The 44547-nt window shown below is 72.8% G+C and carries 38 protein-coding genes, 1 rRNA gene and 2 riboswitches; of the genes, 17 read left to right on the top strand and 22 right to left on the bottom strand.

Annotated elements, in window-relative coordinates; all coding sequences use genetic code 11:
• The 4 genes from BU198_RS30400 to BU198_RS30385 all read left to right on the top strand — a co-directional run.
• Positions 1–717: PfkB family carbohydrate kinase (locus tag BU198_RS30400; RefSeq protein ID WP_223245151.1), on the top strand; the 717-nt coding region annotated here is incomplete at its 5' end.
• Positions 718–748: 31 nt separating this feature from the next.
• The gene (locus BU198_RS30395) at positions 749–1498 is read left to right on the top strand and encodes an IclR family transcriptional regulator (RefSeq protein ID WP_188300073.1); all 750 of its coding nucleotides are present in this window, start codon (positions 749–751) and stop codon (positions 1496–1498) included.
• A gap of 34 nt (positions 1499–1532) precedes the next feature.
• Positions 1533–1943 carry a RidA family protein gene (locus tag BU198_RS30390; protein ID WP_188300072.1) on the top strand — a complete coding sequence of 137 codons (411 nt, stop codon included), beginning with the start codon at positions 1533–1535 and terminating at the stop codon, positions 1941–1943.
• Positions 1944–2095: 152 nt separating this feature from the next.
• Complete coding sequence (locus tag BU198_RS30385) at positions 2096–2815, top strand: DUF2470 domain-containing protein (protein WP_188300071.1); 720 nt, start codon at positions 2096–2098, stop codon at positions 2813–2815.
• A gap of 14 nt (positions 2816–2829) precedes the next feature.
• Here the strand turns inward: BU198_RS30385 and BU198_RS30380 are convergent, their stop codons facing one another.
• Together BU198_RS30380 and BU198_RS30375 are read right to left on the bottom strand one after the other, a co-directional pair.
• On the bottom strand, positions 2830–4266 hold the full coding sequence (locus BU198_RS30380) for an APC family permease (protein WP_223245164.1): 1437 nt from the start codon (positions 4264–4266) through the stop codon (positions 2830–2832).
• A gap of 503 nt (positions 4267–4769) precedes the next feature.
• Positions 4770–5804: a M23 family metallopeptidase gene (locus BU198_RS30375; RefSeq protein ID WP_188300069.1), complete on the bottom strand. Its 1035-nt coding sequence runs from the start codon at positions 5802–5804 to the stop codon at positions 4770–4772.
• A 3-nt stretch (positions 5805–5807) separates the two neighbouring features.
• Positions 5808–6018, bottom strand: a riboswitch (cyclic di-AMP (ydaO/yuaA leader).
• A gap of 281 nt (positions 6019–6299) precedes the next feature.
• On the opposite strand from BU198_RS30375, the gene BU198_RS30370 reads away from it, so the two are divergent.
• Positions 6300–7841, top strand: coding sequence for a DHA2 family efflux MFS transporter permease subunit (locus tag BU198_RS30370; protein ID WP_317620383.1), 1542 nt, complete (start codon positions 6300–6302; stop codon positions 7839–7841).
• Between the two features lie 7 nt (positions 7842–7848).
• Here BU198_RS30370 and purB read toward each other — a convergent pair whose 3' ends face one another.
• Entirely contained in the window at positions 7849–9279 is a 1431-nt protein-coding gene (gene purB / locus BU198_RS30365) for an adenylosuccinate lyase (protein ID WP_188300068.1), read from the bottom strand.
• A gap of 118 nt (positions 9280–9397) precedes the next feature.
• Here purB and BU198_RS30360 point away from each other — a divergent pair, with 118 nt between their 5' ends.
• Complete coding sequence (locus BU198_RS30360; protein ID WP_188300067.1) at positions 9398–11512, top strand: HelD family protein; 2115 nt, start codon at positions 9398–9400, stop codon at positions 11510–11512.
• Between the two features lie 39 nt (positions 11513–11551).
• Here BU198_RS30360 and BU198_RS30355 read toward each other — a convergent pair whose 3' ends face one another.
• From BU198_RS30355 to BU198_RS30345, 3 genes are all read right to left on the bottom strand, one after another.
• Positions 11552–12007, bottom strand: a complete 456-nt coding sequence (locus BU198_RS30355) for a MarR family winged helix-turn-helix transcriptional regulator (RefSeq protein WP_188300066.1) — start codon at positions 12005–12007, stop codon at positions 11552–11554.
• Between the two features lie 84 nt (positions 12008–12091).
• Positions 12092–12508, bottom strand: coding sequence for a DUF3037 domain-containing protein (locus tag BU198_RS30350; RefSeq protein WP_188300065.1), 417 nt, complete (start codon positions 12506–12508; stop codon positions 12092–12094).
• Positions 12505–13260 (bottom strand): HipA family kinase, encoded by a 756-nt coding sequence (locus BU198_RS30345; protein ID WP_188300064.1) that lies wholly within the window; start codon positions 13258–13260, stop codon positions 12505–12507. The genes BU198_RS30350 and BU198_RS30345 overlap by 4 nt, the downstream gene beginning before the upstream one ends.
• 199 nt (positions 13261–13459) lie before the next feature.
• Here BU198_RS30345 and BU198_RS30340 point away from each other — a divergent pair, with 199 nt between their 5' ends.
• Positions 13460–14818, top strand: coding sequence for an NAD(P)/FAD-dependent oxidoreductase (locus tag BU198_RS30340; protein ID WP_188300063.1), 1359 nt, complete (start codon positions 13460–13462; stop codon positions 14816–14818).
• A gap of 135 nt (positions 14819–14953) precedes the next feature.
• On the opposite strand, the gene BU198_RS30335 is transcribed toward BU198_RS30340, so the two are convergent.
• Positions 14954–16291, bottom strand: a complete 1338-nt coding sequence (locus BU198_RS30335; protein ID WP_188300062.1) for an aminotransferase class I/II-fold pyridoxal phosphate-dependent enzyme — start codon at positions 16289–16291, stop codon at positions 14954–14956.
• Between the two features lie 34 nt (positions 16292–16325).
• On the opposite strand from BU198_RS30335, the gene BU198_RS30330 reads away from it, so the two are divergent.
• From BU198_RS30330 to BU198_RS30305, 6 genes are all read left to right on the top strand, one after another.
• The gene (locus BU198_RS30330) at positions 16326–16997 is read left to right on the top strand and encodes a pyridoxamine 5'-phosphate oxidase family protein (RefSeq protein ID WP_188300061.1); all 672 of its coding nucleotides are present in this window, start codon (positions 16326–16328) and stop codon (positions 16995–16997) included.
• Between the two features lie 14 nt (positions 16998–17011).
• Entirely contained in the window at positions 17012–17761 is a 750-nt protein-coding gene (locus BU198_RS30325) for an FMN-binding negative transcriptional regulator (RefSeq protein ID WP_188300060.1), read from the top strand.
• Positions 17762–17880: 119 nt separating this feature from the next.
• Complete coding sequence (locus BU198_RS30320) at positions 17881–19293, top strand: sugar porter family MFS transporter (RefSeq protein ID WP_317620382.1); 1413 nt, start codon at positions 17881–17883, stop codon at positions 19291–19293.
• 56 nt (positions 19294–19349) lie between these two features.
• Entirely contained in the window at positions 19350–20051 is a 702-nt protein-coding gene (locus BU198_RS30315; RefSeq protein WP_188300059.1) for a dienelactone hydrolase family protein, read from the top strand.
• Between the two features lie 70 nt (positions 20052–20121).
• A complete protein-coding gene (locus tag BU198_RS30310) occupies positions 20122–21393 on the top strand; it encodes an MFS transporter (protein WP_317620381.1) in 1272 nt (423 codons plus the stop codon).
• A gap of 100 nt (positions 21394–21493) precedes the next feature.
• The gene (locus BU198_RS30305) at positions 21494–22021 is read left to right on the top strand and encodes an HAD domain-containing protein (RefSeq protein ID WP_188300057.1); all 528 of its coding nucleotides are present in this window, start codon (positions 21494–21496) and stop codon (positions 22019–22021) included.
• Here the strand turns inward: BU198_RS30305 and BU198_RS30300 are convergent.
• Together BU198_RS30300 and BU198_RS30295 are read right to left on the bottom strand one after the other, a co-directional pair.
• Positions 21999–22787, bottom strand: a complete 789-nt coding sequence (locus BU198_RS30300; RefSeq protein WP_188300056.1) for a CPBP family intramembrane glutamic endopeptidase — start codon at positions 22785–22787, stop codon at positions 21999–22001. The genes BU198_RS30305 and BU198_RS30300 overlap by 23 nt on opposite strands.
• A 95-nt stretch (positions 22788–22882) precedes the next feature.
• On the bottom strand, positions 22883–24388 hold the full coding sequence (locus BU198_RS30295) for a glutamate--cysteine ligase (protein WP_188300055.1): 1506 nt from the start codon (positions 24386–24388) through the stop codon (positions 22883–22885).
• 392 nt (positions 24389–24780) lie between these two features.
• On the opposite strand from BU198_RS30295, the gene BU198_RS30290 reads away from it, so the two are divergent.
• Together BU198_RS30290 and BU198_RS30285 are read left to right on the top strand one after the other, a co-directional pair.
• A complete protein-coding gene (locus BU198_RS30290) occupies positions 24781–25353 on the top strand; it encodes a hypothetical protein (RefSeq protein WP_188300054.1) in 573 nt (190 codons plus the stop codon).
• A 413-nt stretch (positions 25354–25766) separates the two neighbouring features.
• Positions 25767–25958, top strand: coding sequence for a DUF5999 family protein (locus BU198_RS30285; RefSeq protein ID WP_188300053.1), 192 nt, complete (start codon positions 25767–25769; stop codon positions 25956–25958).
• A gap of 122 nt (positions 25959–26080) precedes the next feature.
• Here BU198_RS30285 and gcvP read toward each other — a convergent pair whose 3' ends face one another.
• Positions 26081–28981 carry an aminomethyl-transferring glycine dehydrogenase gene (gene gcvP, locus BU198_RS30280; RefSeq protein ID WP_188300052.1) on the bottom strand — a complete coding sequence of 967 codons (2901 nt, stop codon included), beginning with the start codon at positions 28979–28981 and terminating at the stop codon, positions 26081–26083.
• Between the two features lie 237 nt (positions 28982–29218).
• A riboswitch (glycine riboswitch) is annotated at positions 29219–29322 on the bottom strand.
• 223 nt (positions 29323–29545) lie between these two features.
• On the opposite strand from gcvP, the gene BU198_RS44000 reads away from it, so the two are divergent.
• Complete coding sequence (locus BU198_RS44000; RefSeq protein ID WP_188300051.1) at positions 29546–30712, top strand: PRC and DUF2382 domain-containing protein; 1167 nt, start codon at positions 29546–29548, stop codon at positions 30710–30712.
• 158 nt (positions 30713–30870) lie between these two features.
• Entirely contained in the window at positions 30871–32367 is a 1497-nt protein-coding gene (locus BU198_RS30270; protein ID WP_188300050.1) for an MFS transporter, read from the top strand.
• Between the two features lie 143 nt (positions 32368–32510).
• Here BU198_RS30270 and BU198_RS30265 read toward each other — a convergent pair whose 3' ends face one another.
• The 12 genes from BU198_RS30265 to rrf form a co-directional block, all read right to left on the bottom strand.
• On the bottom strand, positions 32511–33947 hold the full coding sequence (locus tag BU198_RS30265; protein ID WP_188300049.1) for a DNA polymerase IV: 1437 nt from the start codon (positions 33945–33947) through the stop codon (positions 32511–32513).
• Between the two features lie 70 nt (positions 33948–34017).
• Positions 34018–34734, bottom strand: a complete 717-nt coding sequence (locus BU198_RS30260; RefSeq protein ID WP_188300077.1) for an ElyC/SanA/YdcF family protein — start codon at positions 34732–34734, stop codon at positions 34018–34020.
• 100 nt (positions 34735–34834) lie between these two features.
• A complete protein-coding gene (locus BU198_RS30255; RefSeq protein WP_188300048.1) occupies positions 34835–35479 on the bottom strand; it encodes a MerR family transcriptional regulator in 645 nt (214 codons plus the stop codon).
• Between the two features lie 224 nt (positions 35480–35703).
• A complete protein-coding gene (locus tag BU198_RS30250) occupies positions 35704–36180 on the bottom strand; it encodes a bifunctional nuclease family protein (RefSeq protein ID WP_030303568.1) in 477 nt (158 codons plus the stop codon).
• Between the two features lie 97 nt (positions 36181–36277).
• A complete protein-coding gene (locus tag BU198_RS30245; protein WP_188300076.1) occupies positions 36278–36970 on the bottom strand; it encodes a MerR family transcriptional regulator in 693 nt (230 codons plus the stop codon).
• Positions 36971–37149: 179 nt separating this feature from the next.
• A complete protein-coding gene (locus BU198_RS30240) occupies positions 37150–38037 on the bottom strand; it encodes an FHA domain-containing protein (protein ID WP_188300047.1) in 888 nt (295 codons plus the stop codon).
• A gap of 289 nt (positions 38038–38326) precedes the next feature.
• A complete protein-coding gene (locus BU198_RS30235) occupies positions 38327–39208 on the bottom strand; it encodes a DUF881 domain-containing protein (protein WP_188300075.1) in 882 nt (293 codons plus the stop codon).
• Between the two features lie 280 nt (positions 39209–39488).
• Positions 39489–39821: a small basic family protein gene (locus BU198_RS30230; protein WP_030062488.1), complete on the bottom strand. Its 333-nt coding sequence runs from the start codon at positions 39819–39821 to the stop codon at positions 39489–39491.
• Entirely contained in the window at positions 39818–40885 is a 1068-nt protein-coding gene (locus BU198_RS30225) for a DUF881 domain-containing protein (protein WP_223245146.1), read from the bottom strand. Before BU198_RS30225 ends, BU198_RS30230 begins: the two co-directional genes overlap by 4 nt.
• A gap of 199 nt (positions 40886–41084) precedes the next feature.
• Positions 41085–43580 carry a mannose-1-phosphate guanyltransferase gene (locus tag BU198_RS30220; protein ID WP_188300046.1) on the bottom strand — a complete coding sequence of 832 codons (2496 nt, stop codon included), beginning with the start codon at positions 43578–43580 and terminating at the stop codon, positions 41085–41087.
• A 124-nt stretch (positions 43581–43704) separates the two neighbouring features.
• Positions 43705–44325 carry a CDP-alcohol phosphatidyltransferase family protein gene (locus BU198_RS30215; protein WP_188300045.1) on the bottom strand — a complete coding sequence of 207 codons (621 nt, stop codon included), beginning with the start codon at positions 44323–44325 and terminating at the stop codon, positions 43705–43707.
• Positions 44326–44423: 98 nt separating this feature from the next.
• A 5S ribosomal RNA gene (gene rrf, locus BU198_RS30210) occupies positions 44424–44540 on the bottom strand.
• Positions 44541–44547 lie beyond the last annotated feature (7 nt).

Raw genomic sequence — 44547 nt, 5'->3', positions numbered from 1 at the left:
GCCGAGCCTGCCGCCGCCGCCCTGCTGACCGGCGCCCGGCTGCTGCACCTGTCCGGCATCACCGCCGCGCTCTCCGACGACTGCCTGGCCCTGCTGCGGGCGCTGCTCGCCGACCGCCGCCCGGGCCGGGTGGTCAGCTTCGACCTCAACTGGCGCCCGTCGCTCTGGCGCGACCGCGACCCGGCCGTGCTGCCGCCGCTGCTGGACGCCGCCGACCTGCTGCTGCTCGGCGCCGACGAGGCCGAGGCCGCCTTCGGCACCGGCGACCCGGCCGCCCTGCGCCGCCGCTTCCCCGCCCCGGCCACCGTCGTGGTCAAGGACGCGGCGAATCAGGTGACAGCGATGGACCGGGAGGGGACGGCGGTCACCGAGCCGGCCCTCGTGGTCGAGGTGGTCGAGGCCACCGGCGCGGGCGACGCCTTCGCGGCCGGCTACCTGGCCGGCACCGTCCGGGGCCTGGACCAGCGCCGCCGGCTGCGGCTCGGCCATCTGAGCGCCGCCTGCGCACTGACCGCCCACGGCGACCAGGCCGAACTGCCGGACGCCGCCGTGGTGGCCGCACTGCTCGACGCCTCCCCCGCCCAGTGGGCGGCCACCAGGGTCACCGCGGAGGGCATCACGGGACCGGCCGTGCGCCCCGGTGCCGCCTCCCGTCCGGCCGGGCGGGCGCCGTCGGCCGACCCGTCGCCGTCCGCCGGCCGGGCCCGGGCACAATGAGCGGGAACCCCAGCCCTCGGAGCGGAGCACGATGAGCCAGACCGTCACCCGCGCCCTGCGCATCCTCGCCGAGCTCGGCGAGGGCCGGCGCTCCCTCGACCAGCTCGCCGAGGTACTCGGCGTCCACAAGACGACCGTGCTCCGACTGCTCCAGAGCCTCGAAGAGGAACGGTTCGTCTACCGCGACGCGGCCTACCGCTACCACCTGGGCGCCGGGCTCTTCGCACTCTCCGGCCTGGCCCTGGAGCAGCGCGGCGTGCGCCGGATCGCCGCCCCACACCTGGCCGAGCTGAACGCCGCGACCGGTCAGACCGTGCACCTGGCCGCGTACGAGGGCGGCGAGGTGGTCTACATCGACAAGTTCGACTCCCGCCACCCGGTCCGGATGTACTCCCGGATCGGCCTGCGCGCCGCCCTGCACAGCGCCGCCGTCTCCAAGGTGCTGCTGGCCGACCTGCCGCTGCCCGAGCGGCGCCGGGTGGTGGCCGGGATCGACTTCGTCCCGCACACCGAGCGCACCCTGACCACCCCCGAGGCCCTGCTCGCCGAGCTGGAGAAGGTCGCCGTCCAGGGCTGGGCACAGGACCACGCCGAGCACGAGTCCTTCATCAACTGCGTGGCCGCGCCGGTCAGGGACGCCAGCGGCCGGGTGGTCGCCGCCGCCTCCATCTCCGTCCCGGACGTGGTCCTGCCGTACGAGCAGGTGCTGGACCTGCTCCCGCAGCTGCTCGCCACCACCCGCGCCGTCTCGGCCGACTGCGGCCGCCCCGACCACTACTGACGAACCGTCGAGAACCCGAGAGACCAAGGAACCCATGTCCTCCGACAAGATCGAGATCCGTACCGAAGGCGCCCCCGCCCCCGCCTGGATGTTCTCCCAGGGCGTCCGCAAGGGCCCGATCCTCCAGGTCTCCGGCCAGGGCCCGCAGGACCCGGCCACCGGCGAGTACCTGTACCACGGCGATGTGAAGGCGCAGACCCGCCGCACCCTGGAGAACGTCAAGGCCATCGTCGAGGCCGGCGGCGCCACCATCGAGGACGTGGTGATGTTCCGCGTCTACCTCACCAAGCGCGCCGACTTCCCGCTGATGAACGAGGTCTACGCCGAGTTCATCGACGAGAACGTCAGGCCCGGCGGCGTGAAGCCGTGCCGCACCACCATCTTCGTCGAGCTGCCGCAGGAGCCGATGCTGGTCGAGATCGACGCCCAGGCCGTCGTCGGCTGACCCGCCCCCGCCCGGCGAAGGGCCCGGACGCCTCCGCGCGTCCGGGCCCTCGGCATGCGCGGACACCCGTCGGCCGATGGCCGAACGCCCGCTTGCCACACCCCCGGACGGACATTAGGTTAGGCTCACCTAACTTCACTGGAGGTCCGTCCATGAGCCTGCCCACCGGCGACACCGAGGTCCCCGAGCCCACCACCGCCGAACGGATCCACAGCCTGCTCGGCACGGCCTCCTCGCTCACCGTCCGCGCCCTGGGCGAGCACCACCACCTGGACACCCCGCTCTCCCTGCACGGCTCCCGGCTGCGGCTGCGCACCGCCCTGGACGATCCGCTCACCTCGGCCGCCGCCGGCGCCACCGAGGGCCTCGCCGTCGTCCTCGACGTCACCGACGTCGCCCCCGTGGCCGTCCGCGACCGCGTCCGCGCCCGCCTCACCCTGGCCGGCCGGCTGCACCTGGCCCACCTGACCGACGACGGCCTCGGCGTCCACCTGGGAGTGGACGTCGCCCACGCCGTCCTCGCCACCCCGTACGGCACCGCCGCGGTCACCGCCGCCGACCTCGCCCTGGCCGCCCCCGACCCGCTGGCCAGGTACGAGGCCGCGATGCTCACCCACCTCGCCGACGACCACGCCGACGCGCTCGACGTCCTCACCCGGCTGCTCGACCCGGCCGTCCTCACCCACGCCCCGGACGTCCGCCCGCTCGCCCTGGACCGCTACGGCCTGGTGCTGCGCCTGGACCACCCGTACGGCCACCGCGACGTCCGCCTGGTCTTCCCCGAACCGGCCAGGGACACCGAGGACTTCGGCCACCGGATGCACGACCTGCTGGCCGCCGCCCAGCACGGCCTGCCGGTCCACCGCGGCTGAGCGCCGGCCGGCCGTCACCGCTCGACCGTGTCCTCCAGCACGATCCGCCCCATCCGCGCGTACAGCCCGGGCCGCCACCGGCGCACCGCGAGCGCCAGTGCGGTCCCGCCCGCGAACACCCCGATCACCAGGTACGGGATCAGCCGGAACAGCAGGGTGTGCGCCGCCGCCCCGGCCGCGGCGTCCTTGTTGAGCACCAGCAGCGCCACCACCCCGGCCATCGCCACCCCGCCCACCAGCGGCGCGACCAGCGTCCGGAACCAGTGCGCCGTCTCCGGGTGCCGCCGCCGCACGTGGAAGTACCCGACCACGGCGAAGGAGCAGAGCGTCTGCACCACCAGGATCGCCATCGTCCCGAGCAGCGCCAGCAGCGTGTACAGGTGCGCGTACGGGTCCATCCCGGCCGCCAGGAACGCCGCCACCAGCCCCACCGCGATCACCGACTGGACCACCGAGGCGACGTGCGGCGAGCCGTACCGCGGGTGGGTGCGGCCGAGCGCCGGGTGCAGCAGCCCCTCCCGCCCGATCGCGTACAGGTACCGGGCCGCGCACTGGTGGAAGGCCATCGCGCAGGCGAACGACCCCGTGACGACCAGCCATTGGAACACCTTCACCGCCCAGGCCCCCAGGTGCGCGCCGAGCGGATCGAAGAACAGGCTGTTGCCGTCCTTGCCCGGCACGCCGCCGCTCGCCACCGCGATCGCGTGCCCGACCCCGTTGCCGGACACGATCATCCAGGACACGAAGACGTAGAACAGCCCGACCCCGATCACCGACACCAGCGTCGCCCGCGGCACCACCCGCTTCGGGTCGCGGGACTCCTCGCCGTACATCGCGGTCGACTCGAAGCCCACCCAGGACCAGAACGCGAAGAACAGTCCGAGCCCGGCCGCCGAGATGCCCGAACTCCCCACCCCTTTCAGCGCGTTCAGCGGGTTCACGGCCTCGGCCACGATCCCGTCCGGACCGCCGCCGGAGAACAGCACCGCCAGCGAGACCGCGCCCAGCACCCCGATCTCCAGCACCAGCGCGACCCCGAGCACCCTGGCCGTCAGCTGGAGGTCGAACCAGCCCGCCACCCCGATCACCACCGCCCCGGACAGCGCGTACCAGCCCCAGCCCAGCTCCACCCCCAGCTGTGAACGGGCCAGCCCGCGCAGCGAGAACGCGAAGAAGCCGAGGACCGCGGCCTCGGTGACGACGTACGCGAGCACCGCGAGCAGCCCCGAGGACAGTCCGGCGACCCGGCCCAGCCCGTGCGAGACGTAGCCGTAGAACGCGCCGGCCGCGGTGATGTGCCGGGCCATCGCCACGTACCCGACCGAGAACACCGTCAGCACCACGGTCGCCACGATGTACGCGGCGGGTGCGCCGACTCCGTTGCCCTGCCCGACGACGATCGGCAGGTTGCCGGTCATCGCGGTGATCGGGGCGGCGGTGGCGAGCGCCATGAACACCACGCCGACCAGGCCGACCGAGTCCGCCTTCAGCCGGTCGACCCCACCCGCGCCCGGCCGTTCCCGCTCCGCCGTCTCCCTCGCCGTGCCCCCCGCCGTGCCCCCCGCTGTATCTTCACCGCGGACCGCCATCCGGCCTCCTCGCCTCCAGGACCCGCCCGCCCGCCGGACCGGCCGGACGCTGACCGACCGTCAGCATGGCGCGCCGCGGGCAACCGGCGGTGCCGTCGACCGCCCATCGGGGCACCGGAGTTGACGCCGCGTTCGACCAGGGCCGAACAACCCGGAAAGGCGCCCAAGGAAGACCCGGGAACGAAAGCGGCCGGCCCGGCTGCCCGAGGAAGTCCTCGTGCAGCCGGGCCGGCCTGGGCGTGTCCCTCGCCCATGTCCACCGTGCGGCGATCACCCGGTCGAGCGGTCACCCGACATGACCATCCCGGAGGATCGGTTCACCCCGCGACAGTGGCGGTTCCTGAAACCCTCGGAGCCCGTCAGGCTCAGAGCGCGACGCCGTGCGCCCGGAGGAAGGCGACCGGGTTGATGTCCGAGCCGTACTCCGAGCCGTTGCGGATCTCGAAGTGCAGGTGCGGGCCGGTCACGTTGCCGGTGGCGCCGGAGAGGCCGATCTGCTGGCCGGCGGTGACGGTCTGACCGATCTTCACACCGATCGAGGAGAGGTGCGCGTACTCGGCGTAGTGACCGTCGGCGAGCTTGATCTCGACCTCGTTGCCGTAGGCGCCGCCGTTGCCGGCCTTGACCACGACACCGTTGGCGACGGCGCGCAGCGGGGTGCCGGTGGAGGCGACGAAGTCCTGGCCGGTGTGGTGGCCGGAGGCCCACATCGAGCCGGCCACGCCGTAGGCGGTGCCCAGCTTCGGGCTGGCCAGCGGGGCGACGTAGCCGGAGGTGGCGGCGGCGACCGGAGTGGCGGTCACGGCCGCGGCCGGAGCGGCGACCTGCACCTGGGTCTGGAGCTGGGCGGACGGCTTGGCGGCCTCGGTCTTCACCTGGACCTGGGCCTGCGGCTTGGCGGCCTGGGTCGCCGGAGCGGCCGGCTTGGCGGGCTTCGCCGGAGCGGCGGGCTTCGCCGGAGCGGCGGGCTTGGCCGGAGCGGTCGGCTTCGCCGGGGCGGCGTCGGCGGACGGCGCGGTGGCGTGACCCGGCAGCGCGAGCTGCTGACCCGGGAAGATCAGGTTCGGGTTGGCGCCGACGACCGAGCGGTTCTGCTCGTACAGCGCCTGCCAGCCACCGTCGACGCTCCTGGCGTCGGCGATCCTGGACAGGGTGTCGCCACTGACGACGCGGTAGCTCTCCGGTGCGGCCGGAGCGGCCGACTGGGTGGCCGGAGCGGCAGCCGGGGCGGCCGACTTGGCGTCGGTGGTGGCGACGGCGGCCTGCGGGGCCGGGGCGGTGTGCGCCTGGGCGGTCACCGCGGTCACGAGCGGCACGGCGAAGGAGACACCGGTGACGGCCGTGGCGATGCCGATACGGACGGCGCGGGGCAGGGCGATACGACGAGCCTGAGCAGGCATGGAATTTTTCCTCTCCGACGCCTGCGAGGTGAGCTGTCGGGTTCGGGCTGGAGTTGCCCGGCCGCATGCGCGGCTTCACCCCTAGCCGGTCCTGGTCGTTCACGCCCTGAGGCGCGAACTCCGGTCCGGCGACTTACCTGTGGGTCCCCCGCTCCTGCCGTACAGAGTTCGTTTCGAACCACCGGGCAGCGGCAGGATTCGGCGTTCCACCCGGCGGATCCGTCCGGACTGGCCGGGCGGTCGCTGAACTAAAACCCATCCGTTCGGGTGAAGCAATGTCGATCTCTTGAAACAGCAACAACCCCCCGGCGCCCGGTGACCCTCCGCAGGTACCACCACACGATACGTACACAATCCATTCACCCCCCGCCACTGATCCACGACCCTGCGCCGAGATCCGCGACGCTGCGCATCCGGCCACTCACGGACAGCTCGCGGCCAACACACCACCCGGTGAGCCTTGTCACGTGCGTCCCGGCAGCGCAGGATTCGCCCGTGACCACCTCAGAGGCAGGGACCCTGCGCCTGGGCACCGCGCAGGGCCGCCTGGTACTACTGGCGACGGTGCTCGGCTCCAGCATGGCGATGCTCGACGGCACCGTGGTGAACGTCGCCCTGCCCCGGATCGGCGCCGATCTCGGCGCTTCCCTGGCGTCCCTGCAATGGACGCTGAACGCCTATCTGCTCACCCTGGCGGGCCTGATCCTGCTCGGCGGCGCGCTCGGCGACCGCTACGGGCGGCGCAAGGTCTTCCTGATCGGCGTGGTCTGGTTCGCCATCGCCTCCGCCGCCTGCGCCGCCGCGCCGAACATCCACGTGCTGATCGCCGCCCGCGCCGTCCAGGGCATCGGCGGGGCGCTGCTCACCCCCGGCTCGCTCGCCATGCTCCAGGCCGTCTTCCACCCCGACGACCGCTCGGCGGCGGTCGGCCTCTGGTCCGGCCTCGGCGGGGTCTCGGCCGCGGTCGGCCCCTTCCTCGGCGGCTGGCTGGTGGACGGCCCCGGCTGGCGCTGGATCTTCCTGCTGAACCTGCCGCTCGCCGCCGCCGTGATCGCGGTCACCACCCGGTCGGTACCGGAGAGCCGGGACGAGAGCGCCTCCGGCCGGTTCGACGTGCTCGGCGCCGTGCTCGCCGCCCTCGCCCTCGGCGCGGTCACCTACGCGCTGACCGCCGCCGGTGAGGGCCTGTCCCCCGCCGTCTGGGTCAGCGGCGTGGCCGGTGTGGTGCTCGGCGTCACCTTCGTCGCCGTCGAGCGCCGCGCGCCCGAGCCGATGCTGCCGCTCGGCCTGTTCTCCTCCCGGCTGTTCACCGCGGTGAACCTGGTCACCCTGTGCGTGTACGCGGCGTTCAGCGGTGTCTTCTTCCTGCTGGTGGTGCAGCTCCAGATCGTCTCCGGGTTCTCCCCGCTGGTCTCGGGCTTCGCGCTGGTGCCGATCACCGTGCTGATGCTGGTGCTGTCGGCGCGCGCCGGGCGCCTCGGCAAGCTGATCGGTCCGCGCATCCCGCTGACCGTCGGTCCGCTGCTGTGCGCCGCCGGAGTGCTGCTGATGCTGCGCATCGGCGCCGACTCCTCGTACTGGGTGGACGTGCTGCCCGCCGTCACGGTGATGGGCTGCGGGATGACGCTGCTGGTCGCGCCGCTGACGGCGACCGTGCTGGCCGCCGTCGAGGTCCGGCACGCGGGCATCGCCAGCGGGGTCAACAACGCCGCCGCCCGGGCGGCCGGCCTGCTCGCGGTGGCCGCCCTGCCGGCGCTGGCCGGGCTGAGCGGCGACGCCTACCGGGTGCCCGCCTCGGTCGACTCCGCGTTCCACACCGCGATGCTGATCTGCGCGGGCCTGCTCACCGCCGGCGGGCTGACCGCCCTCGCGACCGTACGGGGCAACGTGCTGGCCCCCGCGGACCACCCGGTGGCCGAGCCCGACACCGAGTGGAGCTGCGGCACCACCCCGCCGCTCGACCCTGGCCACGTCACCGCGACGCGTGAGGGCCCTGCCACCGGCGGTCCGGCGGCAGGGCCCTCACACAAGGCCTGACGAATCGTCAGAGGATGTCGCCCGGAACGTACTTGGCGGCCTCCGGGTAGGCGGCCGCGACGGCCTCCACCTGGCGGACCACCTCGGCGACCTGGGCACCGGCCGCGCCGGTGAAGGACAGCTTGTCGGCCAGCAGCGCGTCCAGCGCGGCCCGGTCCAGCGGGATCCGCTCGTCGGCGGCCAGGCGGTCCAGCAGCTCGTTCTCCCGGGCACCCGCGCGCATCGCGAGCGCGGAGGCCACGGCGTGCTCCTTGATGACCTCGTGGCCGGTCTCCCGGCCCACGCCCGCGCGCACCGCGCCCATCAGCACCTTGGTGGTGGCGAGGAACGGCAGGTAGCGGTCCAGCTCGGTCTCGATCACGGCCGGGAAGGCGCCGAACTCGTCGAGGACGGTCAGGAAGGTCTCCAGCAGACCGTCGAAGGCGAAGAACGCGTCCGGCAGCGCGACCCGGCGCACCACCGAGCAGGAGACGTCGCCCTCGTTCCACTGGTCGCCGGCCAGCTCGCCGGTCATCGAGGCGTAGCCGCGCAGGATGACGGCCAGGCCGTTGACGCGCTCGCAGGAGCGGGTGTTCATCTTGTGCGGCATCGCGGAGGAGCCGACCTGGCCCTCCTTGAAGCCCTCCGTGACCAGCTCGTGGCCGGCCATCAGGCGGATGGTCTTGGCCAGGCTGGACGGCGCGGCGGCCAGCTGGACGAGGGCGGTGAGCACCTCGAAGTCCAGCGAGCGCGGGTAGACCTGGCCGACGCTGGTCAGCACGTGGTCGAAGCCGAGGTGCCCGGCGACCCGGCGCTCCAGCTCGGCCAGCTTCTGGGTGTCCCCGCCCATCAGGTCCAGCATGTCCTGGGCGGTGCCGACCGGGCCCTTGATCCCGCGCAGCGGGTAGCGGGCGATCAGCTCCTCCAGACGGCGGAAGGCGACCAGCAGCTCGTCGGTGATCGAGGCGAAGCGCTTGCCCAGGGTGGTGGCCTGCGCGGCCACGTTGTGCGAGCGGCCGGCCATGACCAGCTCGGCGTGCTGGGCGGACAGCTTGCCCAGGCGCACCAGCACGGCCACCGTGCGGTCCCGCACGTGCTCCAGGGACTGGCGGATCTGGAGCTGCTCGACGTTCTCGGTCAGATCCCGGGAGGTCATGCCCTTGTGGATCTGCTCGTGGCCGGCGAGTTCGCTGAACTCCTCGATCCGGGCCTTCACGTCGTGGCGGGTGACCCGCTCACGGGCGGCGATCGAGCCGAGGTCGACCTGGTCGATCACCCGCTCGTAGTCGGCGACGGCGCCCACCGGCACCTCGACGCCGAGGTCCTGCTGGGCCTTCAGGACGGCGAGCCACAGGTGGCGCTCGAGGACCACCTTGTGCTCGGGGGACCACAGCTGGGCCAGGGTCGCCGAGGCGTACCGGGAGGCCAGGACATTGGGGATCTGGGGCTTCGCGCTCACGCTTCGCAAGAGTAACAGCCGAGGTCACGCCAGGCGGCGGCGGATGGGGTAGGCTGGGTCGATTGAGCGCCCTTCACATGACGCACCAGGACCTTCTCACCGCAAGGATACCACATCAATGAGTGAAGTTCCAGCGGAACCCGTCCTCGCCGAAGCCCTGCGCAGCGAGCAGGCCCACCTCTCCGGCCTCTACGCCCGGCTGGACACCGTACGCGAGCGGGCCCGGCGCACCGCCGACGCCGCCCACGACGGAGCCACGGCCGGCGGCACCCACCAGTCCAGGCTGGAACGCGAGGTGCGCGCCCGCGAGGCCGCCCGCCACGCCGCCCGGCTGGACGCGGTCGAGCACGGCCTCTGCTTCGGCCGGCTCGACGATCGCGACGGCACCGTCCACTACATCGGTCGAGCCGGCCTGACCGACGAGGCCCACGAACCGCTGCTGCTCGACTGGCGCACCCCGGCCGCCCGCCCCTTCTACACCGCGACGCCCGCCCGGCCCGGCCCCGTGGTGCGCCGCCGCCACCTGCACACCAGGGGCCGCACCCTCACCGGCCTGGACGACGAGGCGCTCGACCTCGCCGGGCTGAGCGACTCCGGCCGGCGCGGCCTGGTCGGCGAGGCCGCGCTGCTCGCCGCGCTCGCCCGCGACCGCACCGGCCGCATGGGCACCGCCGTCGCCACCATCCAGACCGAGCAGGACCGGGTGATCCGCTCCCCGCTGCCCGGCGCCCTGGTGGTCCAGGGCGGCCCCGGCACCGGCAAGACGCTGGCCGCCCTGCACCGCGCCGCCTACCTGCTGTTCACCCACCGCGCCGCCCTGGAGCGCCGGGGCGTGCTGCTGATCGGCCCCAACGCCGGCTTCCTGCGGTACATCCACGAGGTGCTGCCCGCCCTCGGCGAAACCGAGGTGGTCCTGCGCACCGTCGGCGAGCTCTTCCCCGGCATCACCGCCACCGGCACCGACGCCCCCGCCACCGCCGTGGCCAAGGGCGGCCCCCGGATGGCCGAGGTGCTCCGCCGCGCCCTGGCCGCCCACCAGCAGGCCCCGGCCGAAGGCCTGGACCTCGGCGAGGGGCTGACCCTCTCCGCCCGGGCCTGCGCCGAGGCCAGGGACGCCGCCCGCGGCCTGCGACTGCCGCACAACCGGGCCCGCGGCTTCTACCTGCGCACCCTGCTCGACGCCCTCGGCATCGCCCAGGCGTTGACCCTCGGCCGCCCGTACGACGACGAGGAGGCCCACTACGCCCCGCGCGAACTGTGGCAGCGGCCGGACGTCCGCGCCGTGCTCGACCCGCTGTGGCCGCTGCTCACCCCGCAGCAGCTGCTCGAACGGCTGCTCACCGACCGGGAGTTGCTTGCCGATTCGGCCCCCGGGCAGGCCTCCGTCCTGCTCCGCCCGCCCGGCTCCCCCTGGACGGTCGAGGACGTCCCGCTGCTCGACGAGGCCGCCGAACTCCTCGGCGAACAGCGGGCTTCCGCCGCCTCCGACGACGACCCGGACGAACTGGCCTTCGCCCAGGGCGTGTTGACCATCACCGGACAGACCGACGACGCCCTGCTGAACTCCGCCGCGCTGGCCGGGCGCTTCCGCGACGACGGCCCGTACCGCTCCACCGCCGAACGCGCCGCCGCCGACCGCACCTGGGCGTACGGCCACGTCGTCGTCGACGAGGCGCAGGAGCTGTCCGCGATGGCCTGGCGCGCCGTCCTGCGGCGCGTCCCGGCCACCTCGCTCACCATCGTCGGCGACCTCGCCCAGACCGGATCGCCCGCCGGCGCCCGCAGCTGGGCCGAGATGCTCGACCCGCACCTGCCCGGCCGCTGGCGCGAAGAGCGGCTGACCGTCAACTACCGCACGCCGGAGCCCGTCATGGCCCTCGCCGCCGCCGTCCTGCGCACCGCCATGCCCGGCCACCGGCCGCCCGAGTCCATCCGCCCCGGCACCGAGCAGCCGCGCGCGGTCCCCGTCCCGGACGGCGACTTCACCGCCGCGCTCGCCCGGCTGCCCCGCGGCACCGGCACCTCGGGCGTGATCGCGCCGGACTCCCTGGCCGCCGGACTGGACGCGCTCACCGTGGCGGACGCCAAGGGGCTGGAGTTCGACGCGGTCGTGGTCGTCGAGCCGGCCGCGCTCGCGCCGCGCGACCGCTACGTCGCCCTCACCAGGACCACCCGTTCGCTCACCCTGCTGCACCACCGGCCACTGCCGCCGGAACTCGCCGGGCTGCTCTGACCGGAACCGCTCCGGCCGGGAGGCAGGGCTTCGCGGGTCCTACTGCGCGCCGCCGGGACGGCCGGCCAGCACCGGCAGCACCTGGGAGCAGATCGAGTGCAGGGCGATCCGCTGCTCGTCGGTCATCGCCTCGAAGGCCTGGTGGGTCCTGGCCATCTCACCGCGGATGCCGTTCAGGATCTCCCGGCCCTCGTCCGTGATCACCACGATCTTCACCCGGCGGTCACCGGCCGCCGCCGCCCGGTTGGCCAGGCCCAGCGACTCCAGCCGGTCCACGATCCCGGTGACGTTCGACGCGTCGCAGCCGAGCCGTCCGGCCAGCGCCCGCATCGGCACCGGCTCCTGCACCGCGCCCAGCGCCTTGGCCTGCGAGGAGGAGAGGCCGTGCCTGGCCGCGGCCGCCGCGAAGTCCTGGAAGTACGCGGCACCGACGGAGGCCAACACCTCCATCAACTCGGCGTTGGTCGGTACGGTCGTCGTCGCTGTCGAACCCATGGGGCAAGGGTACGGCCAGGTGCTTCAGCAACTCAAGCTTTGACCAGGGCAACCGTCCGCGAGTCGCCTCCCGCCCGTCCCGGGTCAGAGCACGAGCTGGTCGAACAGCCGCCGCAGCTCCGCCTCCGGGTCCGCGGTCAGCCCGGTGTGCACCGGCCCCGGCTGGACGATCGCGCTGCGCGGCGCGGTCAGCCAGCGGAACCGCTGACCGGGGTTGTCCCCCGCCGCCGGACCGGCCTGCGGGCCGCCCAGGCAGACCGCCTCGATCCCGTGCAGCGCCCGCCGCACCCCCTGCACGTCCGCCACCGGGTCCAGCGCCAGCAGCCGGGCCTGGTCCAGATGGGTACGGGCGGCCAGGTGCGAACTCTGCCGGCAGTACAGCAGCACCCCGACGTTGACGCACTCACCCCGCTCGACCCTCGGCACCGCGCGGATCACGGCGTACTCGTAGTCGTGCAGCTCGACGGTGGCCGGCAGCGCGGACGGCGAGGACTCGGTCATGCGGGCACCTCCGGCAGCCAGTCGCGCGGACCGGCCAGTCGCTCGGTCAGCTGGGTGCGGTACGCGGCGCGCACCTCGTCGGGCGAGTCGAAGCCGAACTCGTCCGTCAGCCACACCTCGGGGATCCGTGCCACCGCGGCCTCGATCGCCGCCTCCGCGACCGGCGCGAGCGCCTTGTCGGCCGCCGCCACGTCCGGCCTGGCCCGCAGCAGCGCGTGGTCGGAGGCGTCGTACGGGCGGCGGATCCAGGCGGCGGCGCCCGGCCAGTTGTGGTGGAAGATCAGGCTCGCGCCGTGGTCGATCAGCCGCAGCCCGCCGGTCGCCACCAGCAGGTTCGGGTTGCGCCAGGAACGGTCGACGTTGCCGATCAGCGCGTCGAACCAGAGCACCTGCCCGGCGAGTTCCGGGTCCACCTCGAAGCAGAGCGGGTCGAAGTTGAGCGCGCCGCTGACGAAGGCCATCCCGAGGTTGGTCCCGCCGCTGGCCCGCATCTGGTCCTGGATCTGGTGGTCCGGCTCGCTGCGCGCGAGCACCGGGTCCAGGTCGACCGTCACCAGCTCCGGCACCGGCAGCCCGAGCCGCCGGCCGAGTTCCCCGGCCAGCACCTCCGCGACCAGCGCCTTGCGCCCCTGCGCGGCACCGACCCATTTCAGCGTGTACAGCCGCCGGTCGTCGGCCTCGACCAGGCCCGGCATCGAGCCGCCTTCTCGCAGTGGCGTCACGTACCGGATCGCCGTCACCTGGGGTAGCACGGCCGACAGCCTATCGGTGCCGCCGCCGCTTCCCCCCACCACCACCCCGTACGGGGGAGGCCGCTCCCCTCTCCCCGCCGCCCCGCCCACGACCCGCGCTCCCCGGCTCCCTCCTGCGCCCCGCCCCGGTGGCAGCCCCCGCTGCTCCGTGCGAGTGTGGCGGGCAGTAATGGGGACCTTCACGGCAAAGGGATGAACGATGGAACGACCTCGGATCCTGATCGTGGGCGGTGGCTTCGCCGGCCTGGAGTGCGCCCGCCGCCTCGAACGCAAGCTGTCACCGTCGGAGGCCGAGATCTCGCTGGTCACGCCGTTCAGCTACCAGCTCTATCTCCCCCTCCTCCCCCACGTCGCGGCCGGCGTCCTCACTCCGCAGTCCGTGGCCATCTCCCTGCGCCGCTCGCTGCGCCGCACCCACATCGTCCCCGGCGGTGCCATCGGCGTGGACCCGGCCTCCAAGGTGTGCGTCGTCCGCAAGATCACCGACGAGGTGGTCGCGCAGAAGTACGACATCCTGGTGCTCGCCCCCGGCAGTGTCACCCGCACCTTCGACATCCCCGGCCTCACCGACTACGCGCGCGGCATGAAGACGCTTGCCGAGGCGGCCTACGTGCGCGACCACGTGATCGCCCAACTCGACCTCGCCTCCGCCACCCTGGACCAGAAGGAGCGCGAGTCCCGGCTCCAGTTCGTGGTGGTCGGCGGCGGCTACGCGGGCACCGAGACGGCCGCCTGCCTCCAGCGGCTGACCACCGCCGCCACGCTGCGCTACCCGCGCCTGGACGCCCGGCAGATCAAGTGGCACCTGATCGACATCGCCCCGAAGCTGATGCCGGAGCTCGGCGACCCGCTCGGCGAAGCCGCCCTGGAGGTGCTGCGTGACCGCGGCATCGAGGTGTCACTGGGCGTCTCGGTGGCCGAAGTCGGCGCCGAGACGGTCAAGTTCACCGACGGCCGGGTGCTCCCCTGCCGCACGCTGATCTGGACCGCCGGCGTGGCCGCGAGCCCGCTGATCGGCACCCTGGACGCCGAGACGGTCCGCGGCCGGCTCGCCGTGACGGCGGAGATGCGGGTGCCGCAGTTCGAGGGCGTGTTCGCGCTCGGCGACGCCGCCGCCGTCCCCGACCTCGCCAAGGGGGACGGCGCGGTCTGCCCGCCGACCGCCCAGCACTCCGCCCGGCAGGGCCGCGCGACCGCCGACAACGTGATCGCCTCGCTCCGCAACCAGCCGCTGGAGCCGTACTACCACAAGGACTTGGGCCTGGTGGTCGACCTCGGCGGCAAGGACGCGGTCTCCAAGCCGCTCGGCGTGGAGCTGCGCGGGGTGCCGGCCCAGCTGGTGGCGCGCGGCTACCACCTGATGGCGATGCGCACCAACGTGGCCAAGTTCCGGGTGGGCGCCAACTGGGTGCTCAACGCGACCGCCGGCGACGACTTCGTGCGCACCGGCTTCCTCGCCCGTCAGCCCGCCCGGCTGCGCGACTTCGAGTACACCGACGCCTATCTGACGAAGGATCAGGTCCGCGCCCACGCGCAGTCCCTGCTCGCCAAGGGCTGACCCTCCGGCCCGGGACGCGCCCGACCACGTCGGCGCCCCGGCGGCCGAGGCCGAATCGGGGCCGGGCCGGGCAGGACGTGCCCGGCCCGGCCGTCGGTCACACCCGCCATCCCCTGAACCGCAGCCGCCCGGCGCTCACACCAGCCGCGAGCCGCCCCGGCCCGCCCCCAGCACCGTCGCCAGGTCCTCCGCCAGCTCCCGCGCCTGCGCGGGCTCCAGCCGCGCTGTGGTGAAGCGCAGCCCGGGCGGCGACTGGATCCGGTACCGCGCGCCGGGCGCCGCGACCCAGCCGCGCTGCACCAGCGCCGCCAGCACCGAGGTCTCGTCCGGCACCGGCACCCAGACGTTCAGCCCGCTCTCCCCGTGCGCCGCGATCCCGCGGGCCGCCAGCTCGCCGAGCAGCGCGTCCCGCCTGGCCCGGTACGCCCCGGCCACCAGGGCGGCCGGGGCGGCGTCGCTGCGCCACAGCTCCGCGACGGTGCGCTGCAACAGATGGCTGACCCAGCCGACGCCCAGCCGCAGCCGGCCGGCCACCCGCCCGATCGTCTCCTCGTCGCCGACCGCGATCGAGACCCGCAGGTCGGGCCCGTACGCCTTGGCCGCCGAGCGCACCACCGCCCAGTGCCGGGTGCCGGCGCCGGCCAGCGGGTGGTACGGCTGGTCGACCATGCCGTGCCCGTGGTCGTCCTCGATCAGCAGCACTCCGGGGTGCTCGGCCAGTACGGCCTTCAGCGCCTCGGCCCGTCGCGCGGTGAGCGCCGCGCCGGTCGGGTTCTGCGCCCGGCTGGTGACCACCACGGCCCGGGCGCCCTCGGCCAGCGCCGCGGCCAGCGAGTCCGGCAGCGGGCCCTCGTCGTCCAGCCGGAAGGGCGCGTGCCGCAGCCCCATCGCGGGCAGCAGGTCGAGCAGGCTGCCCCAGCCCGGGTCCTCGACGGCCACCGCGTCGCCGGGGCGCAGCCTGGCGTCGAGGATCCGCTCGACGGTGTCCAGCGAGCCTGAGGCGACGACGACCGGTCCGCCGGGCAGGCCGTCTGCCTCGAAGGAGGCGCGGGCCATCGCGAGCAGCTGCGGGTCGACGGCCTCGTGCCCGTAGAGCACCGGATCGGCGTGCGCGGCCTCGGCGGCGGCCGCGATGGCCCGGGTGAGGTCGGGTAGCAGGGCCGGGTCGGGGTTGCCGGTGGAGAGGTCGCGGGCGTGCGGCGGGACGGGGACGCGGATCCGGTCGCGCGGGGCGAGGGCGGGTCTGGGCAGGATGCGGCTGCCCTTGCGGCCCGCGGTCTCGATCACACCGCGGTCGCGCAGCAGCCGGTAGGCGGCGGCGACGGTGTTGGGGTTGACGCCGAGTTCGGCGGCGAGGTCGCGCAGCGGGGGCAGCGCGATTCCCGGGGCGAGCAGTCCGCTGCTCACGCCCTGCTCGATGTGGGCCGCGATCTCAGTGGCGCGTCGCCCTTTCAGCGGATAGTCTCCTAGCACAAAGTAAATTATGCACTAGTACATAGAGGATGTCATGTCAGCCAACCCGGAAGGTTCGCCCAGCTACTCCCGCACCCCCGGAACCACACCCACCCGCTACCGGGACCGGGCCACCTGGGAGCAGGAGGCGATCCACGCCATCCTCGACAGCACGTACGTCTGCCACCTCGGCTTCGTCGTCGACGGCGCCCCCGTCGTCCTGCCGACGATCTTCGCCCGGGTCGGCAGCCGGCTCTACCTCCACGGCTCCACCGGCAGCCGCCCGCTGCGCAACGCCTCCGGCGAGCAGGGCATGCCGGTCTGCGTCACGGTCACCCTGGTCGACGCCCTGGTGCTGACCAAGTCCGCGTTCAACCACTCGGTGAACTTCCGCTCGGTGGTCGCCCACGGCACCGCGCACCAGGTCACCGACGCCGAGGAGCGGGACGTCGCGCTGGCCGCCCTGGTCGACCACGCGGTGCCCGGCCGGTCCGCCGAGGTCCGCCCCGCCGACGCCAAGGAGCTCGCCGCCACCGCCGTCATCCGGCTGGAGCTGGACGAGGTCTCGGCCAAGACCCGCGCCGACGGCGCCGACGACGACCCGGAGGACGCCGGCCTGCCGCACTGGTCCGGCCTGATCCCGGTCACCACCGTGCACGGCACCCCCGAGCCGCACCCCGGAACCACCGTCCCGCTGCCCGCGCACCTGCGCGGCTACCCCCGCTGACGGGAGGTCCGCCCATGCTGATCAGATCCTGGGACCGCGGCGACGAGAACGAGTGGCGCGCCTGGCTGGCCGAGGGCCGCGACTTCGGCCTGCTCGCGGCCAACGGCGGCGCCGGCGAGGGCCCGGTGCTGGTCCCGACGCACTTCCTGCTGGACGCCGAACGCGGCGAGATCCTGCTCCACCTGGCCGCGCCCAACCCGCTGCTGGCCGCCGTCCGGGCCGACCCGCAGGTCACCCTCGCGGTCACCGACGGCTACGCCTTCGCCCCCGGCCACTGGCGCGGCGCACCGGGCACCCCCACCAGCTACTACGCCTCGGTCCACTTCCACTGCACCGCCGAGGTGGTGGAGTCCGCCACCGGCAAGGCGGAGATCCTCAACCGCCAGCTGGCGCACTTCCAGCCCGAGACGCCTGAGGTCCGGGTGGTGCCCGGCGAGGGCGAGCTGGCCAGGCAGCTGCCCGGGCTGCGCGGGCTCCGGCTGAGCGTGAACGAGGTGCGGGCCAAGTTCAAGTACGACGACAAGAAGCCCGCCGAGGCGCAGTACGCGATCGCGGACCGGCTCGCCGAGCGCGCCGACGGCCGAGGGCGCGGCCGCGACCAGTACGCCGCCGCCCGCGCCCAGCTGCTCCGCCGTCACCGGCGGCGCACGGCGGGGCCCGGTACCGCCCCGGAGGGCGCCACCATCCCCTCCGACACCACCCCGCGCACCGACCACCCACGCGGTGCGGACCGGCGCACCGACCACCCGCGCGCCGCCGACTGACCCGGGGTCACCCGATCGGTCGCCAACTCGGGCAGGTCGGCCGCCGCGCTGCTCGAATGTGAGACGAGCCCTGCCCACTCGGCGTCGGAGCGGGCCCGTCCACCCCCTCGGGAGCGCGCGTGTCCTCAGTCAACAGCCAACGGGCGGCCGGAGAGGTCCACCTCGGCCACGTGGTGTTCATCTCGGCGGCCGCGGCCATGGGCGGCTTCCTGTTCGGCTACGACAGCGCGGTGATCAACGGCGCCGTGACGGGCATCCAGCGGCACTTCGCGGTGGGCAACGGCACCACCGCCTTCGTGGTGGCGATCGCGCTGCTCGGCTCGGCGGCGGGCGCGGTGATCGCGGGCCGGCTCGCCGACCGCCTCGGCCGGGTGCGCACGATGCTGCTGGCCGCCGTGCTGTTCGCGGCCAGCGGCCTCGGTTCGATGTTCCCGCCGAACATCCAGACCCTCGCCACCTGGCGCGTGATCGGCGGCATCGCGATCGGCATCGCCTCGGTGATCGCCCCGACCTACATCGCCGAGGTCGCCCCGACCGCCTACCGCGGCCGGCTCGCCTCCTTCCAGCAGATGGCGATCGTGCTCGGCATCACCGTCTCCCAGCTCGCCAACTGGGCGCTCAACCAGGCCGCCGGCGGCGAGTCCACCGGCCACCTCGGCGGCATCCAGGCCTGGCAGTGGATGCTCGGGGTCGAGACCATCCCGGCCCTGGTGTACGGGCTGATGGCGCTCTCCATCCCGGAGTCGCCGCGCTTCCTGATCGCCGACCACCGCGAGGCGCAGGCCCGCAAGGTGCTGGTCGAGGTCGAGGGCGAGGGTGTGGACCTGGACGCCAGGGTGGCGGAGATCCGCACGGTGCTGGAGTCCTCGCACAAGCCCCGGCTCAAGGACCTGACGGGCGGCCGCTTCGGCCTGCTGCCGATCGTCTGGGTGGGCATCGGCGCCTCGGTGTTCCAGCAGTTCGTCGGCATCAACGTGATCTTCTACTACTCGTCCTTCCTGTGGCAGTCGGTCGGCATCAACGAGTCCGACTCGCTGCTGATCAGCCTCTCCACCTCGATCATCAACGTGATCGGCACGGTGATCGCGATGGTCCTGGTGGACCGGATCGGCCGCAGGCCGCTCGCCCTGGCCGGCTCGGTCGGCATGGCCGCCGCGCTGTCCACCGCCGCCTGGGCGTTCTCCTACCGGCACGGCACCGGCGACACCGCCACCCTGGACAACACCCACGCCACCGTCGCCCTGATCGCCGCGCACGTCTTCGTGCTCTGCTTCGCCTTCTCCTGGGGCGTGGTGGTCTGGGTCCTGCTCGGCGAGATGTTCCCCAACCGGATCCGCGCGCTGGCCCTGTCCGTCGCCGCCTCGGCGCAGTGGATCGCCAACTGGGCGATCACCGTCAGCTTCCCCGACCTCGCCGACTGGAACCTCTCGGCGACGTACGTCATCTACGCGGCCTTCGCGCTGCTCTCCATCCCGTTCGTGGCCTTCTGCATCAAGGAGACCAAGGGCCGGGCGCTGGAGGAGATGGGCTGACCGGGACCGCCCCGCAGACCCCCGCCGCACGCGGCCCGACCCACCGAGAGGAAGCCATGCCTGACCAGGGCGGCTCCCGGCAGAACGTCACCTTCCCGAGCAACGGCCGTACGGCGCACGGCTACCTGGCCCGCCCGCCGCAGGGCGTCGGTCCCGGCCTGGTGGTGGTGCAGGAGTGGTGGGGCCTCACCTCGCACATCGCCGACGTGGCCGACCGCTTCGCCGCCGAGGGTTTCACCGTCCTCGCCCCCGACCTGTTCGGCGGCGCCACCACCCACGACGGCACCGAGGCGGCCCGGTTCAGGCGCGAGCTCCCGGTCGAGCGGGCGGTGGAGGACCTCGCCGGGGCCGTCGACCACCTGCTCGCGCTGGACGGCGTGGTCGGCGACGCGGTCGGGGTGGTCGGCTTCTGCATGGGGGGCGGCTTCGCCCTGCTGCTGGCCGCGAGGGCCGGCGACAAGGTGGCCGCCGTGGTGCCGTTCTACGGCCTGCCGCCCGACCCGGACTTCGACTACCGCGGTCTGACCGCCCACGTGCTCGGCCACTTCGGCGAGCTGGACGGCTCGATCCCGATGGCCGCCGTGGACGAGGCGGCGATCCGGATCGGCGAGGCCACCGACGTCCGTCCGGAGATCCACTTCTACCCGGCCGGGCACGCCTTCATGAACGACGAGAACCTGATCGGCACCCACGACCCCCTCCAGGCCCGGATCGCCTGGCGCCGCACCCTCACCTTCCTCTGGGGCCATCTCGGCTGAAACCCCCGCCCCGGGGCGCCGGGACGAAAACCGTATGGACAGCCGTACGACCCTTCGGCATAGTCACCGGGTGCCGACCACCCCACCCTCCTCCCCCCGCCGTTTCGCCTGGGCGAGCCGCAACTTCCGCATCCAGACCGCCGCCACCGTGATCAGCGGCCTGGGCAACGCCGGAGCCCCCATCGCCACCGCCTTCGCCGTGCTCGGCACCGGCGGCACCACCACCGAGGTCGGCTACGTCACCGCCGCCCGGCTGGTGCCCACCGTGCTGCTCATGGTGGTCGGCGGCACCCTCGCCGACCGGCTGCCGCGCCACCTGATCATGGTCGCCGCCAACGTGTTCAGCGGCGTCTCCCAGGCCGTCCTGGCCGCCCTGGTGCTGACCGGGGACGTCCGGTTCTGGCAGATGATGGTGCTCTCCGCGGCCGGCGGGGCCGGCTACGCCCTGTACTCGCCCGCCTCCGGCGGCATGATCATGCAGGCCGTCCCCAAGGAGCACGCCGCCCGCGCCTTCGCGGTCTTCCGGATGGGCCTCAACGCCTCCCAGATCGGCGGCGCGGCCCTCGGCGGCGCGCTCACCGCCGCCGTCGGCCCCGGCTGGGTGCTCGCCCTGGACGCCCTCTGCTTCCTGGCCGCCGCCGCGCTCCGCTACTTCCTGGAGCCGGAGAAGGACCCGGTGCCCTCCGGCGGCGGCATGCTGCGCGATCTGCGCGAGGGCTGGCGGGAGTTCGCCTCCCGCCGCTGGCTCTGGGTGATCGTGCTCCAGTTCTCCGTCCTGGTCGCCTGCATCAACGCGGTCGAGTCGGTGTACGGGCCGACCGCCGCCAAGGAGCGGCTCGGCGGCCCGGGCGCCTGGGGCCTGGCGATGTCCGCCTACGGCGTCGGGCTGGTGGCCACCGGCGTGCTGATGACCCGCTGGCGGCCCCGCCGGATCCTGCTGGTCGGCAACTGGGGGGTCTTCCTGTTCGGCGTGCCCGCCCTCGCCCTCGCCGCCGAGGTGCCGCTGCCGCTGCTGGTCGTCGCGATGTTCCTGTCCGGCGTCGGCGTCACCGTCTTCGGCGTCAACTGGATGGTCGCGCTCCAGCAGGAGATACCCGAGGAGATGTTCTCCCGGGTCAGCGCCTACGACGAACTCGGCTCCTACTCGCTGGCCCCGGTCGGCACCGCGCTGGCCGGGCCCGCCGCGGTGGCGCTCGGCCTGTCCGGCGCGCTCTGGGCGTGCGCCGTCATCTGCCTGGTGCTCAGCGCGGTCGTCCTGCTGGAACCGCAGGTCCGCCGGTTGAGCCGTCGGAGCACGACGGACGCACCGGTGCCCGTCAGCGAGCCCGCGCCAGCGCCGTGAGCCCCTGTGCGCCCCGCGTGCGCCCATCTCCGTGAGCAACCGGAGGTGCGCGCGGGGCGTCCGAACAGTCAGGAAACACCACCGTCTCTGGGGGCCACCGGTGCCGAAGCCACTGCTGTTCCTGGACGTCGACGGCGTCCTGAACCCGGTCTGCCCGCATCCGGACGCCGGGTTCGACGCCCACACCATGTTCGGCTACACCGTCCTGCTCTCCGCCCGGCACGGCGCCTGGCTGCGCGAACTCGCCGGCACGTACGACCTGGTGTGGGCGACCACCTGGGAGGCCCACGCGAACACCCACATCGCCCCGGCGATCGGCCTGGACCCGCTCCCCGTGGTCACCTTCACCGGCTACGTCCCCCAGCCGGGCGACCCGCGCGTCCCGCTGATGGAGCTCTTCTCCGCCGCCAAGTGGGCCCCGCTGCTGCGCTACGCCGAGGGGCGCCCGTTCGCCTGGGTGGACGACGTCATCCCGCCGCGGCTGGTCCGCCGCTCCCAGTTGCGCCGGGACCGCCTGCTGCTGCCCGTCGACCCCGGCCAGGGCCTGGAGCGCCGGCACGTCGACCGGCTGCTCGCCCGCCCGCCGCGCGGCCAGGCGCTGTCGGTCAAGGGGTCGGCAGCCAGCTGACGTGCCCGGCCAGCAGGGCGTACCCGACGAAGGCCACCGTGTCGATCAGCGCGTGCGCCACCACCAGCGGCATCACCCGCCCCCAGCGCCGGTAGAGCAGGCAGAACACCACGCCCATCACCATGTTGCCGACCAGCCCGCCGACCCCCTGGTACAGGTGGTACGAGCCGCGCAGCACCGAACTCGCCGCCACCGCCGCCGGCCAGGACCACCCCAGCTGCCGCACCCGGCGCAGCAGGTAGCCGAGGACGACGACCTCCTCCAGGACGGCGTTCTGCCAGGCCGACAACAGCAGCACCGGCACCCGCCACCACACGTCCGGCAGCCCGGACGGCGCCACCGTCAGGTTGTACCCGGCCGCCTGCGAGGCCAGGTAGAGCGCCAGCCCCGACCCGCCGATGGCGGCCGCGACGGCGGCGCCCCGGCCCAGGTCGCGCAGCTTCTGCCAGAGGTCGAAGCCCAGCACCCGCAGCGCCACGCCCTCGCGCACCAGCAGGTAGCCGACCAGCACCACCGGCATCAGCCCGCGCCCGATGTAGTACAGCTGCCACACCAGGTCCAGCCAGGGCCGCCCCGGTGCCCGCGAGCCGTTCAGCGTGGCGACCTGCTGGCCGAGCTTGAGCGGTTCGGTGAGCGAGCCGGTGAAGCTGATCAGCGCACTGATCCCGCTCGCCCCGAGGGAGAGGCCCAGGACGATCAGCAGCTCCGCGCCGAGCAGCCGAGGGGTGGGCTTCGCGGTCTCCGGCGCGGTCGGGACGGTGGTCACGGGGGCTCCAGCGGACGGGCGGTCGCTCCGGCCGTCGGCCGACCGCCGGAGCGATCATCCTGACACAGCCGCCGGAGCGCTCCGGCGGGGAGGCCTCAGCCCACCGGCCAGGTGTGCACCGGCTCGCCGCCGCGCATGTGCTCGGCGTAGCGCCTGGTCATCGCCGCGAGCGCGGCCGGCCGGTCCATCCCGTACTGCTCGCGCAGCCGGTGGAAGGTCGCGGCCTGCCAGGTCGCGCCGTTGGTGCGGCGCAGGCAGCGCTGCTCGATGATGCCCAGGTAGCGGTCCCGGTCCGCGGGCTCCACACCCCACTCGTCGAGGCCCTGGTGGGCCATCGGCAGCAACTCGTTCAGCACCAGGTCGACGGCGGACACCGTCTGCAGCCCGCCGCCGCGGCCGGCCCGCCCCTGGCGGGGCCACTGGAACACCGCGTCGATGCCGTACCGGGCGCCCTGCCGGAAGTTCTCGTCGGCCCGCTCGAACGGCAGCCGGGTCCAGACCGGCCTGGGCTGCTCGGCGAGCACCCGCACCAGCCCGTAGTAGAAGGCGGCGTTGGCCAGGGTGTCGGCCACCGTCGGCCCGGCCGGCAGCGCCCGGTTCTCCACCCGCAGGTGCGCGGTCCCGCCCGCGACGTCGTACACCGGGCGGTTCCAGCGGTAGATGGTGCCGTTGTGCAGCCGCATCTCGGCGAGCCTGGGCGCACCGCCCGAGGACAGCACCTTCATCGGGTCCTCGTCGTCGCAGATCGGCAGCAGCGCGGGGAAGTACCGCAGGTTCTCCTCGAACAGGTCGTACGCCGAGTCCACCCAGCGCTCGCCGAACCAGGTGATCGGGCGCACCCCCTGCGCCTTGAGCTCCGCCGTACGGGTGTCACAGGCCTGCTGGAAGAGCACCGGACGGGTCTCCCGCCACAGCTCCCGCCCGAACAGGAACGGCGAGTTGGCGCCGAGCGCGAGCTGCGGCCCGCAGAGCGCCTGGGCCGCGTTCCACACCGAGGAGAACCGTTCCGGGGTCACCTGGAGGTGCAGCTGGAGCGAGGTCGCGGCGGCCTCGGCCACCATGGTGATCGACTCCAGCTGGAGGTGCTCGACTCCTTCGATGTCCAGCGCGATGTCCTCCCCGCGGGCGGCCAGGATCTGGTCGCTGAGCAGGCTGTACCGCTGGTTGTGGCTCATCGCGTCCAGGCCGGTGTGGGCGTGTTCCAGGGTCGGCAGGATGCCCACCATGACGATCCTGGTGCCCGCCTCGGCCGCCCGCCGGTCGGCGTAGCGCAGCCCGGTGTCGATCTCCTCGCGCAGTTCCTCGAAGACGTGTCCGCAGAGCCGGTGCGGGGTGATGTTGACCTCGATGTTGAACTTTCCCAGCTCGGTCTGGAAGTCGCTGGAGCCGATCGCGCTCAGCACCTGGGCGTTGTTCATGGCCGGCAGGCCCTGCTCGTCGGCCAGGTTGAGCTCGATCTCCAGGCCCATCACCGCCCGCGGCCGGTCGAAGCGGTCCTCCTGGAGCATCCGTCCGAGCGCTTCGAGGCAGGTCTGGAGCTTGCGCCGGTACAGCTGCCGGTCCGCCAGTTCCGCCCGAGTCGCCACGACCTTCTCGCCCACGGTCCCCTCCTCCAGAGCCACCCCGTCGAGCACCCGGTCGACCGACCGTGCAAGCATGATGCCCGCCCCGAAGATCGATACCCGAATGCGCCTACTGGCTTGCATTGCAAGGCATCTGACGGAGAATCAGTAGAACTGTGGACTTGCCCGACGCCACTGCCTGTGATAAACAGGTCACCCTGCGCATCTGTTCGAATTTCGCCAGCCTCCGGCCGGTCCGCCTTTGCCCCGAAGCTCCGGAGCCCCGGAGCCTCGTCGACGGCGGCGACCGCGCCGGCACCGCGATCCTGCACAACCGGACACGGCCAGGCCCGTCACCGTGGACGCGTCGCCGCGCCATGCCGGTATGCCGCACTCGCACGCCGATCTCGCTTGGAGAGGCGGACCCCGCCATGACCCTGCAAACCCCCCAGCCCCCACCGAGCGCCCTGCGCGCCGTCCTGGGCGCGCTCGACTCGGAGACCGCGCTGCGCCAGCCCGCCGCCGCAGCACTGCTCCGTCCGAACGGCCCACTGCTCCCCGCCCACCCGCTCGCGGTGTACGTCCTGAACGGCCCGCGCCCGGAGCTCCCGGCCGCCCGCCGCACCGGCTGGCGCTTCCTGATCAAGGACGGCACCGAGGTCGCCGCCGCCGCCGAGGTGGTGCAGGGCGCCGAGGGTCACACCTTCTCCCACTTCACCGCCGGCCCCTACCTCGACTCGACGGTCCGCGCCCTGCGCGAGGCCTGGCAGCTCGCCCAGGGCTCCAGGACCCGCCGGCAGCCCCGGCTGCTGACCTTCCCCGGCCAGTACGCCACGGCGCTCTGGCTGCACAGCCCCGACACCGATCCGGCCGCCGACCTGCTGATCCCGCTGGCCCCGGCCCCGCTCGGCGTCACCGCGCACCGCGCCTGCCCGGCCGCCGAACTGCTGCCGCTGCTCGCCCGCGCCCCGCTCGCCAGGCCGCTGCTGCTCGGCTCCTCCTGACCCGGCGACCCCACCGGCCGCCGGGCCCACCCGCCCGGCGGCCCTCAGCCGTGCCCGCGCACCCGCCCCCGCTTTCCTCACCCGAACGGCACCCACCCGGACGAGCCATCCGCCATGGCCCCAACGGGCCATGTCCCGACTGACCCACTGGTGCGCCATTTCCCCGCTGTCCCACCTGAACGGGTGATCTATGCCCGGGAGTTGTGGCGCATGTCACGAAATCCCTGCGCGCGGGTCCGTAGATGCCGACACTGGGAACCAGCGTGGAAGGACCCCCTGTCCTACCCACTTGAGCGCCGGTCCACACTTGGCCGGTGTGCGGACAGGATCCGACTACCGCGGCGGCTCCGGACGGCCCGACCTCCGGCGACCGCATCACGGGGAGGATCGCGAAGCGAAGCGAGGGTACGCGTATGTGCCAGCACCGTCCTGAGTGCCCGTCGGCCGAGTCCGAGGACCGTGAGGCGGCCGCGTCGGTGGCCCGCCACCCGGAGCAGGGCTGGAGCCTGCTCTGCAACGGCGTCGTCCTCTTCGAGGACACCGGAGAACTGCTGCCCGACGGCCGGGTGATCGCCCCGCGCCGCCCCGTCGCCCACGCGGCCTGACCACCCGGTCGGACCGTACGGCGGGGGCAGCCGCCGACGAACGAGCGCAACGGGCAGGGCCCCGGCGGAAACTCCGCCGGGGCCCTGCCGGTCCGAGCAGGACCTCCTCGGGTCCGGTCCGGTCAGACGCCGTACTCGTCCATGGGCGGGCAGGAGCAGACCAGGTTGCGGTCGCCGTACGCGCCGTCGATCCGGCTCACCGGCGGCCAGTACTTGTCCGCCGGGTTCACGCCCGCCGGGAAGACCGCCTCCTGCCGCGAGTAGCCGTGCGCCCAGTCGCCGGCCAGCGTGGCGGCGGTGTGCGGGGCGTTGCGCAGCGGGTTGTCCTCGGCCGGCCACTCGCCCGAGCCGACCTTGTCGACCTCGGCCCGGATGGTGATCATCGCGTCGCAGAACCGGTCGATCTCGTGCAGGTCCTCGGACTCGGTCGGCTCGATCATCAGCGTGCCGGCCACCGGGAACGACATCGTCGGCGCGTGGAAGCCGTAGTCGATCAGGCGCTTGGCGATGTCGTCCACCGTCACGCCCGTCTCCTTGGTCAGCGGGCGCAGGTCGATGATGCACTCGTGCGCGACCAGGCCGCCGGGGCCGGTGTAGAGCACCGGGAAGTGCGGCGCCAGGCGCTTGGCGATGTAGTTGGCGTTCAGCACCGCGACCTGGGTGGCGTGCTTGAGGCCCTCGCCGCCCATCAGCCGGACGTACGCCCAGGAGATCGGCAGGATGGCCGCCGAGCCCCACGGCGCGGCCGAGATCGGGCCCACGCCGGTGGCCGGGCCCGCCTCCGCCTGGAGCGGGTGGTTCGGCAGGTACGGCGCCAGGTGGGCGCGCACCGCGACCGGGCCGACGCCCGGGCCGCCGCCGCCGTGCGGGATGCAGAAGGTCTTGTGCAGGTTCAGGTGCGAGACGTCCGCGCCGAACTTGCCCGGCTTGGCGAGGCCGACCAGGGCGTTCAGGTTGGCGCCGTCCACGTACACCTGGCCGCCGGCCTCGTGCACCAGGGCGCAGATGTCGGTGATCTGGGTCTCGTACACGCCGTGGGTGGACGGGTAGGTGACCATCAGCACGGCGAGGCTGTCGCGGTGCTGCTCGATCTTGGCCTTCAGGTCCTCGACGTCCACGTCGCCGTCGACCAGGGTCTTCACCACGACCACGCGCATGCCGGCCATCACCGCGGAGGCCGCGTTGGTGCCGTGCGCCGAGGACGGGATCAGGCAGACGTCACGCTGGGTGTCGCCGTTGGCGTGGTGGTAGGCGCGCACGGCCAGCAGGCCGGCCAGCTCGCCCTGGGAGCCCGCGTTCGGCTGGATCGAGACGGCGTCGTAGCCGGTCACCTCGACCAGCTGCTGCTCCAGCTGGCGGATCAGGGTCAGGTAGCCCTGGGCCTGGTCGATCGGCGCGAAGGGGTGCAGCTGGCCGAACTCCGGCCAGGTCACCGCCTCCATCTCGGTGGTCGCGTTGAGCTTCATGGTGCAGGAGCCCAGCGGGATCATGCCGCGGTCCAGCGCGTAGTCCCGGTCCGACAGGCGGCGCAGGTAGCGCAGCATGGCGGTCTCCGAGCGGTGGCTGTGGAAGACCGGGTGGGTCAGGTACTCGTCCTCGCGCAGCAGCGCGGCGGGCAGCGCCCCGGCGGCCTCGGCGACCTCGACGGCGGGGACGCCGAACGCGGCCCAGACGCCGGCCAGGTGCTCGCGGGTGGTGGTCTCGTCGGTGGAGACGGAGATCCGGTCCGCGCCGTCCTGGTGGACGTTGATGCCGTTGGCGCGGGCGGCGGCGGCGATCTCGGCGGCGCGGCCCGGGACGACGGCGGTGACGGTGTCGAAGAACTCGCCGTGCAGCAGCTCCACGCTGCCGGCCCGCAGGCCCTCGGCGAGGGCGGCGGCGTAGCGGTGGGTGCGGCGGGCGATGTCGGCCAGGCCGTCAGGGCCGTGGTAGACGGCGTACATGGAGGCCATCACGGCGAGCAGCACCTGGGCGGTGCAGATGTTGCTGGTGGCCTTCTCGCGGCGGATGTGCTGCTCGCGGGTCTGCAGCGCCAGGCGGTAGGCGCGGTTGCCGTCGGCGTCGACGGAGACGCCGACCAGGCGGCCGGGCAGCGAGCGGGCGTACTCGGCGCGCACCGACAGGTAGCCGGCGTGCGGGCCGCCGAAGCCCATCGGCACGCCGAAGCGCTGCGAGGTGCCGCACGCGATGTCGGCGCCCAGCGCACCCGGGGACTTGAGCAGGGTCAGCGCGAGCAGGTCGGCGGCAACGGCGACGATCGCGCCCAGGCCGTGCGCCTGCTCGATCACCGGGGCGAGGTCGCGGACCACACCGGTGGCGCCGGGGTACTGGAGCAGCACGCCGAAGACGCCGCGCTCGGCGATCTCGGCCGGGATGCCCTCGGACAGGTCCGCGACGACGACCTCGACACCGGTCGGCACGGCGCGGGTGTTGATCACCGCGGCGGTCTGCGGCAGGGTCTCGGCGTCGACCAGGAAGACGCCGCCCTTGACCTTGGTGACGCGGCGGGCCAGCGCCATCGCCTCGGCGGCCGCGGTGCCCTCGTCCAGCAGCGAGGAGCCGGAGGTCGGCAGGCCGGTCAGGTCGGAGACCAGGGTCTGGAAGTTGAGCAGCGCCTCCAGGCGGCCCTGCGAGATCTCCGGCTGGTACGGGGTGTACGCGGTGTACCAGGCCGGGTTCTCCATGACGTTGCGCAGGATCACCGGCGGGGTGAAGGTGCCGTAGTAGCCCAGGCCGATCATCGGCTGGAGCACCTGGTTGTGGCCGGCCAGCTCGCGCAGCTCGGCGAGGACCTGGGCCTCGGTCCGGCCCGCGGGCAGGTCGAGGGCGGTGATGGAGCGGATCGCCTCGGGCACCGCGGTGGCGGCGAGCTCGTCCAGCGAGCCGTAGCCGACGGACGCCAGCATCTTCTCCTGCGCGGCGGCGTCGGGGCCGATGTGGCGGTTCTCGAAGGGGCTGGCCAGCTCAAGCTCGGTGAGGGTCGAGGCGCCGGTGGGGCGTCCCGCGTTCGGCTGGGCGTTCATGGTGGTCGAGGCCTCCTGGTCACGGACCGGCGGGGGTGCGCACGCCGGCCGGCCTTCGCCGCTGCGGACAGCGGCTCAGCCTGGGCGGGCGACCCGAAAGGCCTCCCCCTCTGTCATCGGGACCTGAGAGCTTCACCCGCACGGTGCGCTGTGGGCGCCCCGCCGGCTTGCACCGTCGGTGAGGGTGGTGATCGCCGGCTCCCATGCCGACGGTCCTGCCCTGCTTTCCAGAGTGACCTACCCCACACGGTACGGATGCCTGAGAGATTCCGGGGAGGAGTTGCTCCTTCGGCGCTCCGACCAGCGGTTTTCGCGGTCGGAGACTCTCCCGAGCGGGCTCTGCGGTCGCCGCCCAGGGTACCAGCGGGAGACCTCCCGATCACGGGTGCGTCGGGTCGCTTGAGGTCTACGCGCGTCCCCCGGACGGTCCAGCGCGCAGCCCGTCCGGCGCACCCCGGTCGCGTCCGTCCGATTCATGGCTTTTGGTGTGAAGTGGCGGACGGAACGGGTGCTCCGGCCGCCTTCCTGCGGGAGTTCCGCAGGCTCAGCGCACTGGAGGCATGAGTGCAGACCGACATCGACCCCCGGGACCTCATCGGTCACAAGGCCGTCGACCGCAACGGAGACAAGATCGGCACGGTCGACGAGGTCTACCTGGACGACGCGACCGGACGGCCCGAGTGGGCCGCGGTCCGGACCGGCATCTTCGGCCGGGACGCCTTCGTCCCGCTGACCACGAGCGAGTTCGCCGGCGACGAACTCCGGGTGCCGTACGACAAGTCACTGGTGAAGGAGTCGCCGGACTTCGGCGTCGGCCAGCACCTGTCGCCCGCCCAGGAGCTCCAGCTCTACCGCTACTACGGGCTGGACACACCGGTGGACGGCCGCCCGAACGGCGAGAACGGGAGCCGCCCCAAGCAGCCCGACCTGGAGTTCGGCACCACCGCCGCCGCCACGACGGCCGCGGCGGCCCCGGCCAAGTCGCTCACCTTCCACACCGCCGAGCGCCCGCCCGAGCCCGCCCCGGCCAAGCCGGCCGTCATCCCGTTCGCGTCCACCGCCGCGGACACCGCCAGGACCGCCCCGGAGGACGACATGCGGACCCTCAGCACCCCCGCACCCGCAGCCGGCACCTCCCCCGCACCTGCCGCACCCACCGCGGAGCCGAAGCACCAGTCGCAGCCCGCTCCCACGCCCGCCCCGGCGGCGGCAGCCACGAGCACCGCCAACACCACGAACGTCACGAGCACCGGCCCCGCCTCGACCGCCCTCAGCGGCCCGGTCGAGATCACCTGCCGCGAGGAGCGACTGGAGATCACCACCGAGTGGCGCACCCTGGGCACCGCGAAGCTGCGCAAGTACGTGACGACCGAACAGGTCGAGCGCCGCGTGCCGGTGGTCCGCGAGCGCGTCCGGGTCGAACGGACGCCGGTCAGCGACGCCGAACGCGCCACCCTCACCGAGAAGGACATCGCCGAGGCCGTCGAGGAGGTCACCCTCCGTGAGGAACACCCGGTGGTCCGCAAGTTCCTCGCCCCCATCGAGCGGGTCCGCCTGGTCGTCGAGCGCTACACGACCGAGGAGGTGATCCGGGACGAACTCCGCCGCGAGCAGGTCGAGGTCCACGACACCACCACCCCCGCCTCCGCCTCGCCACCCCCCGACGCCTCGTCCCGCAGCACCCCGTCCCCCGACTCGCCGCGCCCGGCCTCACTGCGGCCACTCGTCTGACCACACCCGCGACAAGGGCCCCGGACAACCGTCCGGGGCCCTTGTCGCGTACCCGACCCTTCGGCTTTGCCAAGTCTTAACCAGTCGATATTTGACACTCTGAAGTATCCACTGCAAAGTTACTTCAGTTCATTCACTATGTACGGGAGGAAGCAACCGTGAGTGAGGCACCACAGCCCACCACCGCGGCCGAGAAGCAGAGCAGCGCCCGGGTCCTGCCGGCCCTCATCCTGGCGATGCTGTCGTTCAGCGTGGTGCAGACCGCGGTCGTCCCGATCCTGCCCTCGCTGGCCAAGGAACTGGACGTCTCGGCGTCCAGCATCACCTGGCTGATGACCGCCAACCTGCTCTCCGCAGCCGTGCTGACTCCCCTGCTGGGCCGCTTCGGCGACCTCCGGGGCCGCAAGCCGATGCTGCTGATCTCGCTGGCCGGCCTGGTCGCCGGTTCGGCCCTGGCGGTCAGCACCCACTCCTTCACCTGGTTGGTCGTCGCCCGTGTCCTCCAGGGCGCCGGCGGTGGCGTCCTGCCGCTGGCGATCAGCATCGTCCGTGACGAGCTGCCCAAGCAGAAGGTGACCGGCGGCGTCGCCGCCATCAGCGCCTCGATGGGCGTCGGCTCCGGCCTCGGCCTGGTCGCCACCGGCCTGCTGCTGGAGCACTGGAGCTACAAGTCGATCTTCTGGATGGGCCTGCTCTTCGGCCTGCTTGCGGTCGCCCTGGTCGCCTTCCGCGTCCCGTCCGACCCGGTCACCGACAAGGAGGGCGGCGCCGACCCGCTGGGCGCCCTCGCTCTGGCCGGCTGGCTCTCCGCCCTGCTGGTCGCGGTCAGCCAGGGCAACCACTGGGGCTGGACCTCCACCAAGACCCTCGGCCTGTTCGCCGTCGCCGCCGTGGTCGCCCTGGTCTGGGGGATCATCGAGACCAAGGTCGCGCACCCGCTGGTGGACATGAAGATGATGTCCCGCCCGGCCGTCGCGTTCACCAACCTGGCCGGCCTGCTCATCGGCTTCGGCATGTACGGCTCCTTCATGGTCATCAGCAACTTCGCCCAGACCCCGGAGAAGCTGACCCACTACGGCTTCACCGCCACCGTGCTGCACGCCGGCATCATGCTGCTGCCGTCCGCCCTCGGCTCGATGGTTGCCGCCCCGCTCGGCGCCCTGCTGATCGGCCGCCGCGGCCCGCGCCTGCCGCTGGTCCTCGGTGGCGTCCTCGGCGCCGTCGCGATGGCCTACCTGGCCGTGCGCCACAGCCACGAGGCCGACATCTACACCGCCTCGGCGATCTTCGGCCTCGGCATCGGCCTCGCGTTCTCCGCGATGCCCGCCTACATCAACGGCGCCGTCCCGGCCGAGCAGAGCGGCATCGCCAACGGCATGAACGCCGTGCTGCGCACCGTCGGCGGCGCGATCGGCACCGCCGTCATGGCCGCCATCCTGACCGGCGACACCATGAAGCTGCCGCCGCAGATCCCGTTCTCCTTCCCGACCCTGGACGCCTACAAGCACGCGTTCTGGACCGCGGCCGTCGTCTGCATCGTCGCCGGCGTCGTCCCGTTCCTGATCCGCGGCGTCAAGTCGGCCGCCGCCCCGACCGTCGTCGGCGGCTCGGCCACGCAGGACTCCAGCCCCGAGCTGGTCAAGACCGACGCCTGACGAGGCGTCCGGCCCCCGTGCTCAGGGACAGGGCGCGGGGCCCGGCCTCCGTACACCGTGAGGGCATCACGAACGTACGGGGACCGGCACGGTGATGCGGCCTCACCCGGTACTCCCCCACCGGGTGGGGCCGCTTTCGCGTCTCAGTGCCCGCGGTCCGGCCGATCGACCCCGCCGTCCTCCACCGCCGGACCGTCCTCGTCCCCGCCCCCGCCCTCGCTCCGGCGCAACGGCAGCGCCCCGGACGGTTCGAGTGCCGGGTCGTCCACCGCGAAGGTCCGCACCCGCCCCGGCCCGCTCCACGGCGTCTCGAACCGTACGGTGACCCTCCCGACGCCGCTGCCCTGTACCCACCCCGGCCCGAACTCCTCGTGCCGGACGTCCTGTCCCGGCATCCAGCGCCGCACCACGACGGCCTCCGGCTCCTCCTCGGCCTGCTCCGTCCCGGCCACCGCCTCCGCCTGCTCCGCGGCCTCCTCCCGCAGCGCCTGGGCGAACAGGTCCTCCTGGGTGTAGTCGGCGAGTTGGGTGACCCCCACGCCGAGCAGCCGGACCCCGCCGGTGATGTCCACCTGCTCGGCCAGCCTGCGTGCGGTCGCGGTGATCACCGCCTCGTCGTCGGTGGGCCCGCCGAGCGTCTCCGAACGGGTCAGCGTCGAGAAGTCGAAGCGCCGGACCTTGAGCACCACCGTCCGCCCCGAGCGCGCGGCCGCCCGCAGCCGCCGCACGCACCGGCCGGCCAGCGCCTCCACCTCGCGCAGCACCCGGTCCCGGTCGGCCAGGTCCACCTCGTAGGTGTCCTCCACCGACACGGACTTGGCGTCCTGGTCCGCGATCACCGGCCGGTCGTCCAGCCCCATGGACATCTGGAAGATCCCGGCGCCGTGCGCCCGCCCGACCAGCTGCACCAGCTCCGCCTCCCCCGCCTCCGCGAGGTCGGCCACCGTGTTCAGCCCGGCCCGGCGCAACACCTGCTCGGTGGCCGGGCCGATCCCCGGCAGCGCCCGCACCTGCATCGGGCCGAGCACGGCCCGCTCCTGCCCGGGCTCGACCATGACCAGCCCGTCCGGCTTGGCCTGTTCGGAGGCGATCTTGGCCATCAGCTTGGAACCGGCCGCACCGACCGAGCCGGTCAGCCCGGTCAGCCGCTCGATGTCCGCCCGCAGGTCCTCCGCCAGCGCGAGCACCAGCCGCTCGCCGGTCCCGTGGTCCGCCTCCAGCAGCGCCGGGCCGTACGGACCGGCCTCCAGGTCCACGAAGGCCTCGTCCAGGCTGAGCGGCTGCACCAGCGGGGACAGCTGCCGCAGCAGCCCCATCACGATCTCGCTGTTCTGCCGGTAGGCCTCGAACCGCCCCGACAGGTAGGCCGCGTTGGGGCAGAGCCTGCGGGCCTGCGCCATCGGCATCGCCGAGTGCACCCCGAACTTCCGTGCCTCGTACGAGGCCGTGGAGACCACCCCGCGCCCGCCGAGCCCACCGACGACCACCGGCTTGCCGCGCAGGCTCGGCTTGGCCGCCTGCTCCACCGCCGCGAAGAAGGCGTCCATGTCGAGGTGGATGATGCTCGGCAGAGATCGCACCCGCCGATCATCGCGTACGGGTCCGACAGTGCGTACGAACCCGGCCGGACGCCCGCCGGCCGCCCCGGCGCTACTTCCTCGCGGCCTCCGCCAGCGCCTTCGGGATGCCGTCCTCCTCGGGCCCGAGGAACACCGGGTCCGGCCGCAGCCAGGCGTTGGCCGCCGCCTTGCCCGCCCCGGCGACCTCCCGCAGCCCGCCGTACAGCCAGGTCGCGTCGTGCAGCTCCGGTACCCCGACCGCGTACGAGCGGATGCCCGCCGCCTCGCACAGCGCCAACGCCCGGCGGACGTGGAAGTCCTGGCTCACCAGCACCGCGTGGTCCACCCCGAAGATACGGCGCGCCCTGGTGCAGGAGTCCCAGGTGTCGAAGCCCGCGTAGTCCCGGACCACCCGGTCCTCGGGCACCCCGTGCCGGGTCAGGTAGGTGTACATCGCGTCGGGCTCGGAGTAAGCGGCCCGCCCGTTGTCCCCGGTCACCAGGATCGCCTGCACCTTCCCCTCCCGGTACAGGTCCAGCGCCGCGACCAGCCGGTGCTCCAGGTACGGCGAGGGCCTGCCCTGGTCCAGCCCGGCGCCGAAGACCACCGCGACCGGCGCGGGCGGCGCGCTCTCCACCGTGCCCACCCGGTCCCCGGCGGAGAACCACACCCAGGCGCTCGGTGCCAGCGCCAGCGAGCAGAGCACCGTCCCGGCCTGGAACACCCTGCGCTGCGTCCGCCGCCCACGCAGCCGTGCCCCCAGCAGCCCGGCCCTGCGCCGGAGCAACCCCGATATCCCGGTGCCGATCCCCACGTACCCTCCCTCGATCACGTCAATCAGGCAACACGACGGGGCCGCGGGCCCGAACGGTTCCCCGCCCGGGCCCGCGGCCCCGTCGAACGCCTCGTCAGACCGCCCGGTTGCGGCGCTGTGCCAGCTCGTCACCCGGGTCGTGCCCGACCAGCGTCTCGCCCGTGTCGGTGCGCTCGGCGTGCAGCCGCCCGAGGGTGAGTTCCAGCTCCCGCCAGACCGCTCCCACCGCGATGCCGAAGACCCCCTGACCGCCCTTCAGCAGGTCCACCACCTGCTGCGGCGTGGAGCACTCGTACACCGTCGCGCCGTCGCAGAGCAGCGTCATCCCGGCCAGGGCCGCCGGGTCGGCGGCCTGGAGGTGGGCGACGGCCACCCGGATGTTCTGCAACGAGACGCCCGCGTCGAGCAGCCGCTTCACGATCTTCAGCAGCAGGATGTCGCGGAAGCTGTACAGCCGCTGGCTGGTCGACGGGTAGGCCGTACGGACGCTGGGCTCCAGCAGTCCGGTACGGGCCCAGTAGTCCAGCTGGCGGTAGGTGATGCCGGCCGCCGCACAGGCCGTCGGGCCGCGGAAGCCGAGCAGTTCGGATGTCGGGGCCAGCCGCTCGATCGCGGGCTGGCCCGGTTGTACGGCCGGGAACCTGCCCACCCGGGGCAGATCCGTGACGGTGCGAGCGGTGCGCGGCATGTGCACGGCGCACCGGCCTCCCACGGCCGCGTCATCGCCGGTGCTGCTCATGCCTGCCTCCGTCCACTCGTGCTGCGGGCAACCCGACTGCGGGCATCGGCTCCCCGGACAGCCACTCCTGACGGTAGGCAGTCCCCTATGACCCGTCAACGATCGCCACGCCGGGTCAGACAAACCACATCACTCAGGAGAGTGGTTTTTCGTGCCCCTAGTGTGGGTAGGTGGCTGATTTTTGGCAAAACGGGCAGGCCAAATAGCCGATCGGACGGTCCCCGCTACTGCGGACCGCTGCCCCCGAAGTCCTCGGGCGACACCTGGTCGAGGAACTCGCGGAACTTCTCGACCTCGTCCTCCTGCTCGTCCGGGATCGCGATGCCCGCCTCGGCGAGCACCTCCTCGCTCCCGTAGATCGGCGTGCCGGTGCGCAGTGCCAGCGCTATGGCGTCGGACGGCCTGGCGCTCACCTCGACCCCGCCGGCGAACACCAGCTCGGCGTAGAACACACCCTCCCGCAGGTCGGTGATCCGGACCTCGGTGAGCTGCTGGCCGAGCGCCTCCAGGACGTCCTTGAACAGGTCGTGCGTCAGCGGGCGCACCGGCGTCATGCCCTGCTGGGCGAAGGCGATCGCGGTCGCCTCGCCGGGGCCGATCCAGATCGGCAGGTAGCGATCTCCCCCGACCTCCCGAAGCAGCACGATCGGCTGGTTGGAAGGCATCTCCACTCGGACACCCACGACGTCGAGCTCATTCACACAGGCAACCCTATGGCTCCGCTCCCGGATATGAAAGCGCAGGGCCGACGCCGCTGGTCAGCGCGGTGCACCCGGCACCGCGAGCCGGTCACGACCGCTACCCGCGGGTCCGCAGACCGGCCTGGACCATCGCCGCGTGCAGCCGTACGGACAGCGTCGCCAGCTCCCGCGCGGTGGCCTCCGCGTGGGCCCTGGTCTGCGGGTTCCGGTGCCGGCGCAACGGTGCCACCACCTGTTCCACCAGCGCGATCTCGCGGTCCGCCGCCGCCTTCATGGCCCGCAGGTGCCGGGGCTCCAGCCCGTACCGGCCGAGCTCCGCGACCAGCCTGGCCACCTGGAGCGCCTCGCCGTCGTACCCACCGTCCGCGCCCGGGACGACCAGCCCGTAGGCCTCCCACTCGCCGAGTTCCCGCTCCCCGGCCTCGGCCGCCGCCAGCAGCTCGGCGCGCCCCAGCCGGACCCCGGACGGCACCTCGCCCGAAGCCACCAGCTCCCGGTCCGCCTCCTCCAGCGGCCCGGGCCTGGCCTCGGCGGGGGGCAGCGCGGGCGGGCTCTCACCGCGCTCGATGGCGTCCAGGTGCTCACGGATCACCCGCAGCGGGAGGTAGTGGTCCCGCTGCATGCGCAGGACGTAGGCCAGCCGCTCGACGTCGGCCGGGCTGAACTTGCGGTACCCCGAGGGCGTCCGCTGTGGCTCGACCAGCCCCTCCGCCTCCAGGAAGCGGATCTTGGAGATGGTGACCTCGGGGAAGTCGTCGCGCAGGAAGGCCAGCACCGCGCCGATGCTCAGCAGTTCGTCACCGCCGCGCCGGCGCCCGGCCGGCCGCTCCGGCCTGAGCGGCTGCCGCGGGCCCGCGACCACCCCGCGACCGCCGCGGTCCGCCTGCGGACCGGACGGGGCTGGGGTGGCCGCCCCGAGAGAAGAGGAAGGGGTATTCGTGTTCACTCGGGCTCCTGCCTGCGTCGTTTTCAGTACCCCCGGTTGTGGCCGGCGAAGAACACCAGCCGGTACTTCCCGATCTGCACCTCGTCGCCGTTGTTCAGCGACACCTCGTCGATCCGCTCCCGGTTCACGTAGGTGCCGTTGAGGCTGCCCACGTCCGCGACGCTGAAGCCGGCCTGGGTGCGGCGGAACTCCACGTGGCGGCGCGAGACCGTGACGTCGTCCAGGAAGATGTCACCCTGCGGGTGACGTCCCGCCGTGGTGACGTCCGAGTCCAGCAGGAAGCGGCTGCCCGAGTTCGGACCGCGCTGCACGATCAGCAGGGCCGAGCCCGGCGGCAGCGCGTCGATCGCCGACAGCACCTCGGCCGACAGCGCCGGCGTGGCGCCGGTACTGGTGCCGGTCGTGGCGCTCGGATCGTACGACTCCAGGCCGGAGATGGAGATGGTCGACGTGGTCTCCGCCGCCCCCTCCGGGAGCAGGCCGCCGCGCAGCGCCGTACCGCAGTTGGAGCAGAACCGGGCCGCGGCCGGGTTCCGGTTGCCGCACCTGGGGCACGGAGTGGGGCCAGCCATGTTCACAGCCTCCTGGCGCGGCACACCCGACGGGTTGTGCCCGGCGTACGGGTCCGGAGCAAACCCTCCACCAGAGGTTGAGGGTCCTGACGGGAAACCTATGCGCGGCTCGCCGGAAGGGTCAACCGACGCGCCGTAGCCCGCCGGATTCCCCACGTACTGGGCGGCGCCGCCGTCCCGGTACAGCTGCTGCCCGGCGTACGGGCCGGACTCGGGGGCGGGTCGCATGCCGGGCACGGCGGGCTCGTCCTCCGGACGGCGGTGGCGAGCGGTCGGCGCCTCGACGGCGGCCGCGTCGCGGCCCTTGTTGCGACCGAACAACTTCGAGAAGAAACTCACGGGCGAATCCCCTTGCGTGTGACAGACCCGCCCGCGGGGCAGGGTGAGAACCTCGGACATGCTGCGAGCCCGGTCATTGCGGCTCGGACCCGCCGGAGTGGCACTCCGGCCGGTGGTGCTGCGGTTGTTGGTGCTGCGGCTGTTGGTGCTGCGGCTGCCAGTCCTGCGGCCGCCGGTCCTGCGGTTGTTGCTCCGGAGCGTACCGGTGCGAACCAGTCTCGCCCATGTGACGGCGACGCCCCGCAGCGGGTGCCGCCCGCCCTTGACGGGCCGTTCGTCGGGCGCCCCGTCACTTCGAAGCCGGCTTGGCGTACTGCGGCGACTTCGGGTCCACGAGGGCGTCCACGACCACCTTCTGCTGCTGGGCGATCGTCGCCCGCGCCTGGTGGCTCTCCAGCGTGCGGACGACACCTCCCGGGATGTTCAGCGCGGGTGTCAGATCCTGCGGGTTCCCCACGACCGTGAACCGGTAGGGCTGCGAGACCTTCTTCCCGTCGATCTGCACCCCACCGGCCGACAGGTCGGTGAAGTAGGTGTTGACCACCACGCGCACATCGTTGATCTGAATCGCCTCCGCCCCCGCCGCTCGAAGTTCTTGCAGGGTGTCCAGCAGCATATCTGCCTTCACCTGCCCTTGGGGATCATCGACCGTGAGTACGATGCCGGGACCAGTGGCTTTGACGGTGCCGGCGAGCACGCCCAGCTCCGTCGCCTTCTTCCTGGTCTGCTCCTGCGCCTCCTTGGCCTGGTTGGAGCTGTTCTCCAACTTCGCCAGGGACTGCTCCAGCTCCGCCTTCTCCTGCTGGAGACGTTGCTGACGGCTGTCCAGTTCATCGAGGATCCGCACCAGGTCCTCCTGGCGCGCCCCGCGCAGCTGACTGTGGTGGTCGTTGGTCGACCGCACCTGGATCGCCAGCCCCAGGCCGAGCGAGAACAGCAGCAGCGCCACCACCAGCTGCCCGCGCGACAGCCGCGGCGGCCAGAGCGCCGCCTTCAGCCGCCGCCGACCGGCGCTCCGGTCCACGGCGGGCGGCTGCTCGGCGGCTTCCGCTGCTTCGGGCTCGGGCACCGCTTCGGGCTCGGGCACCGCTTCGGGCTCGACCGCAGGTGCGGGCTCAGGTTCCGGCGCCGGCTCGACCGCCTTCGTGAGCCGCAGCGTCGGCTCGGACACCGGACCGCCCTCAAGCTCAGCCTTAGCGTCAGACTTCGGTTCCGGCACGTCCTGCGCCCCGACGGGCTCCCCGACCGGCTCGGCAGCCTCGGCGGCGGCCGTCGCGTCCCGCGGCCCGGATGCCCCGTCCGCCGCGGGCTCGGGCTCCTCGACGGGCTTCTCGGTTTCCTGCTCGGCAGGCCCCTCGGCGGGCTTCGCGGGAGGCTTCTCGTCCGGCTTCCCAGCGGCCTTTCCGGCTCCCGCGGGCTCCTGCTTCTCCTCCGCCGCCTCGCGGCCCGGATCAGGCGCGGAAGACATGGCGCCGGATCGCGGCCGCGTTGGAGAAGATGCGGATGCCGAGGACGACGACCACGCCCGTGGAGAGCTGCGAGCCGACGCCCAGCTGGTCACCGAGGAACACGATCAGTGCCGCGACCACCACGTTCGACAGGAACGAGACGATGAACACCTTGTCGTTGAAGATCCCGTCGAGCATCGCCCGGACGCCGCCGAACACGGCGTCCAGCGCCGCCACCACCGCGATCGGCAGGTAGGGCACGACGGCGTCCGGCACCTCGGGTTGGACGAAGAGGCCGACGACCACCCCGATCACAAGACCCAGTACGGCAATCACGGTCTGGCTGCTCCTGTCCCTGGCGTGGTCTTGGTGGGTCCGGTCGACGGTCGTCGCTTGGTGGTCGGCGAGGTGGATGCGGAAGGCGGGGCCGACGGTGAGAGCGACGCGCCGGAGCCCTCCGGGGTTCCGGTGCCACCCGGCGGCGTGCCACTCGGGGCGGCCGGGGTCGCGGTGGGCGAGGGCTCGGGCGTCACCGGCTGCGCGGTCCGCAGCGTCACCCCCACCGCCGCCGGCAGCGTCAGGTTCTTCTGCACGGAGAGCGTCGACTTGATGCCGTACTGCTCCTGGAGCAGCCGCAGGTACTCCCCGGCCATGTCCTTCTGGAAGGCGGTGAGGAGCTTCGAGCCGTCCCCGATCGCCTGGATGTTGTACGGCGGCACCAGCGGCCGGTTGTCCACCAGCACCGCCTCGCCCGCGGCCCGGATCGCGGACAGCGCGGTCAGCCGCTGTCCGTTGATCGCGATCGCCTCGGCCCCGGATCCCCAGAGGCCGTTCACCACCAGTTGCAGATCGCGGTCCCGCAGCCGGCCGCTGCTGGAGAAGCCCTGCCCGGCCCGCGGGTCGACGTTGCCGCCGGCGCCCGTGCCCGCGGCGTCCTCCAGGACCAGCTTCACCCCCGGTCCGGTGACCTCACCGAGGCCGACGGCACCGGTCACCCCGCCGGGATCACCGGGCCCCGAGGCGAGCGCCTGCTGCTGCGTGCTGTCGACCTTGAGCCGCAGCTCCTGCACCTGCTTCTGCAAGTGGTCGGCCGAGGTGTTGCTGTCGTTGATCCGGTGGATCAGCGCGTCCCGCTCCTTGGCCAGCGTCGGCTCGGCCTTGTGCGCGTTCACCGCGCCCACCGTCACCACCGATCCGACAAGCGCCAACCCGGCGCCCAGCGTGAGCAGGCCCGACAGGGTGCCGGGTATCCGGCTGTCGCGGGCACCGCCGCGCGCGGCGGCCGCCTCCGCGTAGCCCTCGTCCAGGCTGTGGTCCATCACGCCGGTCAGCAGGGACATCGAGGCGTCCGGGCGGTTGTACCGTCCGTTCGGGGCACTCGGTGTCGGCGTCGCTGGCATGGAGACCATCGTCCCATGTCGCCGCAGGGGCCCGTGCACGGCCCCTGAGCTGCACACACGCTGCACACATGACGGAAAGTGACGGACCCTTCCGAATGATGTGAAAACGGACGGCGGGGCGCGCGGATCACACCGCGCGCCCCGCCGTTCGGGGTCGTCGTCCGGGGCTCAGGTCCGCACCGGGCTCACGCCCTGGCCGTCACCGCCCCGCGCCGTCGACCACGGCCGCCCACTCGTCCAGCAGCGCCTCGGTGGCCTCGTCGTCGGGGCCCTCCGCCCACAGGTGGGTGACCGCCTCGGCCGGGTCGGGCAGCACCAGCGTCCAGCGCCCGTCCGCCTCGACCACCCGGACGCCGTCGGTGGTGTCCAGCCGACGGCTGCCTGCCGCCTCCACCACCGAACGCATGACCATGCCCTTGGCCGCCCACGGCGTCGCGATGTCCCGGCGCCGGATGTGCGCCTGCGGAATCCGCGCGTCGATCTGGCTCAGCGTGAGCTGGGTCCTCGCCACCAGGCCGACCAGCCGGACGAAGGCCGCGGCGCCGTCCAGCACCCCGCTGAACTCGGGCACCACGAAGCCGCCGCGCCCGTCCCCGCCGAACACCGTGCCCTCGGCGGAGGCCGCCTTCGCGAGGTCGTCCGGCGTCGTCGTCGTCCAGATCACCTGGGTGCCGTGGTACGCGGCGACCTGCTCGGCGATCCGCGTCGTGGTCACCGGCAGCGCCACCTGCCCGCTGCGCCGCTCGGCCGCGACCAGGTCCAGCAGCACCAGCAGCGCCCGGTCGTCGTCGATCACCCGGCCCAGCTCGTCGACGAACGCGACGCGCTCGCCCACCGGGTCGAAGCGCACGCCGAAGGCCGCCCGCGAGGAGGCCACCAGCTCGCCCAGCCTGGCCAGACCGGCCCGCCGCACCTCGGCGTCCTCGGTCGGCCTGGCCTCGTCCAGCCCGCTGGAGACGGTGAGCGCCTCGACCCCGAGTCGGCCGAGGATGCTCGGAAGGACGAGGCCCGCACTGCCGTGCGCGGTGTCCACGACCACCTTCAGCCCGGCCTCCCGTACCCCGGTGGTGTCCACCGTTCGCAGCAGGTTGCCCGCGTAGGAGTCGAAGACGCTGGACGGGAAGGTCAGGTCCCCGATCTCGCCGGGGAAGGCCCGCCGGTACTCCTGGCGTGCGTAGACCCGGTCCAGCTTGCGCTGGCCGGCCTGCGAGAGATCCGCCCCGCGCTCGTCGAAGAAGAGGATGTCCAGCGAGTCCGGCACCCCGGGCGTGGTCCTCAGGAAGATCCCGCCCGCGCTCCCCCGCGCCGTGTGCTGCCGGGCCACCGGCATCGGCACGTTCTCCAGGTCCCGGACGTCGATCGCGGAGGTCTGGAGCCCCGAGATCATCGCCCGTTTGAGTGCACGCGCACCACGCGAGTGGTCACGCGCAATGGTGACGGTGGCGCCCTTCTTCAACGTCGTCGCGTACGCTCCCGCGAGCCGGACGGCCAGCTCCGGGGTGATCTCGACGTTCAGGATGCCCGAGACCCCCCGCACCCCGAACAGGTGCTCCTGGCCGCGCGACTCCCAGATCACCGAGGTGTTGACGACGGCGCCGGCCTCGATGGTCTTGAACGGGTAGACCCGGACGTTCGCGCCGATGATCGACTCCTCGCCGACCAGGCACTCGTCGCCGATCACCGCGCCGTCCTCGATCCGCGCGGCCCGCATCACGTCGGTGTTCTTGCCGACCACGCAGCCCCGCAGATTGCTCTGCGGCCCGACGTACACGTTGTCGTGCACCACCGCCTTGTGCAGGAACGCGCCGCGCTTGACGACCACGTTGCTGCCCAGCACGGTGTGCTCGCGGATCTCCACGCCGGCCTCGACCTTGGCGTAGTCCCCGATGTACAGCGGCCCGCGGAGCACCGCCTCGGGGTCCACCTCGGCGCCCTCGGCGACCCAGACGCCCGGCGAGATCTCGAACCCGTCGAGCTCGACGTCGACCTTGCCCTCCAGGACGTCCGCCTGGGCCTTGCCGTAGCTCTCGTGGGTGCCCACGTCCTCCCAGTAGCCCTCGGCGACGTAGCCGTAGACCCGCTTGCCCTCCTTCAGCAGCTGCGGGAAGACGTCACTCGACCAGTCGACGGACTCACCCGCCGCGACGTAGTCGAAGACCTCGGGCTCCATCACGTAGATACCGGTGTTCACCGTGTCGGAGAAGACCTGCCCCCAGGTCGGCTTCTCCAGGAAGCGCTCGACCCTCCCCTCGTCGTCCGTGATCGTGATGCCGAACTCCAGTGGATTCGGCACCCTCGTGAGACAGACGGTGACCAGAGCGTTCTTGCTTCGGTGAAAGTCGATCAATTCCGAGAGATCGAAGTCGGTCAGCGCGTCACCGGAGATCACCAGAAAGGAATCGTCCTTGAGCGCGTCCTCGGCGTTCTTGACACTCCCCGCAGTGCCCAGTGGCGTCTCCTCGTGGGCATAGGTCAGATGCATGCCCAGCTCTTCGCCGTCACCGAAATAGTTCTTGACCAGTGACGCCAGAAACTGCACGGTGACGACGGTGTCGGAGAGGCCGTGCCGCTTCAGCAGCCGAAGCACGTGCTCCATGATCGGCCTATTGGCGACCGGAAGCAGCGGCTTCGGCATGCTGGAGGTCATCGGGCGGAGTCGGGTGCCCTCGCCCCCTGCCATTACAACGGCTTTCATTACGGGTGCGTCCTCCTTCGCGGTGGTGGACCAGCAGGTCCATCAAACCGTTCCAGAGGGTTCTCTACCCGGAAGGTATCGTCCGACGCACCGATGAGGCGTGGGGCTTCTCTCAGATCACGTCTCAGACTGTGGACGCCGTGCCGGCCCTGCTCGCCCGGACGATCCGCCTCGCCTGAACCGCGTAGAGAATCGCGGCCCACCAGTACAGCGTCGTGCCCCACCAGATGAAGGCCCAGCTCACGACCTCGGCCGGCCGGGCGATCCAGTTGTCCACGCTGCCGAGCAGCAGAAGCGGAAACGCGTACATCAGATTGAAGGTCGCGGCCTTCCCCAGGAAACTCACCTGGAGCGGGCCGTAACCGTGCCGGTTCAGAATCGGCAGCAGTGCCGCGATGAATACCTCACGGGCCAACAGGATCGCGGTGAGCCACCACGGCAGAATCTCACGCCAGGTCAATCCGACCAGCGTGGACAGCACATAGAGCCGGTCGGCCAGCGGATCGAGCAACTGCCCCACCCGGCTGATCTGCCCCCACCGCCGGGCGAGCTTTCCGTCCAGGTAGTCGCTGACCCCGCTCAGCGCCAGGATCAACAGTGCCCAACCGTCATTGTTGGGCCCGTCGAAGACCGGCCACAGGATGAGCCAGAGAAAGAGCGGAACACCGACCAGTCGGCCCATGCTCAGCATGTTGGGGATGGTGAGGACGCGATCGGTCTGGACCCGCGTCTCCTGGACCTCCACCCGGGGGCCTCCTGTCCCGTGTGACGACAATGCACATTGACCCTACAACAGAGAAACCCCCGACCGGTTCACCCGGCGGGGGTTTCTCTCGAATGATTGTTCGGCGGCGTCCTACTCTCCCACAGGGTCCCCCCTGCAGTACCATCGGCGCTGTAAGGCTTAGCTTCCGGGTTCGGAATGTAACCGGGCGTTTCCCTCACGCTATGACCACCGAAACACTAT

This window comes from Streptomyces sp. CBMA156, assembly GCF_014596515.1.
Lineage (GTDB): Bacteria > Actinomycetota > Actinomycetes > Streptomycetales > Streptomycetaceae > Kitasatospora.
This window is presented reverse-complemented; position numbering and strand designations above follow the sequence as displayed.

Bases quoted from the DNA above. Each gene is read 5' to 3' on its own strand.
- BU198_RS30395 (WP_188300073.1), top strand. From the start codon at position 749: ATGAGCCAGACCGTCACCCGCGCCCTGCGCATCCTCGCCGAGCTCGGC.
- BU198_RS30390 (WP_188300072.1), top strand. From the start codon at position 1,533: ATGTCCTCCGACAAGATCGAGATCCGTACCGAAGGCGCCCCCGCCCCC.
- BU198_RS30385 (WP_188300071.1), top strand. From the start codon at position 2,096: ATGAGCCTGCCCACCGGCGACACCGAGGTCCCCGAGCCCACCACCGCC.
- BU198_RS30380 (WP_223245164.1), bottom strand. From the start codon at position 4,266: ATGGCGCTCGCCACCGCCGCCCCGATCACCGCGATGACCGGCAACCTG.
- BU198_RS30375 (WP_188300069.1), bottom strand. From the start codon at position 5,804: ATGCCTGCTCAGGCTCGTCGTATCGCCCTGCCCCGCGCCGTCCGTATC.
- BU198_RS30360 (WP_188300067.1), top strand. From the start codon at position 9,398: ATGAGTGAAGTTCCAGCGGAACCCGTCCTCGCCGAAGCCCTGCGCAGC.
- BU198_RS30355 (WP_188300066.1), bottom strand. From the start codon at position 12,007: ATGGGTTCGACAGCGACGACGACCGTACCGACCAACGCCGAGTTGATG.
- BU198_RS30350 (WP_188300065.1), bottom strand. From the start codon at position 12,508: ATGACCGAGTCCTCGCCGTCCGCGCTGCCGGCCACCGTCGAGCTGCAC.
- BU198_RS30340 (WP_188300063.1), top strand. From the start codon at position 13,460: ATGGAACGACCTCGGATCCTGATCGTGGGCGGTGGCTTCGCCGGCCTG.
- BU198_RS30330 (WP_188300061.1), top strand. From the start codon at position 16,326: ATGTCAGCCAACCCGGAAGGTTCGCCCAGCTACTCCCGCACCCCCGGA.
- BU198_RS30325 (WP_188300060.1), top strand. From the start codon at position 17,012: ATGCTGATCAGATCCTGGGACCGCGGCGACGAGAACGAGTGGCGCGCC.
- BU198_RS30315 (WP_188300059.1), top strand. From the start codon at position 19,350: ATGCCTGACCAGGGCGGCTCCCGGCAGAACGTCACCTTCCCGAGCAAC.
- BU198_RS30290 (WP_188300054.1), top strand. From the start codon at position 24,781: ATGACCCTGCAAACCCCCCAGCCCCCACCGAGCGCCCTGCGCGCCGTC.
- BU198_RS30285 (WP_188300053.1), top strand. From the start codon at position 25,767: ATGTGCCAGCACCGTCCTGAGTGCCCGTCGGCCGAGTCCGAGGACCGT.
- gcvP (WP_188300052.1), bottom strand. From the start codon at position 28,981: ATGAACGCCCAGCCGAACGCGGGACGCCCCACCGGCGCCTCGACCCTC.
- BU198_RS30255 (WP_188300048.1), bottom strand. From the start codon at position 35,479: ATGAGCAGCACCGGCGATGACGCGGCCGTGGGAGGCCGGTGCGCCGTG.
- BU198_RS30225 (WP_223245146.1), bottom strand. From the start codon at position 40,885: ATGCCAGCGACGCCGACACCGAGTGCCCCGAACGGACGGTACAACCGC.
- BU198_RS30220 (WP_188300046.1), bottom strand. From the start codon at position 43,580: ATGAAAGCCGTTGTAATGGCAGGGGGCGAGGGCACCCGACTCCGCCCG.